Genomic DNA, 52,483 nt, shown 5'->3' on the forward strand with positions numbered 1-52,483 from the left:
CGTTTCACCTCGACCCGCCCGCGGCACACGCTGTCCAGGATGATGCCGCAGGACAGGCTGAGCGAGCCAAGCAGCATCAGGCCGGTGGACAGCACCGCCGTGGGCAGGCGGGGGACCAGCCCAGTCTCCATGTAGGTCAGCAGCAGGGGCACCGAAAGGCCGGTGGCGATCACCGCCAGGGCCGCGAAGATCAGACCGAAGAAGGGAAACGGCCGGACCTCCTTGAACAGCACCATGATGGTCCACAGGATGCGAAAACCGTCGGCCCAGGTGTTGAGCTTGGAGTGGCTGTCCTCGGGGCGCTCGAAATAGTCGGTCTCGATCTCGGCGGCGGCGACATGCATCTGCAGGGCATGGACGTTGATCTCGGTCTCGATCTCAAAGCCCGTCGAGGCGGCCGGGAACGACTTCACGAAGCGTCGCGAAAAGACCCGGTAGCCCGACAGCATGTCGGAAAAGCGCTGCCCGAAGATCACCCCCACGGCCCCGGTCAGCAGCCGGTTGCCCAGTTGGTGCACCGGCCGGCGGGCCGCCTTGGCGTCGACCAGCCGGCGCGCCCCGACCACCATGTCCAGATGATCGTCGCGCAGCCGGGCGACCAACTCCGGCGCCCGGGTCGCGTCGTAGGTGGCGTCGCCGTCGACCAGCACGTAGATGTCGGCCTCCACGTCGGCGAACATGCGGCGCACCACGAACCCCTTGCCGGCCATTTCCTCGCGCCGCACCACGGCGCCGGCGGCGCGGGCCAGGGCGGCGGTGTCGTCGGTCGAGCGGTTGTCGTAGACGTAGACCGTGGCCCCGGGCAGGGCGGCCTTGAAGTCGGCCACCACCTGGCCGACCGTGGCGGCCTCGTTGTGGCACGGCACCAGCACCGCCACCCGCGGGTTGGGGCTCGAGTCGGACGGGGGGGTCGGCGTGGACGGCATGGATCGGCCCCTGACAGGTGCGGAGTCGACCCGGCGGCGGTGCCGGCGGGCCTTGCGCTCCGGTCATACCCGGCCACCGCCTGGCTGGCAACAGGATGCCACCACAGGCCGCCCCGGCACCCCCGAAGGTGGCCGGGAGCCTGACATTTTTCGACAAACGGGCAGCTTATCGGAAGCATTTCAAACGTCGGGGCGATCGGTTATTCCTTTTGGCTCGGTTTCGATCACTCCGCGCCTTGAGGTAATGTTTTGACCTGCTGTGCGCATTGATCGCATAAACGCCGAGGTTGCGCCCCCTCCTCTCATCTGCTTCACGGCCTTATCCCCCCATGAGCCCGCCGCCATCCGCCCCCCCGCTGCCCGCCCTGGCGAGCGTTGATCCGACCACCCGCCGGCTGCTGCTCGACTGGCAGAAGCGGGTGCTTGATGTGCTGCTGGTCAGCCAGAGCACTGCGGCGGCGCTGGAGGCATTGGTCCGGCTGATCGAGGAGGTGCATCCGGAGATGGTGTGCGCCGTCATGCTGGTGGACGGCAACCGGCTGACCTTCGGCGCCGGGCCCAGCCTGCCCGAGTTCTATCACCAGGCGGTCGAAGGCTTGGCCATCGGTGACGGCGTCGGCTCGTGCGGCACGGCGGCGGCGCGCGGCGAGCCGGTGATCGTCGCCGACATCCTGAGCCACCCCTATTGGGCCGATTACCGGGAGTTGATGGCGCAAACCGGGCTGGCCGCCTGCTGGTCGCAACCGATCAAGGGGCGCGATGGCCGGGTGCTGGGCACCTTCGCCATCTATTACCGCGAGGTGCGCCAACCGAGCCCCGAGGACCTGGAACAGATCGCGCACCTGTCCGATCTGGCCGCCCTGATCATCGAGGTGTGGGAGTCCGAAAGCGCCCTGGAACACAGCGAACGGCGCCTGCAGCGCCTGACCGCGACCATCCCCGGGGTGATCTACGAATACCGCCTGCACGTCGATGGGCGCGGCGAGTTTCCCTACATCAGCCCGGGCATCCGCGAAATGACCGGCCTTGATCCCGAAACCGTCATGGCCGATCCTGGCGCCGTGTTTGCCTTGCTCCATCCGGATGACCGCGCGGCCCTGCACCAGGCCAACCTCAGGAACAGCGACGGCAGCGTCGACGAATGGAACGGCGAAATGCGGCTCGACACCCCGCAGGGCCAGCGCTGGATCAAGGCCCACGCCATCCGCGACACCAGCGCCGCGCCGGCCGATGGCTCGACCCTGTGGTCCGGGCTGCTGACCGACATCACCCGGGAAAAGACGGCCGAGTTGGCCCTGGCCCGCTCCAACGCCGAACTGGAAACCTTCGCCCACGCCGTTTCCCACGACCTGCGCGAGCCGCTGCGCATGGTGAGCAGCTACCTGCGGCTGCTGGAGCGCCGGCTCGGCCCCGATCTCGGCTCCGAGGCGGCAGAGTTCCTGGACTTCGCCCGCGATGGGGCCCACCGCATGAACCGCCAGATCGAAGGCTTGCTGGCGTACGCCCGGGTCAGCCGCCAGGTCCCGGCCGCGGTGGAGGTTGACCTCGATCTGGCGGTGACGGCGGCGCTCGACAATCTGGTCATGGCGGTGGCGGAAAGCGGGGCCTCGGTGTCGATCGCCGGCTTGCTGCCGACGGTGCGGGGCGACCCCGACCAACTGGCCCTGGTTTTCCAGAACCTGCTCGCCAACGCCCTGAAGTTCCGCCACCCCGAGCGCCCACCCCGCGTCGTGATCAGCGCCCGCGAGGTCCCTGGCGCCTGGCGCATCGAGGTGACGGACAACGGATTGGGGGTGCCGGACGATCAGGCGGAACGCCTGTTCGGCATCTTCCAGCGCGGCCATCCGGCCCAGTCGGTGGACGGCACCGGTGTCGGCCTGGCGCTGGTCAAGCGCATTGTCGAGCACCACGGAGGGAGTGTCGGCGTCGATCCCGGCCCCGACGACCAGGGAGCCTGTTTCCACATCACCCTGCCGCGCGAGGCCTGAAGCGTCCCCCGGCGCCTTACCCGGGAAGGCCGGCGACCAGGGGCACGAAGCGCACGTCCATCAGCGATTCCCGGTGCACCGCGCCGTCGCGCCGGGTCAGGCGGACCACCTCCTGATGGCCGCCGCCGGCGGCCTCCACCGGCACCACCATCACCCCGCCCTCGGCCAGCTGGTCGACCAGCCCCTGGGGCACCTGACGCGCCGCCGCGGTGACCAGGATGCGGTCGAAGGGGGCCTGCTCGGGCCAGCCCTTGTGGCCGTCGCCGACAATGGCGGTGATGTTGGTCAGGCCCAGGTCGGCGAAGCGCCGCTCGGCCCGGGTGAGCAGGTCGCGGTGGCGTTCGATGGTGTAGACCCGACGGCACAGCCGGGCCAGGATCGCCGCCTGATAGCCCGAGCCGGTGCCGATCTCCAGCACCTTCATGCGCGGCCCCACGTCCAGCGCCTGGGTCATGAAGCCGACCACCAGCGGCTGGCTGATGGTCTGCCCGCAGTCGATGGGCAGGGCCCTGTTCTCGTAGGCTTGGTCGAGGAACGGCTCGGCCACGAAGGCTTCGCGGGGCAACCGCTCGACGGCGGCCAGGACCCGGGTGTCGGTGATGCCCTGGGTCCTCAACTCCATGATCAGGCGGATCTTGCGGGCCGCGTAGGTCATGGTTTCGCCCCCGGGGGCGCCTCCGGGGCGGGATCGTCAAGGACCTCGGCCAGACGGCCCAGGGTGGCCCGGTGGGTCAGATCGACGCACAGCGGGGTGACCGAGATCATGCCCCGGCCGATCACTCCCAGATCGGAATCATCGCCGTGCCGCTCGCCGCTGCGCTGCGGCCCGATCCACACATAGGGCCGGCCGCGCGGGTCGGTGCGCTCGGTGATCCCCTCGCCGATCTTGCGCCGTCCCTGGCGGGTCACCTTGAGGCCGCTCACCGCCTCTGGCGGGCAGTTGGGGAAGTTCACGTTGACCAGCACGTTGCGCGGCCAGGACTGGGCGCACAGACGGCGCACCAGATCGGGGCCATGGGCCTCGGCGGTTTCGAACGGCGGCGGCTCGGGGTAGCGGAAAATCTGGCTGAGGGCGATCGAGCGCACGCCCAGCAGGGTGCCCTCCATGGCCGCCGCCACGGTGCCGGAATAGGTGATGTCGTCGCCCAGGTTGGCCCCCCGGTTGACCCCGGAGAGCACCAGGTCGGGCCGCCGCCCCTCGATCAGCTTGTGGACGGCCAGCAGCACGCAGTCGGTGGGGGTACCGGCAACGGCGAAGCGGCGTGGCTCGATCTCGCGGAAGCGCAAGGGGTCGTGCAGGCTGAGCGAATGGCCGGTGCCGCTCTGCTCGGTTTCCGGGGCGACCACCCAGACGTCGTCCGACAGGCTCTCGGCCAGCCGGGTCAGCAGGGCCAGGCCGGGCGCGTTGATGCCGTCGTCGTTGGTGACCAGGATGCGGGCCCGCGACAGGTCGGCCAGCGGCGGCAGCAGATCGTCCGCGATCTCGGTTGCGGCCTCGGTGGCGACCTGGGCGGCGGAGTCCGGCTCAGACATGACCGGCGATCACCGTCATCCCGCCCATGTAGGGCTGCAGGGCGGCCGGCACCCGGATGCTGCCATCGGCCTGCTGGTGGTTTTCGACCAGCGCCACCAGGGCCCGGCCGACGGCCAGCCCGGAGCCGTTCAGGGTGTGGACCAGCCGGGTCCCCTTCTCGTCCCCCTCGGGCCGATAGCGGGCCTTCATGCGGCGGGCCTGGAAGTCGCCGCAGGCCGAGCAGCTGGAGATTTCCCGATAGGCCTGCTGGCCAGGCAGCCAGACCTCCAGATCGTAGGTGCGGCGGGCGGCGAAGCCCATGTCGCCGGCACACAGTTCCATCACCCGGTAGGGCAACTCCAGGGCCTTCAGGATGGCCTCGGCGCAGCCGGTCATGCGCTCCAGCTCGGCCGCCGAATCGTCGGGGCGGACGATGGACACCATCTCCACCTTCTCGAACTGGTGCTGGCGGATCATGCCCCGGGTGTCCTTGCCGGCCGCCCCGGCCTCGGCCCGGAAGCACAGGGTGTGGGCGGTCATCCGGCGCGGCAGGTCGGCCTCGGCCAGGATGCTGTCGGCCACCGTGTTGGTCAGCGTCACCTCGGCGGTGGGGATCAGCCACAACCCGCCATCGGTGCGGAACATGTCGTCGACCAGCTTGGGCAACTGCCCGGTGCCGCGCAGCGCATCGTCGCGGACCAGCACCGGGGTGTTGATCTCGGTATAGCCGTGCGCGCTGGTGTGGGTGTCCAGCATGAACTGGGCGAGGGCCCGCGACAGGCGCGCGAAAGCCCCCTTGAGGACCACGAAACGAGCCCCGGACAGGCCAGCGGCGGTGGTGAAGTCCATGCCTCCCAGGGCCTCGCCCAGGGCCACGTGGTCCCTGGGCTCGAAGTCGAAGGCCGGCGGCGTGCCGACCCGCCGCAGCTCGCGGTTGGCGCTTTCGTCGGGGCCGTCGGGCACCTCGTCGGCCGGCGGGTTGGGCAGGGCGAGCAGCAGGTCCTCCAGAGCCTGGCCGACCTCGCGCTCGTCATCCTCGACGGCGGCGATGTCGGCCTTCAGGCGGGCCACCTCGTCGATCAGCTCGGCGGCCTCCTGCCCGGCCTTCTTGCGCTGGCCGATCTCGCGGCTGGCCTCGTTGCGCCGCGCCTGCATGGCCTGGAAGCGGGTTTGCAGGTCGCGCCGCCGGCGGTCCAGCTCGACCAGCCGTTCGGCCACCGGCTCGGCGCCACGGCGGGCCAGGGCGTGGTCCAGCGCGTCAGGGGTTTCGCGGATCCATTTCAGGTCCAGCATGGCGGGGTCCGGGGGTCTGGGGTCGGCGGGGGTAGGCCGCCCCCGGAGCCATCGCGGCCCGGGGGCGACGCCGTCAGTCGTCGTTGAAGTCGGTTTCGTCGCCGTCGCGGCCGAAGCTTCCGTCATCGCCGGCATGGCGCGCGGCACGCTCCGCCTCGACCCGGCGCACGGCGTGGATGGAGGCCTCGTACAACAGCAGCAGCGGGATGCCAAGGCCGATCTGGCTGACCACGTCGGGCGGCGTGATGATGGCGGCGACGACGAAAATGCCGACAATCGCATAACGCCGCTTGTCGACCAGGCCCTGGGCCGTGACCAGCCCCACCCGCGACAGCAGGACCAGCGCCACCGGCAACTGGAAGCTCAGCCCGAAGGCCAGCATCAGGCGGATGACCAGGGTCAGGTACTCGCCCACCCGGGCCTCGATCTGGACCGGCAGCACGGTCTCTTCGGCCCCCGTCTGGAAGCCCAGCAGGAAGCGCCAGGCCAGCGGGATGACCAGGTAGTAGACCATCGCCGCGCCGACCGCGAAGAGCACCGGGCTGGCCACCATGAAAGGCAACAGGGCGCGCTTCTCGTGGCGGTACAGGCCGGGCGCCACAAAGCCCCAGATGTGATAGGCGATGACCGGAAACGACAGCACGATGCCGCCGAAGGCCGCCACCTTGATGTAGGTGAAGAACGGCTCGGCCAGCCCGGTGGCGATCATGCGCTGGGTGCCGCCCACCTCCTGCATGATGTCGGCCAGGGGCACGACCAGGAAGGCATAGATGGGCAGACGCACGGCGTAGCAGATCAGGAACCCGACGATGAAGGCGCCGAGCATCCACATCAGGCGCAGGCGCAACTCGATCAGGTGATCGATCAGGCTCATCTTGTTGTCGGCGGGGTTGTCGCTCACGAGGGCTCTCCATCGGCCCCGCCGTCAGGGCGCGTCTTGGGGGTGGCTTTGGGGGTCGCCTTGGGGGTGGTGGTCTTGCGGCCGCCACCGCTGCCAGCCTTGGCGCGCCCGCCAGAGGGCTTGGCGCCGGTCGATTTGGCGCCAGTGGACTTGGCACCGGCGGGCTTGGGATCGGCGGGCTTGCCGTCAGCGGACGGGGCCGGCGGCTGGCTGGCCGCCTTGGCCGGGGCGTCCGCCCCGCTGCCGCTGGCCTTGGCGGTCTTCAGGTCCTCCGACAGCCCCTCGCGCAGCGAGCCATCGGGGTCCACCGCCTGATCGAAGGCGCGGCCGGCGTCCTTGTTCTTCAGGCCGTCGACGGTCTTCTTCACGTCGTCCAGCTCGGCGTCCTTGACCGCCTCGTCCAGATAGGACTGGAACTCGCGGGCCAACGAGCGGGCCTTGCCCATCCAGATGCCCAGGGTGCGCATCACCTGGGGCAGCTCCTTGGGGCCGATGACCAGCACCATGATCACCGCCACCACCAGAAGCTCGATCCAACCGAGGTCCAGCATGTTCGGGCCTTGTTCGAAAGGGAGACAAAACCTTCCCCGCCGCCGAGACGGGTCCGGAGCGGCATGGCGCCAACCTCGGGGCCAAGGTTTAGCGTCATTGGAAGACGCTGAGAAGAGGGGGTTTGATGACCACGCCCGCCGGCCCGCTCCGCCACCGCAACAGGACAGGCCGAGTCGCCCGGCGGGCGCCGGCTCAAGGGCGACGCGGCGGCGCCCCTCTCGCCGCTGGCTTTCCCGGCCAGCCCCCGGTCGAGGCTAGGTCGAGACCCGGTCAAGACCCGGTCAAGACCCGGTCAAGACAAGGGCCGCCCCCTGGAATCCGAGGCGGCCCTTCGCGTGGTGGGACAGGTCAAGACAGAGCAACCCTCCGGCAGCGCGCCCCCAGAAGAGTGAAGGGCGCGCCTCCGAAAGCGGTGCCGACAGGCCAGGCGCCCTATGTCCGCCCTCGGCGGACCACGGCGCCGGCCGGGATCGTCCTCAGGCCTTGTCGCTCTTGGCGGCCGGCTTGGCCTCGGCCTTCGGGGCCGGCTTGGCTTCGGCCTTCGGCGCGGCCGGCTTGGCGGCCGCCGGCTCGTCCTTGATCTGCTTGGTGTCGGCTTCAGCCTCGCCCTTGTCGCCGCCAAGGCCGGACTTGAACGCCTTGATGCCCTTGCCGGCGTCGCCCATCAGGCTGGACAGCTTGCCCGAGCCCCCGAACAGAACCAGGACGATGACGAGGACGATAAGAAGTTGCCAAATGCTCAGACCCATGGATCTCGTGCTCCCGCTTCACTCTTGGATGCTATGCCCCCGGTTGGGCGTGGACCCGGACCGAAACCCCGAAAATGGCGTCCCGCGCGCGGCGGCAACGCCATCCAGGGCCGCGGCCCGGCATGACATGATCCGTGGTTCGGTGCCCCAACCCCTGGCGCGGTCGATGGTCATCCCCCCGGACGACTGCCCGACCTTCCCCCGGTGCAAAAGCCCCTCCCCTCGGTTCGACGGCCCCCGGTCACCAGAGGACCCCCCGTCAAGAACCCGGAGGCGGTTTATGCTTAGGCCGCACTATCGCAGATCGCCGTGCGCCACGCAATCTTTCCGCGGCCGGGATCAACGCCATCCTCAGGCTTCGGGATCGTCCTCGGGATCGTCCTCTTCCTCCAGCGGCAGCTCGTCGGCCCGGGCGCCGTAGGCGGCGATGGCCGGGCGGCTGTCGAGCAGGCCGGCGGCGCGCAGATCCTCGATGCCCGGCAACTCGTCCAGCCCGCCCAGACCGAAGTGGTCGAGAAAGGAGTCACTGGTCCCCCAGGTCAGTGGCCGCCCGGGGCTCTGGCGGCGCCCCCGGGGGCCGATCCAGCCCGCCTCCAGGAGCACGTCCAGCGTCCCGCGTGACAGCGCCACGCCGCGGATTTCCTCGATCTCGGCCCGGGTCACCGGCTGGTGGTAGGCGATGATGGCCAGCGTCTCGACGGCGGCCCGCGACAGCTTGCGGGTCTCGTTGCGGTGCTCGGTCAGGTAGGGCGCGAGATCGGGCGCGCTGCGGAAGGCATAGCCCTCGCCCAGCTTGACCAGGTGCACGCCGCGCCCCTGGTAGTCGGCGCGCAGGCTGTCCAGCACCTGACCCACGTCGCAGCCCCGGGGCAGGCGCTCGGCCAGCTCGCGCGGCGTCAGGGGACGCGGGGCGGCGAACAGCAAGGCCTCGGCGATGCGGGCATGGGGCCTCAGGTCGGCCCCCTCGGGCAGCGGCAGCAGGGCCGCCGGATCGTCGATGCCCGGCGCCGACTCCGGGGTTGGGCGGGTCTCGTCGGCGGTCATTGGCGGGCCTCCTTCCTGCGGATCAGGATGGGGGCGAATCCCGGCCCCTCCTGATGCACCTCCAGCCGTCCGTCGCGGGCCAACTCCAGCACCGCCACGAAATGGGCGCTGACCGCCGAGCGCCACAGCAACGGCGAGCCGACCTCGGCCGGCAGCAGGGTTTCCAGGCGGGTCCACTCGGGGCAGTCGCCGAGCATCTGGCGCAGGCGGCGAATCGCCTCCTCCACCGAGTACAGGTCGAAGGCCTGGACTTCCAGGGTCTGCGTCTCGCGGCGGGCCCGGATGTCGCCATAGGCCCGCAACAGGTCGAACAGGCCGAGATCGTAGACCGGCGTGGCGATCAGCGCGATGCCTTCCGGCTGGCCGTTGGCGAACACCTCGCGGCCCAGGCGGGGCCGGGCCATCAGGTCGCGGCCGGCGCGCTGCATGGCCTCCAGCCGCTGCAACTGGAAGGCCAGGGCGGCGGCCATCTCGGCGCCGCTGGGCTCGGCCTCGGTGGTCTGCTCGACCGGCAGCAGAAGGCGCGACTTGAGGTAGGCCAGCCACGAGGCCATGACCAGATACTCGGCCGCCAACTCCAGGGCCAGACTGCGCGCCTGCTGGACGAAGGCCACGTACTGCTCGGCCAACTGGAGGATGGAGATGCGAGCAAGGTCGACTTTCTGCTCGCGGGCCAGGGTCAGCAGCAGGTCGATGGGCCCCTCGAAACCGTCGATGTCGAGCACCAGATCGGTCAGCCGGGCGCTGTCCGGCGCCGCTCCCTCCTCGGCCCCCGTGACCATCGCGCCCCCCTTACCAGCCGTGCCCGGTCAGCAGCATCATCCCCTGCATCAGGGCGCGCACCACCGGCAGCACCACGGCCCCGACCGGGTTGATGTCCAGCCCCGCCGCCTCGCCGATCATCGGCAGCAGCAGCAGCGCCCCGATCAGGATGAAGATGCCGTAGCGCTCCAGCCGGGCCAGCGGCCGGGCCAGCCCGAGCGGCAACAGGCCAACCGCCACCCGGCCGCCATCCAGCGGCGGCAGCGGGATCATGTTGAACACCGCCAACACCAGATTGATGACCATGGCGTTGAACAGGTTGTCACCCAGCCATTTGGCGGCCTCCGGCGGAGCCAGGAACAGCAGGTGGGCGAGCAGACCGGCGATCAGGGCCATCAGCAGATTGCTCCCCGGCCCGGCGGCGGCGACCAGCACCATGTCGCGGCGCGGCTGGCGCAGGCGACGCGGGTCGATCGGCACCGGCTTGGCCCAGCCGAAGATGAACGGCGCCTTGGCCAGCACCAACAGGCCGGGCAGGATCACCGTGCCCATGGGATCGACGTGGCGCAGCGGATTGGCCGAGATGCGGCCCAGCTTGTGGGCCGTGGGATCGCCCAGGCGCCAGGCCACGAAGCCGTGCGCCGCCTCGTGGAAGGTGATGGCCAGCAGCACCGGCAGCACCCAGGTGGAAACGACGTAAAGGTCGATCCCGTCGAACATGCGGGGAGAAATCCTTTTGCGACCCGGCTGGTTCAGCCCAGCAGGGCGGTGAGTTCGGCCAGCCCGGCGGCGGCCTCGAACGGTTGCGACGTCGGCGGGTCGCCAAGCCGCGCCAACCGGGCCCGGGTGGCCGTCGACAGCGGCCCCGCCCCGGCGACCACGGCGGCCATTTCCCCGGCTTCGCCATTGCAGTGAAGGGCCAGGTCGCAGCCGGCGGCCAGACAGTCGGCGGCGCGTCGATCCAGCGGCCCGGCCAACGCCTTCATGGACAGATCGTCGCTGACCAGCAGATTGTCAAAGCCGATGTCGCCCCGGATGACCTGTTCGATGACCGTCGGCGAGACGGTGGCCGGCCGGGCCGGGTCCAGGTCCTCGTAAACCACATGGGCGGTCATCGCCAGCGGGCTGTCGGACAGGGCCCGGAAGGGCGCGAAGTCGTGCGCCGCGAGGTCGGCCAGCGGGGCCGCCACCCGGGGCAGGGCGAGATGGCTGTCGGCTTCGGCCCGGCCGTGCCCCGGCAGGTGCTTGATGACCGGCCACACGCCGCCGGCCAACATGCCGTCCATCACCGCCCGCCCCAGGGCGATGGCGGTGGCGGGGTCGGCGCCATGGGCCCGGTCGCCGATCACCTCGTGCGCCCCCGGGGCCGGCAGGTCGAGCACCGGGGTGCAGTCCACGTCGATGCCCAGGTCGGCCAACTCGGCGGCGATCAGCCGAGCATTCAGGAAGGCGGCGCGGACCCCGGCCTCGGGATCGCGGGCGTACAGCTCGACCAGCCGGGCGGCGGCCGGCGCGGCCCGCCAGTGGGGCGGTTTCAGGCGCTGCACCCGGCCGCCTTCCTGGTCGATGAACACCGGCGCCCGGCGGCCGACGATCTGGCGCAACTCGGCGACCAGGGCACGGACCTGATCCGGCGCCGCCACGTTGCGGGCGAACAGGATGAAGCCGAAGGGATCGGCCTGGGCGAACAGGCGCCGCTCGTCGGCTGTCGGGGCAAGCCCCTTCAGCCCCAGAACGACCGCCCGGGGCGTTGGGGAGGTGTCGGGCATGGCGGGATCCGGGTCGGCTCAGTTGTTGGCCACGATCAGTTGTTGGCCACCACCAGACAGTCGACCTTGCGGCTCTTCAACTCGTCGCAGAGGGCGCTCGCCGCCGCCCGGGTGCTGAAGTGGCCCATGCGCAGACGGTACCAGACGCCCTTGTCCCCCAGATCGGCCCGCTCGACCACCGGGGTGAACGGGGTCAAGAGGTCGGCGTGGGCCTTCTTCAGGCGGGCCCATTCGGTTTCCGTGCGCACTTCCTCGCGCACCGAGGCCAACTGGACCAGGAAGCCCCCCTCGGCCGGCGGGGTCGCCGCCACCTGCGAGGCCGCCTGGGGGGGGGCCGCCGGCGCCGGCTCGGGCTGGCTGGCGGGTTCGGGCTGGGCCGGCGCCTCGGCCGCCGGGGCGGGCTGGGCGACGCCGCTTGCCACCGCCTCCGAGGCCGGAGCCCCGGCCGCCTGGGCCGCCTCGGTGGTCGCGGGCACGGCCACGCTGACCTCGGGATCGGCCTCTGGCGCGGCGCTTTCCGCCTCTTCCGCCACCTCCGGAGCGGGCGGCGGGCGCGGCGTTTCGGGTGGTGGCAGAAGCTGCTCGGCCGCCCCCTCGCCCTCGGCCCCGCCCTCGACCCGCTCGTAGACCAGCTTGTCCTGGTTGGGCACCTCCATGCCACCGGGATCGGCCGGACGGGCCTTGTAGGGCACGTCCTCGGCCTGGATCAGGGGCACCGTGTCGGTGGGCGGCGGGGCGGTCATCTGGGTGTAGAGGTACCAGCCCCCGGCGGCGATCAGCACCAGGCCGATCAACGCCCCCAGCAGCAGGCCGCGCCGGGCGCCGCCGTCCCCCTCGTCGTCCAGGTCGTCGAGCAGCGGATCATCGTCGCCATCCAGATCGGCGGTCGCGCCGCGTGGCCGCCGCTCGGGCACGATGTCGAGGATTTCCCGTTCGATTTCCTCGAAGCTCAACGACTCATCGCCACCCCGCCCGGTGCCACGGGTCCGCTTGTCCTCGGCCATCAACGCATCTCCTCGGCGGGGGTGACGTCAAACACCTGAAGCCCCGACGCTATCACCACCTGAACACCCTTCACAAGGGCGAGTCGGGCCAGCGACACGGGGCGGTCCTCGGCGATCAGGAAGCGCAGTTCGGTTTCATCGCGCCCCTTGTTCCACAACTGATGGAAGGCCGCGGCCAGATCATAGAGGTAGAATGCCACCCGGTGCGGCTCGTGGGCCTCGGCGGCGGAGTCGATCAGGCGCGGCCAGCCGGCCAAAAGGCGGATCAGGGCCAATTCCTCGTCGGCCACCAGACGGTCCACATGGGCCATCAGTTCCTGGTCATCCGGGGCGCCGAACATCTCGGCCCCGTGGCGCAGCACCGAACAGGCCCGGGCGTGGGCGTACTGGACGTAGAATACCGGGTTGTCCTTCGACTGCTCGGTGACCCGGGCGTAGTCGAAGTCGAGCGTGGCGTCGTTCTTGCGGGTCAGCATGATGAAGCGGACCACGTCCTTGCCGACCCGGTCGACCACCTCGCGCAGGGTGACGAAGGTGCCGGCCCGCTTGGACATCTTCACCGGCTGGCCGTCCTCGAGCAGCTTGACCAACTGGCACAGCTTGACGTCGAGTTGCCCCGCGCCGCCGGTCACCGCCTCGACCGCCGCCGCGACCCGCTTCACGTAGCCGCCATGGTCGGCCCCCCAGACGTCGATCATGGTGGCGAAGCCACGGGCGAACTTGTCGGCGTGGTAGGCGATGTCGGAGGCGAAGTAGGTGTAGCTGCCATCCGACTTGAGGATCGGCCGGTCGACCTCGTCGCCGAAGGCGGTGGCCCGGAACAGGGTCTGTTCGCGCGGCTCCCAGTCGTCCGGGCGCTTGCCCTTGGGCGGCTCCAGAATGCCGCGATAGATCAGATCGCGGCTCTTCAGGTCCTCGATGAAGGCCCCCACCCGACCGCTGTCGACCAGCCCGCGCTCCGAGGTGAAGACATCGTGGCGCACCCCGAGCACCGCCAGATCGTCGCGGATCATCGCCATCATGGCCTCGATGGCGTAGGTGCGGATGGGGCCCAGCCACTCGGCCTCGGGCAGGTCGGCGTAGCGCTCGCCCGCCTCGGCGGCCAGGGCGCGGGCCGGAGCAACCAGATAGTCGCCGCCGTACTCGATCTCCCCGTCGGCCAGGGCCTGCGCCACCTGATCCGCCGAGACCTTGCCCAGGGCCTCGCGGTAGCGCCAGTGGAAGGCGCGGGCCAGGCTGTCCACCTGGGCTCCGGCGTCGTTGATGTAGTACTCCCGGGTCACCTTGTAGCCGGCCTTGGCGAGCAGCCCGGCCAGCGCATCGCCGAACACCGCGCCCCGGGCGTGGCCCACATGCATCGGCCCGGTGGGATTGGCCGAGACATACTCCACGTTGACCGGCGCCCCGCCGCCCAGGTCGCTGTCGCCGTAGGCCGGGCCGACCGCCACCATGTGGGCCAACGCGCGCTGCCAGACCTCGGGCTTCAGACGCAGGTTGAGGAAGCCCGGCCCGGCCACCTCGACCGCCACCACCGACTCCCGGGCCCGCAGGCCCTCGGCCAGCGCCTCGGCGATGTCGCGCGGCTTCATCTTGGCCGGCTTGGCCAGCACCAGGGCGGCATTGGTGGCCACGTCGCCATGCGCCGGGTCGCGCGGCGGCTCGGCCGTGATCGGCTTGAGGTCGAGCCCCTCGGGCAGCACGCCGCGCCCCACCAGGGCCTCGACCTCTGCATGAATGATGGATTGAAAGTCTTTGAAGATGTTCATGGTTTTACCGTGATGTCAAAAAGGCGGCGATGTTCGTCCATGGCGAAGCGGTCGGTCATGCCGGCGATGTAGTCGCAGACCACGCGGGCCGTCTCGGGGGCCTCCGGGGCCAGCCGGTCGCCCTGCCACGGACTGGGCAGCAGGCGCGGCTCGGCCAGGAACTGGTCGAACAGTTCATACACCACCCGGCGGGCCTTGCTGGTCATCCGGTTGACCCGGTGGTGGCGGTACATGTTGGGGAACAGGAACGCCTTGAAGGCCCGGTCGTTGGCCGCCATTTCCTCGGAAAAGGCGACCATCGGATGGCCGGCGGCGCGCACCTCGGCCGCCGAGGTGGGTTTGTCCCGCTCCAGCCGGCGGGTGGTTTCGGCGCACAGGTCACCGACCATGGCGCTGATCAGGCGGCGCACCGTCTCGTGGATCAGGCGCGAGCTTTCCAGCCCCGGATAGCGGCCCCGGACCTCGGCCAGGATGGGCGCCACCAGCGGCACCTCGGCCGCCGCCTCGATGTCGAACAGGCCGGCCCGCAGGCCGTCGTCGATGTCGTGGGCGTTGTAGGCGATGTCGTCGGCCAGCGCCGCCACCTGGGCCTCCGGCCCGGCGAACGAGGCCAGTTCCAGCGGGTGCTCGCGATCATAGGCGACGATTTCCGGCGGCACCTCGACCCCGGGCTCGGCCAGCGGTCCGGTCAGCGGCCCGTTGTGCTTGACCAGCCCCTCCAGGGTTTCCCAGGTCAGGTTGAGGCCGTCGAACTCGGCGTAGCGGCGCTCCAGGGCGGTGACCAGGCGCAGCGACTGGCCGTTGTGGGAAAAGCCCCCGAAGGGCGCCATGCGCGCCTTCAGGGCGTCCTCGCCGGCGTGGCCGAAAGGGGCGTGCCCCAGGTCGTGGGCCAGGGCCAGGGCCTCGGCCAGATCCTCGTCGAGCCCCAGCACCCGGGCCACCGAGCGGGCGATCTGCGCCACCTCCAGGCTGTGGGTCAGCCGGGTGCGGTAGTTCTCGCCCTCGTGATAGACGAACACCTGGGTCTTGTATTTCAGGCGGCGAAAGGCGGCGGCATGAATGATGCGGTCCCGGTCGCGCTGGAAGGGCGACCGGGGCGGGGCCTCGGGCTCGGCATGGCGGCGGCCACGGGTGGCCGCGGGATCACTGGCGTAGGGGGCTCTCATGGCCGGCCGAAACTAGACCGCCGGCCTCGGCTTGGCAACGCCCGCCCTCTTGCCGGACCCGCGCCGGGGGCCCAGATCATGCCAAGTCGCCAACCGGCCCAGTTGCCAGCCGACCAGACCGCCAACCCCGGAGTCCGCCCCGATGAGCCAGACCGCCCCCCCCAACACCGCCACCCCGAACCTGGGCCTGAGCCAGGCCGCCGCCCGACGGCTGACCGAAATCCTCGCCGCCGAGGGCAACCCCGGGCAGATGCTGCGCATCACCGTGTCCGGCGGCGGCTGTTCGGGCTTCAAGTACGCCTTCGAGCTGTCGGCCGAGGTCGGGCCCGACGACAAGGTGTTCGAGCACCACGGCGTGAAGGTGGTGACCGACAGCGCCTCGCTGGACATCCTCGACGGCTCGGAAATCGACTACAGCAACGACCTGATGGCCGCCGCCTTCACGGTCAGGAACCCCAACGCCACCGCCACCTGCGGCTGCGGCACCTCGTTCGCGGTCTGAGTGCCACCAGGCTGCCTCACCAGTCGCTGCACAGGGCGCTGGTGGTGCGATAGTTCTCCGGGGTGTCGATGGTGGCGTTGCTGGCGTCTCGGTCGTTCTCGAAGGCCGCGAGGTAGGGCGCCATGCCGGTCTTCAGGCGCCCGACGATGACATCGCCGGCCCGCGCCGGGTCGGCCACGATCACCGGGTTGAACCGCTTGAGTTGGCCGACCAGGGCGTTCCTGATGCGCCCACGGTGGCGGCTCAGCACGGCCCGGTTGATCCGCACATGCTGGTTCTCGTGCTGAAGGGTGACGCTGTAGGCGCAACTGCCCTCGGCGTACTCGCGGGCCACGTAGATATCCATGGCGGTGTAGCCGAAGGTCGCCTCAAGCCGGGTCAGATAGACACAGGCCCCGCCGGCCGGGCGGTCGTACACCGAATACTGGACCTGATAGTCCATGCGGTGTTGGGCATGGGTCAGGCCGACCGTCCCGGCATGCTGGCGATAGTGGCCATGCAGCAGGCTGTCGATCTGGCGCCGGCTGTGGCTGCGCAGGTAGCGCGGCGCGGCCGAGACGATGTCGAAATCGAGCCGCACCGGCTCGGCCATCAAACGACAGCCTTTCCAGGTTTCCTCGGACAGCTCAAGGGCCTGCCCGGCCGTGGGGAGCAGGCCCAAGGCCAGGACCAGCAAGGCCGCGCCGATGCGCGCCGTCATCGCCGTCTCCCGTCCAGGAGTTGCCCCCCTCGCCCAAACGGTACTGTGCCGCGCCGCCCGCCGGGTGGCAAGACCGCGCACCGACAGCGGCGGAGGCTTGCCGCCCGGGCCGCCGACGCCCTACCCTGCCAACTCCACGTCACCTGAACAGGGCCCCGCCTCGTGCTGACCGTCGCCAGTTTCAACGTCAATTCCATCAAGGCCCGCCTGCCCCGCCTGCTCGACTGGTTGGAGCGCCGCGCCCCCGACGTGGCGGTGCTGCAGGAAACCAAGTGCACCGCCGACAGCTTCCCCCACCTCGAGATCGAGGCCGCCGGCTACCGGGCGGCGGTGGTCGGGCAGAAGACCTACAACGGCGTGGCCCTGCTGTCCCGCCTGCCTTTCGAGGTGAGTACCGAGGCCCTGCCCGGCGACGCGGCCGACACCCAGGCCCGCTACGTGGAAGCGGTGATCGACGGGCGGCTGCGGGTCGGCGGCCTGTACCTGCCCAACGGCAACCCCCTGGACAGCGACAAGTACACCTACAAGCTGGCCTGGATGGCGCGGCTGACGGCCCATGCCCAGGGGCTGGTGGGCGATCCCCTGCCGACCCTGCTGGGCGGCGACTACAACGTCATCCCGGGGCCGGAGGACGTGCACGACCCCGCCGCCTGGCGCGACGACGCGCTGTTCACCCTGCCCACCCGCAAGGCCTTCCGGGGGCTGCTGTTCCAGGGCTGGACCGACACCCTGGGCGGGGTCGGCCACCGCTATACCTTCTGGGACTACCAGCGCGGCGCCTGGTCGCGCGACCAGGGCATCCGCATCGATCACCTGTTGCTCAACCCGGCCGCCGCCGACCGCCTGGAAGAGGCCGGCATCGACCGCGACGAGCGCGGCCGCGACAAGGCCAGCGACCACGTTCCGGTGTGGTGCCGGCTGGCGCTGTGATCGCGCCCCGCCTCAGCCACTGAGCAAGCGGCTGGTGGTCTCCAGGAAGCCGCGGGCGGTGATCGGCTTCTCCAGGAAGGCATCGACCCCGGCCTGACGGGCCCGCTCCGGGAAATCATTGTCGGCATAGCCCGACATCATCACCACCTTGACCTCGCGGTTGGTGCGCCGCACCGCCTCGACGAAGGCCAGGCCGTCCATCCCCTCCATGCGCCAGTCGCAGAGGATCAGATCGAAGGCGGCATCCCTCTCGATGGCCTCCAGGCCTTCCCTGCCGTCGCCGGCCAGGGCGATGTCGCGCACCCCCAGGCTGCGCAGGATGGTCGTGATGATGCCCTGGAAGTTGCGGTTGTCCTCGACCACCAGGATGCGGGTGTCCTCCCAGGTGAAAGCCCCGGGCGCGACCTTGCCGGTTTTCTGGCTGCCGTCCAGTTGCAGCGCCTCGGCGGCGGCGATGGCCTCCGGATGGTCGGCGCAGGCCTCCACGAAGGCCTTGTCCGAGCCCAGGATGTGGTTGATCAGCCAGTCCTTCAGGAACTGCGCCATCTCGACCAAGCTGACCGCCTCCGGGTCGAGCATGTAGCGCTGGCGGAACTCCTGGGCCCGGGTGGTCAGCACCTCGTGCTCGGCCTTGTGGCCATGGAACCCGGTGTAGCCGGAAGCCTCCTGCAGCAGCTCCTCGCGGGCGAAGTGATAGTGGGTGTAGTCGATCAGCGAGTTGAGCACGCTGCCCAGGGTGGCGTGGGCCTCGCGGGCGTCGTCCGGGGCATCGAAGATCTGATTGAGCAGATCGACCAGAACCCGGTGATCGCGATCAACGAAGGCGATGCCGGTCTCGAAGTCGGCGTTCCATTCAAAGGTGGGCATGGCGGGCCATCCTGGCTGTCTGGCGGATCTGGGGAGTCAGGCGCCGCCGCGCCGGCGTTCGGCGGCGGCAACGTCGCGCACCGCCCCGCGGGCGGCGCTGGTGGTCATCGCGGCGTAGGCCTTCAGCGCCCCGGAAACCACCCGGTCGCGGCCCACCGGCTTCCAGGCGTCGGCCCCCTTGGCGGCCATCTCGGCGCGCCGGCGGGTCAACTCGGCGTCGTCCAGGCGCACGTTCAGGCGCCGGCCGGGGATGTCAATGTCGATCATGTCGCCCTCGGCGATCAGGCCGATGGCGCCGCCCTCGGCGGCTTCCGGCGAGACGTGGCCGATGGACAGCCCGGAGGTGCCGCCGGAGAAGCGGCCGTCGGTGATCAGGGCGCACTGCTTGCCCAGGCCCATCGACTTCAGGTAGCTGGTCGGATAGAGCATCTCCTGCATCCCGGGGCCGCCGCGCGGACCCTCGTAGCGGATCACCACCACGTCGCCGGCGACGATCTCGCCGCCCAGGATGCGGGCCACCGCGGCTTCCTGGCTTTCGCAGATGCGGGCCGGGCCGGAGAAGGTGAGGATCGACTCGTCGACCCCGGCGGTTTTCACGATGCAGCCGTCCAGCGCGATGTTGCCGGACAGCACGGCCAGACCGCCGTCCTTCGAGAAGGCGTCCTCGACCCGGCGCACCACGCCCTGGGTGCGGTCGCTGTCCAGACTGTCGAAGCGGTTGGCCTGGCTGAAGGCCTGGGTGGTCCGCACGCCGCCCGGGGCGGCGCGATAGAACTCGGCCACCGCCGGATCGTTGCCGCGGGCGATGTCCCACTTGGCCAGCGCCGCGCCCATGGTCGGGGCATGGACGGTGGGGCAGTCGGCATTGAGCAGGCCGCCCCGCTCCAGCTCGCCCAGGATGCCCATGATGCCGCCGGCCCGGTGGACGTCCTCCACATGGACGTTGGCGGTGTTGGGCGCCACCTTGCACAGGCACGGCACGCGCCGGCTCAGGCGGTCGATGTCGGCCATGGTGAAATCGACCCCGGCTTCCTGGGCGGCGGCCAGCAGGTGCAAAACGGTGTTGGTCGAGCCGCCCATGGCGATGTCCAGCGACATGGCGTTCTCGAAGGCCTCGAAGCCGGCGATGGCGCGCGGCAGGGCGGTCGGGTCGTCCTGCTCGTAGTAGCGCCGGCACAGCTCGACGATGGTCCGCCCGGCGTTCAGGAACAGCTCCTTGCGGTCGGCGTGGGTGGCCACCAGGGTGCCGTTGCCGGGCAGGCCGAGGCCCAGCGCCTCGGCCAGACAGTTCATGGAATTGGCGGTGAACATGCCGGCGCACGAGCCGCAGGTCGGGCAGGCCGAGCGCTCGTAGGCCTCCACGTCGGCATCGGAGACGTTGCGGTCGCCGGCCTTGACCATGGCGTCGATCAGGTCGACCGCCTGGGTGGTGCCGCCCACCGTCACCTTGCCGGCCTCCATCGGCCCGCCGGAGACGAACACGGTGGGAACGTTCAGGCGCAGCGCCGCCATCAACATGCCCGGGGTGATCTTGTCGCAGTTGGAGATGCAGACCAGGGCATCGGCGCAGTGGGCGTTGACCATGTACTCCACGGCGTCGGCGATCAGCTCGCGCGAGGGCAGGCTGTAGAGCATCCCGCCATGCCCCATGGCGATGCCGTCATCCACCGCGATGGTGTTGAATTCCTTGGCCACGGCGCCGGCCGCCTCGATCTCGCGGGCGACCATCTGGCCCATGTCCTTCAGGTGCACGTGCCCCGGCACGAACTGGGTGAAGGAATTGGCGATGGCGATGATCGGCTTGCCGAAATCGTCGTCGGTCATGCCGGTGGCCCGCCACAGGCCACGCGCGCCGGCCATGTTGCGGCCGTGGGTCGAGGTACGGGAACGATAGTCTGGCACGGCGGTTGCGCCTCCCGGGGCAGAGTGTCCAGGCCGGCAAGCGGTGTCCGGCCTGCAGGAACAGGCGCCGCTTCCGGTCGCAGACAGTGGTAGACCGTTGAGCGACCCAATGCAATATGAGCCGCCGGGCGCCGTTGCCCTTGCGCCAACCGGGCCGGTTGGGGAAAACTGATGGCCGGTGGCAAGCGGCGAGGACAGCCCATGAGCAAGATCGCACGGCTGATGGAATACCGGCGGTCCCCGGACCGCGTCTTCTTCACCCGCGGCGAGTTGACCCAACTGCTGTCGCTGTACAGCCGCCAGGTGATGCGCGGCCAGTGGCGCGACTACGCCATCGGCCACGACTCCGGCATGGCCCGCTTCGCCGTCTTCCGCCATGCCCACGAACGGCCGCTGTACGTGATCGCCAAGCTGCCCGAGACCCATCCCGGCGAGGCCGCCCGCAAGGGCCGCTTCGTGCTTTACGAGGGTCAGCGGCGCAAGGCCCAGGCCCACGGCCTGCTCGATCTGTTGGGCCGCCTGGAAGCGCCGGTCCGGGTGGTCTCCTGACGGCTCGCCCGCCGCCCCGCCATGGTGGACAGCGGCGCGCCAAGGTTTATACTTGAACCGACGTTTTTTCGCCGCCCAACCCTGTCGCCCCACCCCTGTCGCCTAAGGATCCGACCGCCATGTCCGTCACCGCCCGCACCCTCGGCACCGTCGCTGTCGGCCTGGTTGGCCTGTTCGTCTATCTGGCCGCCTACGTCACCGGGGTCTACGGCATCACCGCCGTGGCCAGCGTGTTCGTCTGGGTCGGTCTGGTGCTGACGGCGGTGTTCCTGCTGGTCATCCTGGCCCTGTGCACCGGCCGCACCGTGGAGCATGAGTGAGGGGGAGGAGGCGTGATCCGGCGGGACCTCGTCGCCCGCCGGGACCTCAGCCGGCCCGGGGTTTGGTGGCCCGCATGTTCAGGCTGACCGGCACCTCGCCCAGGCGCAGTCGGCTGGTGTCCTCGAACAGGCCGAAGTCGGCCACCCGTTCGATGCCGGTGAAGCCGGCCACGGTCAGATGGGCGCCCAGCGAGGTGGCATCGAAGCCCGCCTTGTGGACATCGAAGGCGTCCACCTGGCCACCGAAGATGATGCGCCGCAGCTTGTGCCGATGCTCGGCCGTTGCCTCCGGGTGGACGTAGATCTGGCAGAGCACACCGAGATTGGGCACCGCGACCATCACCACCCCGCCCGGGACCAGCACCCGGTGCCACTCGGCCAGCGCCGCATCGACCTCGCGCTGGTAGCTCAGGTGTTCAAGGATATGGCTGGCATACAGAGCGGCAACACTGCCATCGGCGAACATCGACAGGTCGCGGGCATCGGCCACCACATCGACCGTCGGGCCGGGCTGGATGTTGACCACCGTCCAGCCGGGCCGGCGCTCGATGCCGCCGACATTCAGCTTGAGGCCCTCGGGCTCGGCCCAGGACGGCGCGGACGGCGCCACGGACGACGGCGCGGACAAGGAGGTTGCGGGAGACTCGGGCGCGGCCATGGGAACGGTCTCAGTGATGGCGCCGGTCCTCGTCCCGCTCGGCGTCGGCGGCGCCGCCTCGGGTCAGGCCCCAGCGGTGAAACCAGATGCCAAGCCCGATCAGAAGCCCGGCGGCGATGATGGCAAGCAGCGTGTACACTGTCGGTCTAGGCCTCCTGGACGGTCGCCGAAGGGCGGCGGGTGAACCTCTTCCCCGCACCCTACAGCAAGACCCCGGGGGCGCGAAAGGATCGCCGCGCCCTGTCTCAGGTGCGGGCGATCAGCCGCCCGGCGGCGGTGATCGAGGCGCGCACCCACTCCGGGTTGATTTCCACCAGCTCGATCCAGCCGGCGGCCCGGCATTCGTCCAGGGTGCGCCACATCAGGCTTTCGCCGGGCCGCACCGCCACCGCGATGTCGCCCGACATGGACAGAAGCTCCAACAGCAGCCGTTGCTGGGGCAGCACGCTGGCCGGCGCGGCGTCGGCCACCCGCCCGAGAAAGGTGGTCCCTGGGGAATGGTCCATGCTGCCCTTGGATCCTTGCGCCGACTGGAGGATGAAAACCGCGCCGACGGCGCCCCGTGGCACGCCGGCAGCCCTGAGATAGCGCGTCCGGACCAACCGAATCAACCGCCGAGCGATGCCCCGTGGCATGGTGGACGGCGCGCCACGCCTGCCGGCCGGCCCCCGCCGCCCCGATCCACCGCCCGCCACCTGTCACGCATCGTGCCTGGGGTTCTGGCCCTGCTCCTGGTCCTGTCCCCGGCGACGCCGGCGCCGGCCCAGGAGTTCGCCGCCCAGGTCCACGACCTGGAACACTACCTCGGCCTGGAGCCGGGCCGCCGGGCGATCAGCGAGGGGTTCGCCGCCCAGGTGGCGGCCGACACGCCGCCGGTGGTCGCCGCCCTGCCGCCGTCGCCGCTCAGGATCGCCATCATCTATCCCGGCAACCAGGTGTCGGACTACTGGCGGCGCAGTGTCGCCGCCCTCACCGCCCGCCTCGAGCAGAGCGGCCTGCCCTACACCCTGGACAGCCACTTCACCGCCGCCGGCACCGAGGTGCGCCGCCAGGAGGCCTACATCATGGAGGCCCTGGACCACGACCCCGACTACATGGTGTTCACCCTCGACGCCCTGCGCCACAAGACCATCATCGAGCGCATCATCGGGCGCGGCGGCACCCGACTGATCCTGCAGAACATCACCACCCCGCTGAAGGACTGGGAAGGCTATCAGCCGTTCCTCTACGTCGGCTTCGACCACGCCACCGGGGCCCGCATGTTGGCCGACCACCTGATCGAACGGACCGGCGGACAGGGCTCCTACGCGGTGTTCTACGGTCCCCCCGGCTATGTCAGCCAGATGCGCGGCGACACCTTCATCCGACACATCGAAAGCGGCAGTGACCTGGAACTCCAGGCCACCTATTATGTTGGCTTCGATCGCGCCAAGGCACGCCGCGCGGCGCTCGATCTGTTGCGCGAGAGCCCCGATACGTCCTTCGTCTACGCCTGCTCGACCGACATCGCCCTGGGCGTCGCCGACGCCATTGCCGAACTGGGCCTGGGCGACAGGGTTCTGGTCAACGGCTGGGGTGGCGGCAGCGCCGAGTTGGCGGCCCTGGCGGCGGGAGACCTGAATGTCACCGTGTTGCGCATGAACGACGACAACGGCGTGGCCATGGCCGACGCCATCGCCCTGGCGGAAAGCGGTCGGGCCGGGCAGGTGCCGACCGTGTTCGCCGGCCAGATGGCCCTGGTCACCGAGCAGACCGACGCCGCCACCCTGGCCGCCCTGACCCGGCACGCCTTCCGCTACTCCGACCCCGAGACAGCCGCCCCTTCAGAAAGGCCGTGACCGAGGCCCCTTGCCTGGACGGATACTCCGCTTTCGATGCCGCACCGACGCTTCAATCTTGGCCCCCTGCTGCTGGCCGTTCAGATCGGCCTGTTGCTGTTCATCGGCGGCCTTGTCCTGGCCATCAGCTACAATTCCTCGCGCGACCAGATCCGCGACATCATGAGCGAGGATTTCCGCCGCGCCGGTCGGGTCGCCGCCGCGGTGCTCAGCGAGGAATTGGACCTGCTGGCGGTCGAGGTGTCGCTGCTGGCCCGCGAGGACACCCCGGCCCAACTGATCGCCGCCGGCGACTGGCAGGCCGCCGGCGATCGCCTTTACCAGGCGCTGGTTGACCTGAACGACGACCAACGCTCCGATCTCCTGCTGCTGGTCGATCCGGAAGGTCAGGTGCGCGACAGCCCGGGCAGCCTGATCAACCCGGCCGAGGTGCCCTTGGCTAACTACCGGCCCCACCTGGGCACGCGCGGCTGGCAGTTGGTTGGCGAGAAGGCCGACTTCCTGCTGCGCAGCCAGCCGGTCCTCGCCCCCGAGACCGGGCGGGTGGTGGCCTATCTGCTTTACGGCGTCTCGCTGAAGAACGCCCTGCCCCTGGTTCACCGACTGCGTCGGGCAACCGGCATGGACCGCCTGCTGATCTTCGCCGGGGATGAGTTGAAGGTGGGCACGGTGGAGCCCGATGCCCGCCCCGGCACCCTGGTGTCCGAGCTCAACCATGCCCCGAGCGGCCAGGTGCTGGAGCTGAACGGTGGCCGAACCGCCTATCTGGCAGCGGTGCCGGTCTCGTCGGATGCCGCGCTTCACCTGGCCTTCGTGACCAATGGCAACGTCTTCGGCGGCCTCAGCAGCGCTTTCGGCCGCAACCTCCTGGTCCTCGCCAGTGTCATCGTGCTGGCCGGCATCGTCACCGTGCTGGTCCTCAGGCGGCTGGTCGTCCTGCCGGCCCACCGCATGTCGTCCTATGCCCTCTCGGTGGCCCATTCGGAGTCCGAGGACCTGCCCTATCCGCCCACCCGGATCGCCGAGTTCGACACCATGGGCACGGTGGTGCGCCGCGTGGTGGCCGAGTTGAGAACCGCCAACCGCGACCTTGAAACCATCGTGCGCAGCCGCACCGAGGACCTGAAAGCCAGCCAAAGCCGTCTCAGCCTGACCCTGGAGACGGCCCAGGACGCCATCCTCGGGGTCGATCCCGAGGGCCGGGTGATCTCGGCCAATCCGGCGGTGCGCCGGCTGTTCGGCCTGGAGCCGGCGGAGGTGGTGGGCCGCCCGCTGGCCGACCTGCTGCCGGCGGCGGCGGCGGAATGCCCGCCCGACTGCGACGATCCCGCCTGCCTGCCCGGCGGACTGCTCGGCGCCGCCGGCTCGACCCGCGAGGCGCGGGCCCGGCACGGCGACGGCACCGCCTTCCCGGCCGAGGTCTCGGTCAACCGCCTTCAGGCTGGCGGGCAGACCCTGCTGACCGTCTTCATCCGCGACATCACGGCCCGCAAGACGGCCGAGAACGCCCTCATCGAGGCGCGCCGCTCGGCCGAGGCGGCAAGCGCCGCCAAGTCGCGCTTCCTGGCCAACATGAGCCACGAGATCAGAACCCCGATGAACGCCATCCTGGGCTTCCTCGAACTGGTCCTGAGCACCGCCAGACTGGCCCCGGAAACCCATCGCCACCTGTCCATCGCCCACACCTCGGCCCAGGGACTGCTGCAGGTCATCAACGACATCCTTGACCTGAGCAAGCTCGAGAGCGGCAAGTTCGAGTTGGAACGGGCCTGCTTCAACCTGCCGCAAACGGTGAAGGGGGTGCTGCTGACCCTGGAGCACCGGGCGCGCGAAAAGGGCCTCGGGCTCGACTTCCGCTACGATGGCGACCTGCCCCACTGCTTCACCGGCGATCCAGCCCGGTTGCGTCAAATCCTGTTCAATCTGGTCGGCAACGCGGTGAAGTTCACCAAAAGCGGCACGGTGTCGGTGCGCATCCGACGCACCGACAGCCCGGAGAAAATCCACTTCCTGGTCCAGGACACCGGCATCGGCATCGCCCCGGACCGTCTGCCCCACATTTTCGACAGCTTCACCCAGGCCGACGGCAGCACCACCCGGCAGTTCGGCGGCACCGGGCTGGGCACCACCATCTCGCGCCAACTGGTCCAGCGCATGGGCGGCGAAATCTGGGCCGAGAGCGAGGTCGGGGTGGGCTCCACCTTCCATTTCACGGCCCAGTTCGAGCGCCCCACCTGTTGGGACTCCTGCGCCCAGGCGGCGCGCACCGAGGATGCGCCGTGCCTTGCCTCGCCGCGCAAGTTCCGCATCCTGCTGGCCGAGGACCTGGAACAGAACATCGAACTGGCCCTGATCAACCTGACCGAACAGGGCCACGCCACCGAGGTGGCGCGCAACGGCCGCGAGGCGGTGACCGCCTTTGCCCGCGGCGATGTGGACGTGGTGCTGATGGACGTTTTCATGCCGGTCCTCGACGGCCTGTCGGCGGTCCGGGAAATGCGCGCCCTGGAAGCGGATGGCGAGCGCCGGGTGCCGATCATCGCGCTCACCGCCTCGGCCATGCCGGCGGAGCGGGAGGCCTGCCGCGCCGCCGGCATGGATGCCGTGCTGACCAAGCCGATCGAGTTCATGGAGCTGTTCGCCACCATGGAATCCCTGGTCCCGGAAGGCTGTGGCGCCCCCGACGACCAAGTGCGGGTCAGCCTCGACAGCGCCAGGGACCCGGGGCCATTGGAAGCGCTGACCGACATCCTCGACCTGCCCCGGGCCCTGGCCCGCTGGCGCCGCCCCGCCCCCCTGATGCGCGCCCTGCTCGGCTTCGACCAGGACCCGGTGCTCGACGCGTTGGCCCAGGCCGTGGCCCACGGCGACGCCGCACGGACCCGCGATCTGGCGCAGACGGTGCTCGATCTGGCGGCCGGGCTGGGGCTGGGCCGACTGGCCCAGGCGGCAGAGGCCTTGCTGGCCGGGCCCGACGATGGGCCCGACGATGGGCCCGCCGCGGAAGCCCGCCTCGTCGCCTATCGGGCCGAGCGGGCACGCCTGGCCGAGGCCCTGGCCCGCGTGCCAGGCGGGACCGACGCGGCGCAACCGGTCTCCCCCCCCACCGATCTGGCCACCGCCCGGCGCCTGCTGGACACCCTGGGCCGCTCGCTGGCCCGCGGGGAATCCGACGACAGCCTGCGCGAACGCACCCTGAGCGCCCTGACCGCCCACCTGCCCGGCACCGACCTTGACCGTCTGGCCGGCCAGATCGATGCCTTCGCCTTCACCGAGGCGGCGGAAACGGCCACCGAACTGGCGGACAGGCTGGCCAACCCGCCAGCCGACAGCCAACCCGCCGCCCCCGTTGTTGCCGGACCCACCACATGACCCGTGCCGATGCCCCGACCCTGCTGCTGGTCGATGACCAGCCGGCCAATCTGGCGATCCTGAAAGAGATTTTGAAAGAGGACCATCACCTGTTGTTCGCCCGCGACGGCCAGCGGGCCCTGGAACTGGCCGCCGAGCACCACCCCGACCTGATCCTGCTCGATGTCATGATGCCCGGGATGGACGGCTTCGAGGTCTGCCGGCGGTTGAAGTCGGTGCGCGCCACGCGGCCCATCCCGGTCATCTTCGTCACCGCCATGACCGAGTTGAAGGACGAGGCCAAGGGCTTCGCGCTGGGCGCCGTCGACTACATCTCCAAGCCGGTGCGCCCGCCCATCGTGCGCGCCCGGGTGACCACCCAGCTCACCCTCAACCGCCTGAAGACCAAGCTGGCCGAGGAAGTGCGGGCCCGCGTGCGCCAGCACGAACGGGTCATCCGCGCCTCGGTGCAGATGCTGGGCGACGCCGGCCACTACAACGACAACGACACCGGAGTCCACATCTGGCGCATGGCCGCCTATGCCCGCGCCCTGGCCAGCGCCGCCGGCTGGGGCGAGGAGGATTGCGACCTGTTGGAACTGGCGGCGCCGATGCACGACACCGGCAAGATCGCCATCCCCGACGCCATCCTGAAAAAACCGGCCAGCCTGGACCCGGGCGAGTGGGCGGTGATGCACACCCACCCCCGGGTGGGATCGGAAATCCTGGGCCGCAGCGACAGCCCGCTGTTCGTGCTGGCGGCCCAGATCGCCGAGCACCATCACGAGAAATGGGACGGCACCGGCTACCCGGACGGCCTGGCCGGCGAGGCGATTCCCCAGGCGGCCCGCATCGTTGCCCTGTGCGACGTGTTCGACGCCCTGACCATGCGCCGCCCCTACAAGGAGCCGTGGCCGGTCGAGCGGGCCCTGCAAACCATCCACGACGGACGGGGCCGCCACTTCGACCCGGAACTGGTCGATCTGTTCGACAGCATCCGCCCCGAGATCCTGACCATCAAGGCCGCCTGGGACGCCCGCGAGCAGGGCGCCGGCGGCGGCACCCGTTGAGCCAGAACGCAAGAGGGCCCGCCAATGGCGGGCCCCCTCCCTGAGGCGATCCTGTCCCGATGGCGCCGCGCCATCAGGCGGCGGTGGCGCGCAGCATCCAGGCGGTTTTCTCGTGCACCCCCAGACGGCCGGTCAAGAGGTCGGCGGTCACCTCGTCGTTGGCCTCGGCGGCCTCGCCGATCAGCGGCCTGAGGGTGCGGGCCATGGCGTCGTGGTCGCGGGCCAGGGTGGCGACCATGGTCTGGGCGTCGGGCACCGTCTCCGGCGCGTCGGCGACCGGGCTCAACTCCTGGAAGCGACCCAGCCCGCCGGGGGCCACGGCGTCCAGGGCGCGGATGCGCTCGGCCAGATCGTCCACCGCCTCGTAGAGGTCGGTGTACTGCTCCTCGAACATGTTGTGCAGACCCTGGAAACGCGGCCCGGTGACGTTCCAGTGGAAATTGTGGGTCTTGAGGGCCAGGGCGAAGGTGCCGGCCAGCACCGGCCCCAGGGCCTGGGCGATGGAACTGCGGGCGTTCTGCTCAAGGCCCGTATCGATGGCGACGTTGGTCGCATCACTCATGGTGTAAACCCTCCTTGGTTTGGTTGGACTGTCCGGCCGGTGGGCCGGACCAGACGCGGACAAGCCGCGCCTGCTGTTGAACACTCCCAAGGTAGGCGTCGGAGGGCGGGGGCGCCACCCCCTTTGATGGATTTTTTTGTTTAATTACGGCGATACTTATCGCCTCAATCGTTTTTCCCCATGGGTCGGGTGGGCGCCGTCGATAGGTCGCCGCCCCCTCACCCGAAGCAGCCCGAGCGCGGAAACCCGGTCGGCGGCAAACGCCCGACCCCGGCCCGGCGGCCCAGCCACGGGGTCAGGTCGGTCTCGGTGCGGCTTTGGCTGCCGCGCTGGTAGGTCAACCCCTCGGCCAGGGTGAACACCTTCAGGTCCTTCAGGCCGCCGTCGCGGTACTTCTGCAGGATCACCCCCTGACCGCGCGCCATCTCCGCCACCTCGTCGAGCGGGAAGACCAGCAGCTTGCGGTTGTCGCCGATCACCGCCACGTGGTCGCCCTCGGCCGGCAGGCAGTGGGTGGCCCTGCCCTGGCCCACGTTCAGCACCTGACGCCCGGTGCGGGTCTGGGCCAGCACCTCGTCCTCGCGGACCAGGAAGCCCCGCCCCGCCGAGCCGGCCAGCAACAGACGCCGCCCCGGGACGTGGACCAAGAGGGCGACCACCTCGGCGTCATTGGGCAAATCGACCATCAGCCGCACCGGCTCGCCGAAGCCCCGGCCGCGCGGGATGCGGTCGGCGCCAAGGGTGTAGAAGCGCCCGGTGGAGGCGAAGACGAGCACCTTGTCCACGGTGCTGGCGTGCAGGGTCTGGGCCAGATCGTCGCCGTCCTTGAAGCGCAGATCGTCCGGGCCCAGGTCCTGGTGCCCCTTGACGGCGCGCAGCCAACCCATGCGCGACAGGATGATGGTGATCGGCTCGCGCTCGATCAGCGCCTCCACCGGCACGCTGACCGGCTCCGGCGCGGCGGCCAGTTCGGTGCGTCGGCGGCCGAGGTCGGTGTCGCCGCCGAACTGTTCGGCCACGCGGTCGATCTGGCGGCCGATCTCGGCCCGCTGGCGGGTGGGATCGGCGAGCAGGGCCTGAAGGTCGGCCTGTTCGGCGGACAGGCGTTCGTGTTCGCCCTTGATCTCCATCTCCTCCAGCTTGCGCAGGTTGCGCAGGCGCATGTTGAGGATGGCGTCGGCCTGCACCTCGGTCAGCTCGAAGGTGCGGATCAGCTCGGCCCGGGGATGGTCCTCGAAGCGGATGATGCGGATCACCTCGTCCAGGTTGAGGTAGGCGACGAGGTAGCCGTCCAGCACCTCCAGGCGGTGGGCGATGCGCCCCAGGCGATGTTCGGCGCGGCGCCTCAGGACCACCAGCCGATGGTCGAGGAAGGCGGCCAGCACCGCCTTGAGGTCCATCACCCGGGGGATGCCGTCGGCATCCAGCAGGTTCATGTTCAGGCCGAAGCGCACCTCGAGGTCGGTCTGCCGGAACAAGTGCTCCATCAGCACCTCGGGATCGACGGTACGGCTGCGCGGCTCCAGCACCATGCGCACGGTCTCGGTGCTTTCGTCGCGCACGTCGGCCAGGATGGGCAGCTTGCGGCTGTTGATCAGCTCGGCGATGCGCTCGATCAGGCGCGCCTTCTGGACCTGATAGGGCACCTCGTCGATGATGATGTGGTAAAGCCCGTGCGACAGCTTCTCGACCCGCCAGCGGGCCCGCAGGCGCAGCGATCCCCGCCCCGTTTCGTAGGCCGCGCGCAGGGCCTCGGCGTCCTCGACCAGCACCCCGCCGGTGGGGAAATCGGGCCCCGGCAGATGGCCCATCAGCGCCCCCACGGAGGCTTCGGGATCGGCCAGCAGGTGCTTCAGGGCGGCGCAGATTTCGCCCACGTTGTGGGGCGGCACGTTGGTCGCCATGCCGACCGCGATGCCCGCCGCGCCGTTGGCCAACAGGTTGGGCACGGCGCCGGGGAAGACCACCGGCTCGCTTTCCTCGCCGTCGTAGGTCGGGCGGAAGTCGACCGCGTCCTCGTCCAGCCCTTCCATCAGGGCCAGGGCATAGGCGGTCAGGCGGGCCTCGGTGTAGCGCATGGCCGCCGGGTTGTCGCCGTCGATGTTGCCGAAGTTGCCCTGCCCCTCGACCAGCGGATAGCGCACCGCGAAATCCTGGGCCAGACGCACCATGGCGTCGTAGACCGCCGTGTCGCCGTGCGGGTGGTACTTACCGATGACGTCGCCGACCACCCGGGCGCACTTCTTGAACCCCCGGTCCGGGTCCAGGCGCAACTGCCGCATGGCGTAGAGCAGGCGGCGGTGGACCGGCTTCAGGCCGTCGCGCACATCGGGCAGCGAGCGGGCGACGATGGTCGACAGGGCGTAGGCCAGATAGCGCTCGCCGAGCGCCTCGGCGAGGCCGACCTCGCGCACCTCTTCACCCTCGGAGGGGGAACGCATGGATGGGGGACACTCCAGAAAGGAACCAGATCAGGTAGGCCGAAAACCGGCCCGCTCGATATATAGCAGCCCGACCGGGCCATCGGTCAACCGCGCCGCCGCGCCTCAGTCCAGCCACTGACCCAGGCCGGCGCGCGGCTGGGGCAAGGGTCTGGGGGCCAGCACGTGCTGGGCCAGGAAGTGGGCGGTCAGGGCCAGGCCGTTGGCCAGATCGCCCGGGCCGGGCGGCACCTCGGCCAGCAGGAAGGCGGGCAGCGGCAGCAGACGCGCCCGGTAGGGGCCGGCGGCCTCTCGGCAGACGGCGCGGCCGGTGCGCGGGCTGACATAGGCCAGATCGTCGGTCCGCCCGGTAACGGCACAGGCCGACAGGTCGAGCCCGAAGCCGAGATCGGCCAGCAGGCTGGCCTCCCAGCGCACATAGGCGACGGCCCAGTTGTCGTCGCCCAGGGCCGCGAGCAGGCGAACCAGATCGTCGTGGATGTCGGGCCAGGGGTCGCGCTCGGGCAGGGTGGCGGCGAGCACCGCACAGGCGGCGGCCAGCCCCGCCAGCGGTCCCGGGCGGTCGAACAGGGCAGCGGCGCGGGCCTCGGTCAGCTCGGCCGAGAAGGTGCCGAGATGGTCCTCCAGGCGGGCCCGCCAGGTGAGGGCCAACTGGTTGCCGGGCTGATAGAGGCCCCGCCCCCGCCGCCCGGCGCCGCCCTTGACCACCCCGGCATGACGGCCGTGCTGGCGGCTCAGCACACCCAACAGCAGGTCGTGTTCGCCCAGCCGCCGGGTGGTGAGGACAATGCCGGTATCCTGCCAGCTCACCGCCACGGCGCGGCCGGACTCATCGGTTGCTGTTGTTGGTCAGGTCGGGCAGCAGGGTGGTCAGCCAGCCGGAGAAGGCTTCCGGGTTGCGGGTTTGCAGCCACACCGTGCCAGGGCCGGTGAACTCCATGACCAGCCCCTCGCCGCTGGTCGCCGAGGTGATCGCCCGCTTGAAGAAGCCGCCCTTGCTGCCGGCCATGCGGGGTTCCATCTTCATGCCGTTCTCGTAGGCCACCATGTGCCCGGAATCGACGATGTAGCGCTCGCCGGGGGCCAGGGTGCGCTCCATGATGCCGCCGAAGCTGTTGAGGAACACCGTGCCGGCGCCGCGCACCTCCAGGAAGAACAGCCCCTCGCCGCCCAGGAAGCCTTTCAGGCCGCCCCACTGGGTGTTGACCTCCACATCCATGTCGCTGGCCAGATAGGAGCCGCCCTGGACGATCAGGCTGCGCCCGCCGAGCGGCCGGGCCACCACGTCGCCCGGGGTGGCCGGGGCCAGGGTCACCTCGCCGGGGCCTTCCTCGGCCGAGATGGTGGTGACGAAAAAGCTCTCCCCGCCCAGCACCGAGCGGGTCAGGGCCCCGAAGGCGCGGCCCAGCATGCCGCCGCCGCCCTGGCCGCCCATGGCCGCTTCCAGGCTGAGGGTGCCGGACATGCTGACCATGGCCCCCGATTCACAGCGGATGCGCTCGCCCTGGGCAAGCTGCATGACAACCAGGGCATAGGACGGCTGGAACTTGATTTCGTGCTGCATGGCCGGGCCTCCGCGGTGATGGCTGGGGAAAACGGGGGAGAAATCCGCTCGGCCCCACCATAGCAGCAATGGGCGCCCCCTCCCACTGCCGGCGGGTGACGGTTGTGGGAACGCTGGGCTGGCGGGCGACCTTGGCTCAGTCCAGGGCGCCGAGCATGAACAGGCCCAGGCCGAGCAGCAGGCCGGCGGTGCCGACGAACAGCAGCCCGGCTTCCAGCCCGCCGGTGCGCGCGGTGCGCGGATCGCCGGTATGATGGGCCTTGTTGTGGTGGCGGTTGCGCAGCACCAGAACCAGCCCGTAGGCCACCGCGCCGAGCCACAACAGGCCGAGGCCGGTCAATTCCAGATCGTTGCCGCTCATCCGCCGCCCCGGTGGTCAGGCATCGAACTCCAGGCCCCATTCGCTGTAAAGGTCGCGCCGCTCCGCCCAGTCGGGCACCACCTTGACGTGGAGGAACAGGTGGACCCGGCGCTCGAGCAGGCTTTCCAGCTCGGCCCGGGCGCGTTGCCCGATGCGCTTCACGGTCGCCCCGCCCTTGCCCAGCACGATGGCCCGCTGGCTGTCGCGGGCCACCTCGATGGTCTGTTCCAGATGCACGCTGCCGTCCTTGCGCTCGGTCCACGACTCGGTGCGCACGGTGGCCGCGTAGGGCAACTCCTGGTGCAGGTTGAGGTACACCTGCTCGCGGGTGATCTCGGCCGCCAACAGGCGCTGCGGCAGGTCCGAGATGTCCTCCGGATCGAACAGCCAGGGGCCCGGCGGTGCGGCGGCGGCCAGATGGTCGAGCAGGTCGCCGACCCCGTCGCCGTTGAGGGCGGAGATCATGAAGATGCGCTCGGCGATGCCCAGGGCATCGATCTCGGCGGCCAGTTCGAGCAGGCGCGAGCGTTCCAGGGCATCCACCTTGTTCAGCGCCACCAGGGCTTTCGGCGCCCCCTGCCCGATCCGCTCGGCCAGCGCCCGGGCCAGCTCGCCGGTCTCGCCCTTGAGACCCTTCAGGGCGTCGATCACCAGCAGGGTCAGATCGGCATCGGCGGCGCCCTGCCAGGCGGCGGCAACCATCGCCCGCTCCAGCCGGCGGCGCGGCGCGAAGATGCCCGGGGTGTCGACGAACACCAGCTGGCTGTCGCCGCGCAAGGCAATGCCGCGCACCGGCGAGCGGGTGGTCTGCACCTTGTGGGTGACAATGGTCACCTTGGCCCCGACCGCCTGGTTGACCAGGGTCGACTTGCCGGCGTTGGGGGCGCCGATGACGGCGACCAGGGCGCACCGGGTGGGGGTATCGGAAGGAGTCATCGTCGACCCTCCTGGTCGAGAATGGCGAGCAGGGCCTGGGCGGCGGCCTTCTCGGCCTCGCGCTTGGTGGTCCCCTCGCCGGAGGCCCGGGCCAGCCCCTCGACCTCCACGTCGATGGTGAAGCGCGGCGCGTGGTCGGGGCCCTGGCGGGCGCTCTGATGGTAGCTGGGCAGCCCCAGGCCGTGCCCCTGGGCCCATTCCTGGAGCGCCGTCTTGGGGTCGCGCCCCGGCCCCGGACGGGCCATCAGCGGCTCCCAGTGGGCCAGCACGAAAGCCCGGGCCACCGCGTAGCCGCCGTCCAGGAAGAGCGCCCCGATGAGCGCCTCGGTGGCGTTGGCGAGCAGGCTGGGCGGCGGCTCGCCGGCCGCGTCGCGGGCCCCGGCGTCGACGATCAGGTGATCCTTCAGGGCCAGGGCCCGGGCCACCTCGACCAGCGCCTCGCGACGCACCAGGGCGGTGTGATGGCGCGCCAGGTCGCCTTCCGGCAGGTCCGGATGGCGGGCCATCAGGGCTTCGGCGACGACCAGACCGAGCACCCGATCACCCAGGAATTCCAACCGCTCGTAGCCGTGCGGAAAGGGATTGTCGGGATCGTTCAGGCTGGGGTGGGTCAGCGCTTCGCGCAGCCGCTCTCGCGCGGCGAAGCGGTGCCCGAGGCGGGCTTCCAGGGGGGCCGGATCAAAACCGTCGGCGGACATGGCCGGGCTCACTCGATGGCGCCGAACAGGCGGCCGTAGCGGATCGCCGGGAACCACTTCCAGACCTCCCACAGGCGGGCCGAGCCGTCGGTCGAGTAGAAGATCATCTCGGCCCGGCCGATGAAGTTCTCCAGCGGCACGAAGCCGACCCGGGCCCGGCTGTCGATGGAGTTGTCGCGGTTGTCGCCCATCATGAAGTAATGCCCCTCGGGCACCGTGAACTCCCGGGTGTTGTCCAGGCGCTCGCGGTCGCTGGCCTCGAGGATGGGATGGCGCACCCCGCCGGGCAGGATTTCCTCGTACTGGGTCAGGCGGATGATGGCGTTGCGCTCGCGGTCGAAGTAGGAGAACGCCCCCAGGCGCCGCCGCTCCACCTTGATGCCGTTGATGTACAGCCGGCCCTGGCGCATCTGCACCCGGTCGCCGGGCAGGCCGATGACCCGCTTGATGTAGTCGGTGGCGTTGTCGGCCGGGGTCTTGAACACCGCCACGTCGCCCCGCCTGGGCGGTTCGGCCAGCACCCGGCCGGAGAACAGGGGCGGGCTGAAGGGCAGGCTGTAACGGCTGTAGCCATAGGAAAACTTGGAGACGAACAGGTAGTCGCCGACCAGCAGGGTGGGCACCATCGAGCCGCTGGGAATGTTGAAGGGCTCGTAGGCGAAAGTGCGCACCACAATGGCGATCAGCACGGCATAGACCACCGTGCGGAGGGTCTCGCCCGCGCCGCCGCTGCGTTTAGACATCAAGAAGGCCCATCAATCCGTTGAATAAAATGAAAGCCCGCGCCAGCCGGCGTGGCACGGGCCCGTCTTGATTGCATAAAGACACCCCGCTTGGCGCCTGTCAAGGCGCCCCCCTCAGCGCACCACCGGGGTGCCGGGGGGCACCGCCGACAGAATGACCATGGCCTGGGCCAGCGGCCAGTCGTCGGTGATGGTCAGATCGACCCGGGCCTCCAGGCCGGCCGGGGTCAAGGCCTGAAGGCGGGCCAGGGCCCCCCCGGTCATGACCACGGTGGGCCGCCCGGAAGGCAGGTTGACCACCCCCAGGTCGCGCCAGAAAACGCCGGCCCGGAAGCCCGTGCCCAGGGCCTTGGCCGCCGCCTCCTTGGCCGCGAAGCGCTTGGCGTAGGTGGCCGCATAGGCCCGCCCGGCGCCGCGCCGGCGCTCTGCCTTGGCCTGCTCGGCCGGGGTGAAGCAGCGGTCGATGAAGCGTGCGCCGAAACGCTCCAGGGTCTTTTCCACCCGCTGGATATCGATCAGGTCGCTGCCCAGGCCAAGGATCAGGCCGCTCATGCCCCGGCTCCCCGGCGGGCCGCGTCCATGCGGGCGCGCATCCCGCGCAGGCTCTCGGCGAGGCCGACGAACACCGCCTCGCCGACCAGGAAGTGGCCGATGTTCAACTCCACCACCTGGGGCAGGGCGGCGACCGGTCCCACCGTGTCGTAATCCAGGCCGTGCCCGGCGTGCACCTCAAGCCCCGCCTCGGCGGCCTGCCGCGCGGCCTCGGTCAGGCGGGCCAGCTCGGCCTGCCGGGCGGGCCCTTGCGCCTCGCAATAGGCCCCGGTGTGCAACTCGACCACCGGGGCGCCGATGTCGGCGGCGGCGGCGATCTGCGCGGCGTCCGGCTCGATGAACAGGCTGACCCGGATGCCGGCGTCCTTCAGGCGGCCGACCAGCGGGGCCAGCCGGCCCTTGGCCCCGGCCACCTCGAGGCCCCCCTCGGTGGTCCGTTCCTGGCGTTTTTCGGGCACGATGCAGGCGGCGTGCGGACGATGCTGAAGGGCGATGGTCACCATTTCCTCGGTGGCCGCCATCTCCAGGTTGAGCGGCGCCGACAGCTCGGCCTTGAGGGCGGCGATGTCGGCATCGACGATGTGCCGGCGGTCCTCGCGCAGATGGGCGGTGATGCCATCGGCCCCCGCCTCCAGGGCCAGCCGGGCGGCGCGCAGCGGATCGGGATGCCGGCCGCCACGGGCGTTGCGCAGGGTGGCCACGTGGTCGATGTTCACCCCCAGGCGCAGTCGGTTGGTGGGCGGGTTCATGACAGGTCTCCGCTATCCTGGGGGGTGGGGGAAAGAGGTCGGCGACGCGGCCGACGGGCCCTGAGCTGACGGTAGCGCCCCATTCCCCAGCGCACCAGACCATAGAACAGCAGCCAAGCAGCCACGGCCAGCGGCAGACTGCCCAGGGCCATGGGCCACCAGATGGGCCAGACGTTTTCCAGAAGATGGGGCAGGTCGAAGGCCTGCAGGTCGTGCCACAGGGTGGCGAACAGGCCATGGAAGCCGGCGCCATCCCCCGGAGCGCCCACCGATCCCTCGGGCGGCGTCAGGTGGTCGGCGCCGACCATCGCCACGCCGATCTTGAAAGCCCCCCACCAGATCAGCGGAAAGGTCCACGGGTTGCCGATCACCGTGCCGATGGCGCTGGCCAGGATGTTGGCCCGCATCAGCCAGGCCATCAGGGCGGCGATCAGGAAATGCAGACCCATGGTCGGCGTCATCGAGGCCGCCGCGCCGCAGGCGAACCCGGCGGCGATGCCCCAGTCGCCCCCGGGCAGGCGATGCAGCCTAAGCCACAGGTACTTGCCGGCACGACCCCAGCCGGCGCGCGGCCAGACCAGTTCGCGCAGCCGGTGCCAGGCGCCCTTGGTCTCGCGTCGCTGGAACATGCCCCTGGGTATCCCTTTCGCCTGTCGCCTAGAGCATGTTGCGTGATCCCGACTCACGAAACCTGCCCTAACCCTTTGATATTGCCGCAAATCGTCGTCGCGATCCGTTCCGGATCGCTCGGGATTTGCTCTGGAGCATGTTGCGTGCTTTGTGAATCACGCAACACGCTCCAGACCTCTGATATTGCCGCAAATCGTCGTCGCGATCCGTTCCGGATCGCTCGGGATTTGCTCTAGTTGCGGGTCCGCTCCACCGCGTTGACCCCCTTGGTGGCCCGCAGGGCGGCCATGATGTCGGTCAGGTGCCGGACGTCGCGCACCTCGACGTCCACCAGCATATCGAAATAATCCTGGCTGCGGTTGGTGATTTTCAGATTGGTGATGTTGCCCTTGTTGCGGGCGATCTCGGTGGTCAGGTTGGCCAGCGCCCCGGGCTCGTTGCTCAGGATCAGCGACAGTCGGCCGACGTGGTTGTGACCGTCGGCGCCGCTGGCATCCCAGGCCAGGTCGAGCCAGCGCTCGGGCTCGTCGGCCACGTTTTCCAGCTGCGGGCAGTCGATGGTGTGCACCGTCACCCCCTTGCCGGTGGTGACGATGCCAACGATGCGGTCGCCGGGCAGCGGATGGCAGCAGCGGGCATAATGCACCGCCATGCCGGGGATCAGCCCGGCCAGCGGCACGGCGTTGGCGGGATCGTTCTTGACCGGCGCCTTGCCGCGCCCGACCAGACTGCGGGCCAGACTGGACAGCCGCTGGCCGCTGCTGCGCTTCAGGCCCGGATAGACCGCGTGCACCACCTCGCGGCCGGTCACCGTGCCCTCGCCCACCTTGACGTAGAGATCGTCCACGGTGTCGGCCCGGAAGCGGTCGAGGATGTCGCTCAGGGCCTTTTCGCGCAGCTCGTAGTTTTCCTGGCGGAAGGCCTTGTCGAGGATCTGCTTGCCCAGACCCAGGTACTGGGCCCGCGCCTGATTGCGCAGGTAGCGGCGGATCGAGGCCCGCGCCTTGCCGGTGACCGCGAAGCGTTCCCATTCCGGCGACGGGGTCTGCGCCTTGGAGGTGAGGATCTCCACCTGATCGCCATTGGCCAGGGTGGTGCGCAAGGGCACCATGCGCCCGTTGACGCGCACCCCGATGCAGCGCTGGCCGACCTCGGTATGGACCGCGTAGGCGAAGTCGATGGCGGTGGCGCCGCCCGGCAGGTTGATCAGATCCCCCTTGGGGGTGAAGCAGAACACCTGATCCTGGAACATCTCCAGCTTGGTGTGTTCCAGGAACTCCTCGGGTCCCGAGGCGTGCTCCATGATCTCCAGCAGCTCGCGCAGCCAGCGGTACTGGCGGCCGTCCACGTTGGGGCCGCCCTGCTTGTACTTCCAGTGGGCGGCGACGCCGATCTCGGCCACCTCGTGCATCTCGTGGGTGCGCACCTGGATCTCGATGCGGTGGCGCGAGGGGCCGATCACCGTGGTGTGGATCGAGCGATAGCCGTTCGGCTTGGGGGTCGACAGGTAGTCCTTGAAGCGCCCCGGCACCATCGGATAGGCGCCGTGGATGATGCCCAGGGCGCGGTAGCAGTCTTCCTCGGAATTGACGATCACCCTGAAGGCGATGATGTCGGACAGCTGCTCGAAGGCGATGTCCTTGTGCTGCATCTTGCGCCAGATGGAATAGGGCGTCTTCTCGCGCCCCGAAACCACCGCCCGCACCCCGTTCTCGTCGATCAGCCGGCGCAGCTCGTCGGTCACCTGCTTGACCACGCCGCCGCCCTTGTCGCGCAGGAAGGTCAGCCGGTTGACCACCGATTCCCGGGCATCGGGGTTGAGCGCCGCGAAAGCCCGGTCCTCCAGGTCCTGCTTCATCTCCTGCATGCCGATGCGTTCGGCCAGCGGCGCATAGATCTCCATGGTCTCGCTGGCGATGCGGCGGCGCTTCTCGGGGTTCTTGATGAACTCCAGGGTGCGCATGTTGTGCACCCGGTCGGCCAGCTTGACCAGCAGCACCCGGATGTCGGTGCTCATGGCCAGCAGCAGCTTGCGGAAGTTCTCGGCCTGGCGCGAGGTGTCGGAGGTCAGTTGCAGCCGGGTCAGCTTGGTCACCCCGTCGACCAGCCGCGCCACCTCCTCGCCGAACATGGCCTGGATGTCCTCCAGGGTGGCGTCGGTGTCCTCCACCGTGTCGTGGAGCAGGGCGCACATGATCGAGGCATCGTCCAGCTTGTACTGGGTGAGGATGCCGGCCACCTCGATGGGGTGGCTGAAATAGGGGTCGCCCGAGGCCCGCCGCTGCGCCCCGTGCTTGCGCATGGCATACACATAGGCCCGATTGAGGGCGTCCTCGTCGGCGCTGGGATCGTAGGCGCGGACCCGTTCGACCAGTTCGTACTGGCGCATCATCGGCCCCACCTCAGGGGCGGCGTCGGCACGCGGCGGGCCATGGAGATGGGCTCTGGGTCGGCCCGGCGCTGGCCCCCGCCGGGCCCGACCGATGGCTGGATCATCGGCGGTCGATCAGCGATCGTCCTCGGTTTCGGGGGCGGCCTCGGGGGCGGTTTCAGGGGCCGGTTCGAAGTCCTCGGCGGCGATCTCGGCGGCCGAGGCATCCTCGAAGCCGTCGGCGTCCCCGGCGTCCCCGGCTTCCTGGGCCATCGGCTGGCTGTCCTCGCCGTCCTCGTGGACGGTCAGCGCGTCGGCCTCGATCTCGGCGGCGCTGTCGGCCTCGCCGGCTTCCTCGGCCACCTCGCCGGCCAGGGCGTCGAAGTCGTCACGCTCCGGCTCGTCGATCTCGACGTGCTTTTGCAGCGACTGGATCAGGTGGGCCTTGAGGTCGGGCACGGCCACCGTTTCCTCGGCGATCTCGCGCAGGGCGACCACCGGGTTCTTGTCGTTGTCGCGCTCCATGGTCAGCGGCGCCCCGGCGGAAATATCGCGCGACCGCTGACCGGCCAGCATGACCAGCTCGAAACGGTTGGGAACCTTGACAATACAGTCCTCGACGGTAACGCGGGCCATGGGGGTCTCCCTGGAAGGGTCAAAAAGGTGCGGGCCCGGACACGCCGGGCGACCGGAAAGCCGGGCCGGACAAGCGGCGACCCCCTCCGCGCCCCACGGCGACGGGGCACGCCGGGGGCGGGCTCGGTCCAGGCGAACCGTCTATATAGGACAGTCCGGCCAGCTTGAGCAAGAGCCACCGGCTATGGCAAAGGGCGTATTTCCTGATCCGGCGGCAGGGCGGCGATCAACTCGGGGAGCCCCCGGCCACTCAGCGGGTGGGTCCACCCGGGCGCCACCTCGGCCAGCGGATGCAGCACGAAGGCGCGCTCGGCCAGACGTGGGTGGGGCAGGGTCAGGCGCGGCGTGTCGACAACCTGCCCGGCGTCGTCGAGCAGGTCGAGGTCGACCACCCGGGGGGCGTTTGGCGTGCCGTCGCGGTGGCGCCCCAGATCGGCCTCGATGCGGTTGAGAAGGTCCAGAAGCTCGACCGCCGGCGGGCCGCCGGCCAGCCGGACCACCCCGTTGACGAACCACGGCTGATCCGAGCGCGGCACCGGCGCGCTCTCCCACCAGCCGGAGCGCGCCGCCACCGAAAGGCCGGCCCTCTCCAGGGCGGCCAGCGCCGCCTCCAGGACCGCCAGCGGGCTGGCGAAGCGGCCCGGCAGGTTGGAGCCCAGCCCGACCAGCACCCGACGGGAGGCGGCATCGGGAGTGAGGGATGCGGAGGTCACGGAAAGCCAACTCCTGCGTTGCGGGGAACCGGCCCAGGGCTTAAGTAGGAGGCGGCCGGTCGGCCCCCGCGCCCAGGCCCTGGGGCCTGCATTTCATGACGATTGCCATTGCACCGGTCAAGCCGCCCGCCAAGCGGCGGCTTCTTTACCCTGAACGAGTACCGTGACTCAAAGAAAGGACACCGCCCATGCGGTTCTACGACCAGGAACGCCTGGCCCTGTTCATCGACGGGGCCAACCTGTACGCGGCCGCCCGCACCCTGGGGTTTGACATCGACTACAAGAACCTGTTGCAGCATTTCGCCAGCCAGGGGCGCCTGATCCGCGCCTTCTATTACACCGCCCTGGCCGACGAGCAGGAATACTCGCCGATCCGGCCGCTGATCGATTGGCTTGATTACAACGGCTACACCATGGTCACCAAGCCGATCAAGGAGTTCACCGACTCCACCGGCCGGCGCAAGGTGAAGGGCAACATGGACATCGAGCTGGCCATCGACGCCATGGAGATGGCCGCCCACGTGGATCATGTGGTGCTGTTCTCCGGCGACGGCGATTTCCGGCGTCTGGTCGAGGCGCTGCAACGGCTGGGCCGGCGGGTGACGGTGATCAGCTCGATCCGCACCCAGCCGCCCATGGTGGCCGACGAATTGCGCCGCCAGGCCGACATCTTCCTCGACCTCAGGGACCTCGAGCCGGTCATCGCCCGGGCCAGCCGGGGCGACAGTCGCGGCGACCGCCGGCCGCCGCCGCGCCCCGCCCCGACCAGCGGCACCGACGACGCCGAGTATGAGGACGACGAGGACTTCGACGACTACGAGGACGAGTACGACGACGATCTCGACCCGGATGAGGACGAGGATGTCGATGACGAGGACTTCGACGACGACGAGGACGAGGAAGAGGACGACGCCCCGCCGCCCCGCCGCCGCTGATGCCTGACCACCCTGCCCACCACCAGCCGGGGGCGGCCTGCGCCCTGTGCCCCCGGCTGGTCGACTACCGACAGCGCAACCGGGCCACCCACCCGGACTTCCACAACGCCCCGGTGCCGGCCTTCGGGCCGCTGTCGGCGCGCCTGCTGGTGGTTGGCTTGGCCCCCGGGCTGAAGGGGGCCAACGCAAGCGGCCGCCCCTTCACCGGCGACCACGCCGGCACCCTGCTCTACCCGTCCCTGCTGGCCCACGGGCTGGCCCGGGGGAGCTACGCGGCACGGCCCGACGATGGTCTTGAGCTGGTCCGGGCGCGCATCACCAACGCCGTGCGCTGCGTGCCGCCGGCCAACAAGCCGACCCCGGCCGAGGCCGCCGCCTGCCGCCCCTTCCTGGTCGCCGAGATGGCGGCGATGCCTGATCTCAGGGTGATCCTGGCCCTGGGCCGGGTGGCCCACGAGGCGGTGGTGCGGGCGCTGGGCCTGAAACTGGCCGCCCTTCCCTTCGCCCACGGCGCCTGGCACGGGTTGCCGGATGGCCGCATCCTGGCCGACAGCTACCACTGCTCGCGCTACAACACCAACACCGGCCGCCTGACCCCGGCCATGTTCGACGCGGTGCTGACGAAAGTGGCGGCGGTGGCCGGTGGGGACGGCTGATCGCCCTCAGCCCAGGGTCAGTTCCATGTTGTCGCGGGCGACGATGGCGCCGGGCCAGATGTTGCGCGCCTCGTCCTCGACCCGCTCCATGTAGGCGTCGTCGTGGTCGGGGTCGTGGTGGAAGATGGCCAGCCGGCGCGCCCCGGCGTGGCGGGCCAGACGAATGCCCTCCTGCCACGTCGAATGCCCCCAGCCGATCTTGGCCGGAAACTCGTCGTCGCTGTAGGTGCAGTCGTAGATCATCAGGTCGGCGTTCTCGATCAGGCGCACCACGTTGGGGTCGATCTGGCCGGGCACGTGCTCGGTATCGGTGACGTAGGCGCAGGAAAAACCCTGGTACTCGACCCGATAGCCGGTCGCCCGGTTGGGATGGTTCAGGGGCGCCGTGCGCACCACCACGTCGTCGAACGGGTGCAGATCGTCGCCGGCGGTGAAATCGTGGAAGCGCAGCTCGGCCCGCATGGCTTCCAGCGGCACCGGGAACAGCGGGTTGGCCATTTGGCTGGAGAGGATGGTGCGAATGCCGCCATCCTCAAGGTGCCCGGCATGGATGTCGAAGCTGTGGTCGGGCATGAAGAACGGCGCGAAGAACGGAAAGCCGGTGATGTGGTCCCAGTGGGTGTGGGTCAGCAGCATCACCGCCGAGCGGATGTTCTTGCGCAGGAAGTCATGGCCCAGGAAGCGCAGCCCCGTGCCGGCATCGAGCAGCAGGTGCCGACCGCCAAGAACGAGCTGGATGCAACTGGTGTTGCCCCCATAGACCACATGCTTGGGCGAGGGGCAGGCGATGCTGCCGCGCACCCCCCAGAACTTGATCTTGAACACCCTGCCCGTCCCGTCTTCCGTCTCGCCAGCATCCGCCGGCCAATATCATCCGCCAGCCATCATCCGTTTCCTGACCGCGCCTGCCCGTATCGGGGTGCCCGAAAAAGCGGTGTCAGACAAGCAAAGGCACAACCATTTTCTTATACCGATATGTCAGTGCTGTTAAAAGCGACAACCGCGCCAACCGACCCGCTTTTGGTGTCTGCCGTGCCGCCGGGCCCTCACAGTCGGATGTTGGAGAAACTGGCCGGCAGACCGTCCCCGTCAACCCCACCTTCCAGCACCGGCGGGTCCTCGAAGGTCTTGCGGCGCCGCTCGGGAAGGCTCGACAGATTGAAATTGCGCACGTTTTCCATGGGCTTGCCGAAGTAGTAGCCCTGCCCGTACTGCACCCCGATGTCGCGCAGCAGCCACATGGTGCGATCATCCTCGACCATCTCGCCGATGGAGAAGATGCCCAGATCGCTGGCCAGACTGCTGATCGCCTTGAGGAACGGCTTGCCGTGGCGGGTGGAGAAGGCATCGCGGATATAGCTGCCATCGATCTTCACGTAATCCACCTGCAGCGTCTTCAGGTACTGGAAGGTGGCGGCGCCGGAGCCGAAATCGTCGATGCTGATCTGAAGGCCCAGCCCGCGCAGCCGCTGCAACACCTGATTGGCCGCCGGCAGATCCTTGATTTCGTGGCTTTCCGTCACCTCGAACATCAGCCGCGACAGAACCTCCCGGTTCTGGTTGAGGATCAGCATGAGCTCGGAGACGAAGGCCTCGTTGGCGATCGAGCGCCCCGACAGGTTGACCGCCACCGAGGCCTTGGGGCGCAGCAACTCGCGGTTCTTCAGGATGTTGATGGTGCGCCGCACCACCTCCAGGTCGAATTCGGTGATGACCCCGAAATCCTCGGCGAAGTTGATGAACTTGGCCGGCAGGAAAAGCCGGTCGCCCTGGCGCACCCGGGCCAGCGCCTCGTAGTGGTGGACCGACCACGCCGACAGTTCGACAATCGGCTGGAAGACTAGGCACAGGCGGTCCGAGGCAATGGTCTGGCGGAAGGCGTGCACCTTCGACAGGGTGATGTCCAGCGCCGCCTGATGCCCCTCGGCCAACGAGCGGATGGCGAAACCGCCGCCGCCCTCCTCGACGAACTGGTTGATGGTGTATTGCAGGGCGCGGCCGATGTCGTCGGCCGACATCTCCGCCCCGTCCAGATCAAGCGTGCTGGTCGCCACGCCGATGCCGCCGCCGGCCGGGTCGAACAGGCCGATCATCTCGTTCAGCCGCTCCTCGATCCCCGCCCCCTTGAGCTGGGAGTCGTGGATCACCCCGTACTTGCCATTGTCCAGCCGGCCGATTGAATCGCCGCCCACCGACCAGGCTTTCAGATAGGCTTCCACGCTGGCCATGAAACGGGCCGAATCATCGGCCTCCAGGCGTTGGTCCAGGTCCTCCGCCGAGAGGTCGATCATGGTCATCTGGTAGGTTTCGCCCAGCGCCTCGGCCTCGCCCAGACGCTGGCGGGCCAGATCGGCGAAGGCCTCCGGGCCTTGCGGCGTCGGCGCCCCCGGATCACCGTTGCGCGGTTCGGCGTCGTGGGCCTGCACCCGGCTGAAGGTCAGGTGGGCCTCGGCGCCCGACTCCGGGACCCGGATGCCGGACAGCAGGATTTGCGCCCCACCCTCGCCCTCGCCGCCGATCACCCGCACCCGCTGGCGATCCATGCGGCCGGTGGCCTTCAGGCGACGCAGCAACTCGCCCATGCGGGCCTGGTCGTCGCGGTCGATGAAATCGGCCAGGGGGCGTCCGGCGGCGGCCGCCGAGTCGATCCCGAACAGGGCCTGGGAGGGGCCGGCGCAATAGCGGATGCGGTCGTCGGCATCCAACTCAACCAGCAGGTCCGCGCCGGCAAAGGCAAAGGCGATGAAACGGTCACGCTGACGGCGCAACTTATCGCTTTCCGAGGACATGACCGAACGGCGCCTCCCTGGCGTGGACCACGCGGCGGGGCGGCTTGGCGCAGGCATTTTGGCGGCGCGGGTCCGGTCACATCATAGTCATCCCATACAACCGCTGACAATCTCGAATACCCCTCAGAAGACGCGATCCGGTGGTGATCCGCCGGCCAGCCACGCCCCCAGGTTGTCGAGCGCCTTGAATCCCATGGCGTTGCGGGTCTCCACCGTGGCGCTGCCCAGATGGGGCAGCAGGACCACCCCCGGTAGATCGAGGTAGCGCGGATCGATGTCCGGTTCGCCGGTGTAGACATCCAGCCCGGCGGCGGCCAGCCGGCCGTCCCGCAGGGCGGCGATCACGGCGTCGTCCTCGACCACCGGGCCACGCGCCGTGTTGACCAGGATCGCCCCCTCGGGCAGCGCGGCCAGGGCGGCGGCGTCGATCAGCCCGCGGGTCTCGGGGGTTGCCGGCACGTGCAGCGACAGCACGTCGGCATGGGCCAGCAGGGCCTCGAGCCGGTCGTGGAAGACGGCATCCTGCTCCAGCCCGGCGGGCAGGCGGCGCCGCCCGTGGTAGTGGATGGCCATGCCGAAGGCGCGCGCCCGCTCGGCCACGGCGCGCCCGATGCGCCCCATGCCGACGATGCCCAGCCGGCGCCCGCCCAGATGGCGGCCCAACAGTTGGGTCGGCGCCCAGCCCCGCCACTGCCCGGCGCGGACCAGCCGCTCGCCCTCGCCGGCCCGGCGGGCGGCCATCAGGATCAGGGCCAAGGTCAGATCGGCGGTGGCCTCGGTCAGCACGCCGGGGGTGTTGGAGACCACCAGCCCGCGCCGCGCCGCCGCCGTGAGGTCGATGTGGTCGACGCCGACCGAAAAGGTGGCGATCATACCCACACTGTCCGGCAGGGCGCCGATCAATCCGGCATCGACCCAATCCGTGGGGGTGACGATCAGGGCCCGCGCCCCGGCCGCCCGCGTCACCAGTTCATCGACCGACAAGGGACGATCCTCGGGGTTGGCGATCACCGACCAGGTGGCGGCGGCACGGGCCTCGACCGCCTCGGGCAGGCGACGCGACACCACCAGACGGGGCTTGTCGGACATGGCGGGACACCTAGATCAGGGAAGAAGCACACTTCGGCCGGCCACACCTTGGAGCATCGGCCCGGCGCCCCTATACTCCCACCCCCGCCCACCTCAAGACAACCCGGAGGCCCCCCATGCCCAGCCTGCCCACCCTCAAGCCCGGCCGTCCGGTCGGCGTCGTCGGCCTGGGCATCATGGCCCGGGGCATGGTCGCCAACCTCAAGAAGGCCGGCTTCGTGGTCCACGGCTTCAGCCGGACGCGCGAGAAATGCGCCGACCTGATCGCCGACGGCCTGATCTGGCACGACAGCCCCGGCGAGCTGGCGGCGGCGGTCGATGCGGTGATCACCATGGTCGGCTATCCGACCGACGTGGAAGAGGTCTACTTCGGCGACCAAGGCATCCTCGGCGCTGCCCGCCCGGGAACCCTGCTCATCGACATGACCACCTCGGCCCCCAGCCTCGCCGAGCGCCTGGCCGAGGCGGCCGCCGCCAAGGGCTGCGCGGCCCTGGATGCTCCGGTCTCCGGCGGCGACGTGGGGGCGCGCAACGGCACCCTGGCGATCATGGTCGGCGGGGCGGAAGACGCCTTCGAGGCGGCCCGCCCGCTGTTCGAGGCGATGGGCCAGACCATCGCCCGCCTGGGCCCGGCCGGCGCCGGCCAGCACACCAAGATGGTCAACCAGACGGTCATCGCCGGCACCATCCTGGGCGTCGCCGAGGCCCTGGCCTACGCCGACAAGGCGGGCCTGGACCAGTCGGCGGTGCTCGACGTGATCGGCCAGGGGGCGGCCGGCGGCTTCCAGCTCAACGTGCTCGGCAAGCGCATGGTCGAGGGCGACTTCGCCCCCGGCTTTTTCGTCCACCACTTCCTGAAGGACCTGGGCATCGCCCAGCAGGAGGCCGGCCAACGCGGCCTGGACCTGAAAGCCCTGAAGCTGGCCATCGCCCAGTTCACCCGCCACGCCCAGGCAGGCGGCCGCGAAGACGGCACCCAGGGCATCTACCAGTCCTACCTGCGATGAGCCACCCCGCCCCCGATCCTCCCGAAACGGCCGAGAACACCGCGAAGGCCGAGGTTCGCGGCCTGGCCTTTTCCGGCAATCACCTGCTGCCGGCTGATCGCTGGGCGGTGTGGGAGGCGCTGAACGATCCGGCGGTGCTGAAGGCGTGCATCGCCCCGGCGGAAAAGCTGACCCGCCCGGCCCCCGACCGCATCGAGGCCACGGTGGCGGTCGGCCTGGGGCCGCTGAAGGCGCGCTTCAAGGGCGATCTGGTGCTGGAGAACGTCAGCCCGGCCGAGCGCTACACCATGCGGGTGAAGGGCAAGGGCGGGCTGTTCGGCCGCATCGCCGTGCTGATCCACGTCGACATGTCCGACGCCCCGATGGACGATCGAATGGACGGTCAGGTGGACGGCGGCCCCGGCACCCGGCTGATCTGGATTGCCTCGGCCGACCTCAAGGGCTGGCTGGCCGCCAAGGGGCAGAAGCTGCTGAGCGCCACCGTGGAGCGCCACGTCGCCGGCTTTTTCGACGACCTGCTGGACCACCTGCCGCCGCGCCGCTGATCGGAGGGCCGACGCGGCGGCAGATGGAACTCAGTTCTTGTGGCGGAAGGTGATGCGGCCCTTGGTCAGGTCGTAAGGGGTCATCTCGATGTCCACCTTGTCGCCGACGCTGACCCGGATGCGGAACTTGCGCATCTTGCCCGCGGTGTGGGCGAGGATTTCGTGATCGTTTTCAAGCTTCACCCGGAACATCGCGTTGGGCAGCTTTTCGACGACGGTACCGCTGAACTCGAGAATCTCTTCCTTCGACATGCCGTGTCCCTGGGAGCGTTGAACGGTCCCGCCAACCGATAAAAGACGACGCGGTGCGCCGCCCCATCTTCCGGACCCGACACACCCCCCGTCGCGACACCACTGGGCGGGAAATTGCCCCGCCTTATAATCCCTCGGCGCGACAAAAACAACCCACCCGCCCGGCGGGGCGGCCGGAAAGCCCTCGGGGCGGGGCGGCGGGACATCCGGGGGGGGCAACGGCGCCGAGGCTTTCGGTTGCCGCGGTCAGGGGATCAGGTGTTCCGGAACAAGGACACGCTTTCGCACCGTGCCCAGAGCCGGGCAGCGAGTAAGGGCAACGACTCCGTCAAAATCAATGCCATCGCCGGGGGTGAGGAAAACCTCGTATCCGCCGCTCGGGAGCCGGTGGATTCTCGGGGAACGAGCCCCTTCCAGATACGGATATCGACCGCCCCCATGGCCTTGCCCGTCAATACTCAGGCGGGGTGCCGTTGATCCAGTCGAGCTGGGGCCATTTGAGCAGGTCGTCGTAGAGGAAGTCGTAGGCGTACTTGTCCGGGTGGTCGGGATGGCAGACGAACAGGCCGCCGCCGGTCAGCATGTGATGGTCGAAGCGCTTGCGCACGGCGATCTCGCCGCCGGAGACCTCGTAGAAGGTGTCCATGAAGCAATCATCGCCAGCGAGCAGACAGATGTCCTCACCGTCAGCCCAGTTCAGCCCCCAGGTGCCGCTGGTGTCGAAGAAAAGGGCTATGGCTGGTTGTTTCTTTGGGAAGTCGATCAGGTCTTCCAGGGTTGCCTCGCCCCGGAAGTGGGGGTCGGGAAAGTGTCCCGGGGCCGGGCCCTCGGTCGGCTTCCAACCTTCTGCCGTTGCAATGATCTGTGTGATGCCGAGCTTTTCCCAGGTCCAGATCAGGGGATCGAGGTCGCTGGTTTGGTCCGGCTGGGCCAGCTCCGCCCAATGGGGGTCATCGCTGGGAAACCAGGGCCAGCTGATGGGACCCGGCAGGGCCGTGATGCGCCAGGTCCGGTTGACGAAGGGGCGTTTGCACTGTTCGACGCTCTGGATTCCTTCCTTGTAGAAAATCCGCCGGCAGATCGGCAGATAATCGCGATTGAACTCCGCAGCGTCGATCCGCCGGCAGACCATGGGAAAGCCCTTACTTCGGGAAACGCACCTTGAAAGTGTGCATCCATTCAATACCAGCCAAAGTCATGTCCGTCATGATAGATAGGCGTCATACTCCAGGTGGCACAATACGAACGCATGAGGGCGAACTGATCGGCCGACAGAATGGGTTCGGTCGCCCCTTTCTGTCCGCTCCAAAGGACCGAAAATTCGGCTTCCAGCTTGTTCGCAAACAGGTAATCCCGCCAATTGGCCGGGGGCGGGCCAAGGTATTCAAGCATGGCATCAAGCACGGTTTGCCATTCATCGGAGGCCGTCAGTTTCTGGGATTCGATAACAAAAACACGCTGATTTCTGCTAATATTAACAACACTACCTTCGGCCGAACTCCGTGCACGTGTCACATTGCCTCGCCGCTTTACGATGTCTGTTGGCTTGAGAACCTTTGTTGGCGCCCCAATTGCGTCCGACAACTCTCCAACGTTGACATTCGACCCGCGAACGATAAATGAAATCAGCGATGTCAAAGCACGATGGTCATTTTGGTGAACCATTGTGAGATCCTCGAAACCTGCGCCGAAGCGGCCGATGAACGACATTACCGCATTGGATGGGGCCGGTATCTGCACACCAGGTGCATGAAGCCAGAACCGATAAAAGTTCAGGGTGAGATGGTAGTGTGACTTCAAGCGGTGCAGTTCAGGCGCGGACGGAAGCTGGGCGCGAAGGGCATCGAAATGGGCCTCCTGGTCTCGGCTTGAAAGCCATTTTCGGGACATCTTGCGTAATCGCCCATACCCGCCGGTAAGACTAACCCCGCTGTCATCGCCGCCGAAAAGCTCAATAAGCTCGTTCGCCGAGAGCTTTGGCGTGGAAATCTCCAGTCCCCAATAGGTGATGAAGCACCCGTCTTCTGACGGGCGCTCCAGAAGCGGAAAAAAGTCACATGCTGCGGCCGGACATTCAGTCCTCATCAAAGATGTTCCCCATCCAATCCCCTGTCGCTTTGTCATGAACACTACCATCTTCGCGGTTGACCATCACATCGCCTTTTGCCTCTCCCTTGATGGCGTGCAACCGGCGGCCGAAGGTTTTTCGATCCATCCCCAGAGCCTTGGCAACAGCATCCATTTGCCTGAGGTCGTCCTTGCGCCCCATTTCGACAAAGGTGTCCGACCAATGGACTTCTTCGGCCGGCCGGCCTTGGGGGCTGGGGTCGGGGAGATCCTCGGTGGCAGGATCGGCGATCAGACCGTCGCCCGTGCCCGGCGGGTCGGCCGGAAAGCCTTCAAGGCGGGGTGGCGCGGCATCCGGCGGGGTCGAGGGCGGCAGCAGGAGCGATGCTTTCAGTCGCCGAGATCAAGGGGGTCAGGCGAAATGGGACAAAAACCCATCTGCTGGCGGAGGCGGGAGGGCGGCGAGAGCGGGTGAGGAAAGGCCGCACTGCTTCATGCTTGGTGGGTACTTGGACTCAAGATGGGCGCGCATGGCCAGGACGGTGGCCAGTGGCACGAGTGCCACCAGCCACCAGATGATCCGCCGCCGCCCGAGGATCGCCGTAAAGACGACCAACCCGAGAGACGACAAAATCAGTGGATAAAGAAGAATGTGGTACCATTACTCAAAAACTTGTTAATCGTATGGAACATCCCCTAGGCCGGAGTCTTTTGCAATAAATGAAAAAGGCCAAAGGAAAAGCATGTGAGGGATAATTTATATTATGAAAATGAAATCCCTTGGCTGCCAGTTCTGAGAGTTCATTTTCCTTCAAGGAGCCTTCCTGATTCGGGTCCGCTTATTCACCAGATCGGGACCGTAATTCGACACCCCCTGGCGCGAAATCTCGGATAGGTCCTGTCCTGGGGCCAGTCGGCGATCAGGATATCCAGGATTGTAGGCATGGCCAATCCACTCGACTTGCTGATCATTCAGCGGGCCGCCCTGGTAGTCCGGCAGTCCCTGCCGCATCAGGTCGCGGACATGGCGGGCGACCACATCCAGGTTATAGGGCTCGCTTTGAAGGTCCTGGTAGGCGCCGAAGGGAGCCCAAACGGTGGACGGGTATTTGCCGGCGTCGGTATGGTATGGGCGAAAGGGGCCGGTTTGCCGCTCCTTCCCGAGGGTCCCTGCCATGCGCCGTTTGCCGTTGATCGCCGCCCTGCTGATGCTCGCCCTGCCCACCGCCCGGGCCGAGGAGGGCGATCCATTCGCCGCCGGCGCGGCAGCCTATGAGGCCGGCGACTACGAGACCGCCCGCGCCCTCTGGCAGCCCCTCGCCGAGGCGGGGGATCCGCGAGCCCAATACTGGCTCAGCGATCTTTACCGTTTCGAACTGGGCGTTGCTCGGGACTATCTGGCGGCGCGTGATCTCCTCAAACAGGCCGCCGATCAGACGGACAACCCCGACATCCTGCGCCGGGCGGCCTATGCGTTGGGCTACATGGCCGACGACGGCCTGGGCATGCCGGAAGACGATGACAAGGCCGAGTGCCTCTATCGGGTCGCCGCCGAGAACGGATACGACAACGCCCAGTTCGCCCTTTATAGGTTTCTGACGCTCAAGCCGGGGATCAGTTTCGAGGCCCTGAACTGGGCCGAACGAGGTGCCGCGCAGGGCGACCACCGCAGCTTGGCGGCGGTTGGTGATGTCGGGATCATGATGCCCGGAAGGGAGGAGAGGCTTGAGGGATATCTGTTTTTGATTCTGGCGGAAAAACAAGGCAACGACTTGGCCCGGCGCCGTCTCGCCGAGGTTCGGGCGGAGATTGCCGGGCGGGCCAGGGCGGGGGCGAACCGGCGCACCGAGGCCCTGTTGCGCGAGGCGGAGGCCCTGGCCCGGGACTGGACGGCGACCCCCGAGGCGCCACCTTCCCCGCCCGTCACGGTCCCCCAGGAATGCTGGCCTTAGGTTCTGTACCCATAAGCGGAATTCCCATCGAGGCGGGATTGTGATTCAAACTTCCAAACGGCAAGGGAGTTTGCTCATGGCCCGCTTCGACCTTACGGACAAGGAATGGGAGATC

The 52,483-nt window shown here is 69.2% G+C and carries 55 protein-coding genes (1 of these 55 running past the window's edge); 13 read left to right on the plus strand and 42 right to left on the minus strand.

Annotated elements, in window-relative coordinates; translation table 11 throughout:
- Positions 1-926, minus strand: the 5' portion of a protein-coding gene (locus BLR95_RS06705; protein WP_092617271.1) for a glycosyltransferase family 2 protein. It extends 49 nt beyond the left edge of the window; 926 of the gene's 975 nt are visible here — the first part of the coding sequence; the start codon lies at positions 924-926; the stop codon falls past the left edge of the window.
- Between the two features lie 329 nt (positions 927-1,255).
- Here BLR95_RS06705 and BLR95_RS06710 point away from each other — a divergent pair, with 329 nt between their 5' ends.
- The gene (locus BLR95_RS06710; RefSeq protein WP_092617274.1) at positions 1,256-2,914 is read left to right on the plus strand and encodes a sensor histidine kinase; all 1,659 of its coding nucleotides are present in this window, start codon (positions 1,256-1,258) and stop codon (positions 2,912-2,914) included.
- A gap of 16 nt (positions 2,915-2,930) precedes the next feature.
- Here the strand turns inward: BLR95_RS06710 and BLR95_RS06715 are convergent, their stop codons facing one another.
- The 13 genes from BLR95_RS06715 to BLR95_RS06775 form a co-directional block, all read right to left on the minus strand.
- On the minus strand, positions 2,931-3,569 hold the full coding sequence (locus BLR95_RS06715; RefSeq protein WP_092617277.1) for a protein-L-isoaspartate(D-aspartate) O-methyltransferase: 639 nt from the start codon (positions 3,567-3,569) through the stop codon (positions 2,931-2,933).
- Positions 3,566-4,384: a 5'/3'-nucleotidase SurE gene (gene surE / locus BLR95_RS06720; protein WP_092617483.1), complete on the minus strand. Its 819-nt coding sequence runs from the start codon at positions 4,382-4,384 to the stop codon at positions 3,566-3,568. Before surE ends, BLR95_RS06715 begins: the two co-directional genes overlap by 4 nt.
- Positions 4,385-4,439: 55 nt before the next feature.
- Entirely contained in the window at positions 4,440-5,720 is a 1,281-nt protein-coding gene (serS, locus tag BLR95_RS06725) for a serine--tRNA ligase (RefSeq protein WP_092617280.1), read from the minus strand.
- A gap of 73 nt (positions 5,721-5,793) precedes the next feature.
- Positions 5,794-6,621, minus strand: a complete 828-nt coding sequence (gene tatC / locus BLR95_RS06730; protein ID WP_425438433.1) for a twin-arginine translocase subunit TatC — start codon at positions 6,619-6,621, stop codon at positions 5,794-5,796.
- Positions 6,618-7,172, minus strand: a complete 555-nt coding sequence (gene tatB, locus BLR95_RS06735) for a Sec-independent protein translocase protein TatB (protein ID WP_092617283.1) — start codon at positions 7,170-7,172, stop codon at positions 6,618-6,620. The genes tatC and tatB overlap by 4 nt, the downstream gene beginning before the upstream one ends.
- Before the next feature lie 477 nt (positions 7,173-7,649).
- Complete coding sequence (gene tatA, locus BLR95_RS06740; protein WP_092617286.1) at positions 7,650-7,922, minus strand: twin-arginine translocase TatA/TatE family subunit; 273 nt, start codon at positions 7,920-7,922, stop codon at positions 7,650-7,652.
- Between the two features lie 351 nt (positions 7,923-8,273).
- Positions 8,274-8,966, minus strand: a complete 693-nt coding sequence (gene scpB, locus BLR95_RS06745) for an SMC-Scp complex subunit ScpB (RefSeq protein ID WP_092617289.1) — start codon at positions 8,964-8,966, stop codon at positions 8,274-8,276.
- Positions 8,963-9,748, minus strand: a complete 786-nt coding sequence (locus tag BLR95_RS06750; RefSeq protein WP_092617292.1) for a segregation and condensation protein A — start codon at positions 9,746-9,748, stop codon at positions 8,963-8,965. The genes scpB and BLR95_RS06750 overlap by 4 nt, the downstream gene beginning before the upstream one ends.
- 10 nt (positions 9,749-9,758) lie before the next feature.
- A complete protein-coding gene (locus BLR95_RS06755; protein ID WP_092617296.1) occupies positions 9,759-10,448 on the minus strand; it encodes a site-2 protease family protein in 690 nt (229 codons plus the stop codon).
- Between the two features lie 32 nt (positions 10,449-10,480).
- Positions 10,481-11,497, minus strand: a complete 1,017-nt coding sequence (gene nagZ / locus BLR95_RS06760; protein ID WP_092617299.1) for a beta-N-acetylhexosaminidase — start codon at positions 11,495-11,497, stop codon at positions 10,481-10,483.
- A 35-nt stretch (positions 11,498-11,532) separates the two neighbouring features.
- Positions 11,533-12,501 carry an SPOR domain-containing protein gene (locus BLR95_RS06765; protein WP_092617302.1) on the minus strand — a complete coding sequence of 323 codons (969 nt, stop codon included), beginning with the start codon at positions 12,499-12,501 and terminating at the stop codon, positions 11,533-11,535.
- Positions 12,501-14,267 carry an arginine--tRNA ligase gene (argS, locus tag BLR95_RS06770; RefSeq protein ID WP_092617305.1) on the minus strand — a complete coding sequence of 589 codons (1,767 nt, stop codon included), beginning with the start codon at positions 14,265-14,267 and terminating at the stop codon, positions 12,501-12,503. The genes BLR95_RS06765 and argS overlap by 1 nt, the downstream gene beginning before the upstream one ends.
- Positions 14,264-15,433, minus strand: a complete 1,170-nt coding sequence (locus BLR95_RS06775; RefSeq protein ID WP_092617308.1) for a deoxyguanosinetriphosphate triphosphohydrolase — start codon at positions 15,431-15,433, stop codon at positions 14,264-14,266. The genes argS and BLR95_RS06775 overlap by 4 nt, the downstream gene beginning before the upstream one ends.
- A 142-nt stretch (positions 15,434-15,575) precedes the next feature.
- On the opposite strand from BLR95_RS06775, the gene erpA reads away from it, so the two are divergent.
- Positions 15,576-15,935 carry an iron-sulfur cluster insertion protein ErpA gene (gene erpA, locus BLR95_RS06780; protein WP_092617311.1) on the plus strand — a complete coding sequence of 120 codons (360 nt, stop codon included), beginning with the start codon at positions 15,576-15,578 and terminating at the stop codon, positions 15,933-15,935.
- Positions 15,936-15,951: 16 nt separating this feature from the next.
- On the opposite strand, the gene BLR95_RS06785 is transcribed toward erpA, so the two are convergent.
- On the minus strand, positions 15,952-16,635 hold the full coding sequence (locus BLR95_RS06785; RefSeq protein WP_092617315.1) for a hypothetical protein: 684 nt from the start codon (positions 16,633-16,635) through the stop codon (positions 15,952-15,954).
- A gap of 162 nt (positions 16,636-16,797) precedes the next feature.
- Here BLR95_RS06785 and BLR95_RS06790 point away from each other — a divergent pair, with 162 nt between their 5' ends.
- The gene (locus tag BLR95_RS06790) at positions 16,798-17,565 is read left to right on the plus strand and encodes an exodeoxyribonuclease III (RefSeq protein WP_092617318.1); all 768 of its coding nucleotides are present in this window, start codon (positions 16,798-16,800) and stop codon (positions 17,563-17,565) included.
- A gap of 12 nt (positions 17,566-17,577) precedes the next feature.
- On the opposite strand, the gene BLR95_RS06795 is transcribed toward BLR95_RS06790, so the two are convergent.
- Together BLR95_RS06795 and ilvD are read right to left on the minus strand one after the other, a co-directional pair.
- Entirely contained in the window at positions 17,578-18,432 is an 855-nt protein-coding gene (locus tag BLR95_RS06795) for a bacteriohemerythrin (RefSeq protein ID WP_092617321.1), read from the minus strand.
- Between the two features lie 36 nt (positions 18,433-18,468).
- Positions 18,469-20,334 (minus strand): dihydroxy-acid dehydratase, encoded by a 1,866-nt coding sequence (gene ilvD, locus BLR95_RS06800; RefSeq protein ID WP_092617323.1) that lies wholly within the window; start codon positions 20,332-20,334, stop codon positions 18,469-18,471.
- 201 nt (positions 20,335-20,535) lie between these two features.
- Here ilvD and BLR95_RS06805 point away from each other — a divergent pair, with 201 nt between their 5' ends.
- Both BLR95_RS06805 and BLR95_RS06810 read left to right on the plus strand, forming a co-directional pair.
- Complete coding sequence (locus tag BLR95_RS06805) at positions 20,536-20,883, plus strand: DUF2794 domain-containing protein (protein ID WP_092617326.1); 348 nt, start codon at positions 20,536-20,538, stop codon at positions 20,881-20,883.
- A gap of 119 nt (positions 20,884-21,002) precedes the next feature.
- Positions 21,003-21,203: a hypothetical protein gene (locus BLR95_RS06810; protein ID WP_092617329.1), complete on the plus strand. Its 201-nt coding sequence runs from the start codon at positions 21,003-21,005 to the stop codon at positions 21,201-21,203.
- 46 nt (positions 21,204-21,249) lie between these two features.
- Here BLR95_RS06810 and BLR95_RS06815 read toward each other — a convergent pair whose 3' ends face one another.
- The 3 genes from BLR95_RS06815 to BLR95_RS15730 form a co-directional block, all read right to left on the minus strand.
- Positions 21,250-21,813 carry a class I SAM-dependent methyltransferase gene (locus BLR95_RS06815; RefSeq protein WP_176787683.1) on the minus strand — a complete coding sequence of 188 codons (564 nt, stop codon included), beginning with the start codon at positions 21,811-21,813 and terminating at the stop codon, positions 21,250-21,252.
- Between the two features lie 58 nt (positions 21,814-21,871).
- Entirely contained in the window at positions 21,872-22,000 is a 129-nt protein-coding gene (locus BLR95_RS16215; protein ID WP_281241287.1) for a hypothetical protein, read from the minus strand.
- Positions 22,001-22,106: 106 nt separating this feature from the next.
- Entirely contained in the window at positions 22,107-22,367 is a 261-nt protein-coding gene (locus tag BLR95_RS15730; protein WP_176787685.1) for a hypothetical protein, read from the minus strand.
- 201 nt (positions 22,368-22,568) lie between these two features.
- Between BLR95_RS15730 and BLR95_RS15735 the strand changes: the two genes are divergently transcribed.
- Genes BLR95_RS15735 through BLR95_RS06830 form a run of 3 tightly spaced genes read left to right on the plus strand, consistent with a single transcriptional unit; the run spans position 22,569 to position 28,120 of the window.
- Positions 22,569-23,699 (plus strand): substrate-binding domain-containing protein, encoded by a 1,131-nt coding sequence (locus tag BLR95_RS15735; RefSeq protein ID WP_176787687.1) that lies wholly within the window; start codon positions 22,569-22,571, stop codon positions 23,697-23,699.
- Positions 23,700-23,735: 36 nt separating this feature from the next.
- Positions 23,736-27,071 (plus strand): ATP-binding protein, encoded by a 3,336-nt coding sequence (locus BLR95_RS06825; RefSeq protein WP_092617338.1) that lies wholly within the window; start codon positions 23,736-23,738, stop codon positions 27,069-27,071.
- A complete protein-coding gene (locus tag BLR95_RS06830) occupies positions 27,068-28,120 on the plus strand; it encodes a response regulator (RefSeq protein WP_092617341.1) in 1,053 nt (350 codons plus the stop codon). The genes BLR95_RS06825 and BLR95_RS06830 overlap by 4 nt, the downstream gene beginning before the upstream one ends.
- 73 nt (positions 28,121-28,193) lie before the next feature.
- On the opposite strand, the gene BLR95_RS06835 is transcribed toward BLR95_RS06830, so the two are convergent.
- The 14 genes from BLR95_RS06835 to folK all read right to left on the minus strand — a co-directional run bounded on the left by BLR95_RS06835 (position 28,194) and on the right by folK (position 41,076).
- On the minus strand, positions 28,194-28,682 hold the full coding sequence (locus BLR95_RS06835) for a Dps family protein (RefSeq protein ID WP_092617344.1): 489 nt from the start codon (positions 28,680-28,682) through the stop codon (positions 28,194-28,196).
- 218 nt (positions 28,683-28,900) lie between these two features.
- The gene (parC, locus tag BLR95_RS06840; RefSeq protein ID WP_092617347.1) at positions 28,901-31,123 is read right to left on the minus strand and encodes a DNA topoisomerase IV subunit A; all 2,223 of its coding nucleotides are present in this window, start codon (positions 31,121-31,123) and stop codon (positions 28,901-28,903) included.
- Positions 31,124-31,228: 105 nt separating this feature from the next.
- Positions 31,229-31,939, minus strand: coding sequence for a DNA repair protein RecO (gene recO, locus BLR95_RS06845; RefSeq protein ID WP_425438434.1), 711 nt, complete (start codon positions 31,937-31,939; stop codon positions 31,229-31,231).
- A gap of 13 nt (positions 31,940-31,952) precedes the next feature.
- Positions 31,953-32,687 carry a TIGR00266 family protein gene (locus BLR95_RS06850; RefSeq protein WP_092617350.1) on the minus strand — a complete coding sequence of 245 codons (735 nt, stop codon included), beginning with the start codon at positions 32,685-32,687 and terminating at the stop codon, positions 31,953-31,955.
- A gap of 136 nt (positions 32,688-32,823) precedes the next feature.
- The gene (locus tag BLR95_RS06855) at positions 32,824-33,048 is read right to left on the minus strand and encodes a hypothetical protein (RefSeq protein WP_092617353.1); all 225 of its coding nucleotides are present in this window, start codon (positions 33,046-33,048) and stop codon (positions 32,824-32,826) included.
- Positions 33,049-33,063: 15 nt separating this feature from the next.
- Positions 33,064-33,984: a GTPase Era gene (gene era / locus BLR95_RS06860; RefSeq protein ID WP_092617356.1), complete on the minus strand. Its 921-nt coding sequence runs from the start codon at positions 33,982-33,984 to the stop codon at positions 33,064-33,066.
- The gene (gene rnc / locus BLR95_RS06865) at positions 33,981-34,682 is read right to left on the minus strand and encodes a ribonuclease III (protein ID WP_092617359.1); all 702 of its coding nucleotides are present in this window, start codon (positions 34,680-34,682) and stop codon (positions 33,981-33,983) included. Before rnc ends, era begins: the two co-directional genes overlap by 4 nt.
- Before the next feature lie 8 nt (positions 34,683-34,690).
- Positions 34,691-35,425, minus strand: a complete 735-nt coding sequence (lepB, locus tag BLR95_RS06870) for a signal peptidase I (protein ID WP_092617362.1) — start codon at positions 35,423-35,425, stop codon at positions 34,691-34,693.
- 114 nt (positions 35,426-35,539) lie between these two features.
- Positions 35,540-35,968: a holo-ACP synthase gene (gene acpS / locus BLR95_RS06875; RefSeq protein ID WP_092617492.1), complete on the minus strand. Its 429-nt coding sequence runs from the start codon at positions 35,966-35,968 to the stop codon at positions 35,540-35,542.
- 5 nt (positions 35,969-35,973) lie between these two features.
- Positions 35,974-36,726, minus strand: a complete 753-nt coding sequence (locus BLR95_RS06880; protein WP_092617365.1) for a pyridoxine 5'-phosphate synthase — start codon at positions 36,724-36,726, stop codon at positions 35,974-35,976.
- On the minus strand, positions 36,723-37,355 hold the full coding sequence (locus tag BLR95_RS06885; RefSeq protein ID WP_092617368.1) for a DUF2062 domain-containing protein: 633 nt from the start codon (positions 37,353-37,355) through the stop codon (positions 36,723-36,725). The genes BLR95_RS06880 and BLR95_RS06885 overlap by 4 nt, the downstream gene beginning before the upstream one ends.
- Before the next feature lie 233 nt (positions 37,356-37,588).
- A complete protein-coding gene (locus BLR95_RS06890) occupies positions 37,589-39,748 on the minus strand; it encodes a RelA/SpoT family protein (RefSeq protein ID WP_092617371.1) in 2,160 nt (719 codons plus the stop codon).
- 114 nt (positions 39,749-39,862) lie between these two features.
- A complete protein-coding gene (gene rpoZ / locus BLR95_RS06895) occupies positions 39,863-40,363 on the minus strand; it encodes a DNA-directed RNA polymerase subunit omega (protein WP_092617374.1) in 501 nt (166 codons plus the stop codon).
- Positions 40,364-40,545: 182 nt separating this feature from the next.
- Entirely contained in the window at positions 40,546-41,076 is a 531-nt protein-coding gene (gene folK / locus BLR95_RS06900) for a 2-amino-4-hydroxy-6-hydroxymethyldihydropteridine diphosphokinase (RefSeq protein WP_245689323.1), read from the minus strand.
- 188 nt (positions 41,077-41,264) lie between these two features.
- On the opposite strand from folK, the gene BLR95_RS06905 reads away from it, so the two are divergent.
- Both BLR95_RS06905 and BLR95_RS06910 read left to right on the plus strand, forming a co-directional pair.
- Positions 41,265-42,011 (plus strand): LabA-like NYN domain-containing protein, encoded by a 747-nt coding sequence (locus tag BLR95_RS06905; RefSeq protein ID WP_092617376.1) that lies wholly within the window; start codon positions 41,265-41,267, stop codon positions 42,009-42,011.
- On the plus strand, positions 42,011-42,667 hold the full coding sequence (locus BLR95_RS06910; protein ID WP_092617378.1) for a uracil-DNA glycosylase: 657 nt from the start codon (positions 42,011-42,013) through the stop codon (positions 42,665-42,667). Before BLR95_RS06905 ends, BLR95_RS06910 begins: the two co-directional genes overlap by 1 nt.
- A 6-nt stretch (positions 42,668-42,673) precedes the next feature.
- Here the strand turns inward: BLR95_RS06910 and BLR95_RS06915 are convergent, their stop codons facing one another.
- From BLR95_RS06915 to BLR95_RS06925, 3 genes are all read right to left on the minus strand, one after another.
- A complete protein-coding gene (locus BLR95_RS06915) occupies positions 42,674-43,492 on the minus strand; it encodes an MBL fold metallo-hydrolase (protein WP_092617380.1) in 819 nt (272 codons plus the stop codon).
- Between the two features lie 221 nt (positions 43,493-43,713).
- Positions 43,714-45,456: an EAL domain-containing protein gene (locus BLR95_RS06920; protein WP_176787689.1), complete on the minus strand. Its 1,743-nt coding sequence runs from the start codon at positions 45,454-45,456 to the stop codon at positions 43,714-43,716.
- A gap of 123 nt (positions 45,457-45,579) precedes the next feature.
- Positions 45,580-46,545, minus strand: a complete 966-nt coding sequence (locus BLR95_RS06925) for a 2-hydroxyacid dehydrogenase (RefSeq protein WP_092617384.1) — start codon at positions 46,543-46,545, stop codon at positions 45,580-45,582.
- 116 nt (positions 46,546-46,661) lie between these two features.
- Here BLR95_RS06925 and BLR95_RS06930 point away from each other — a divergent pair, with 116 nt between their 5' ends.
- A complete protein-coding gene (locus BLR95_RS06930) occupies positions 46,662-47,552 on the plus strand; it encodes an NAD(P)-dependent oxidoreductase (RefSeq protein WP_092617386.1) in 891 nt (296 codons plus the stop codon).
- Positions 47,549-48,097: an SRPBCC family protein gene (locus tag BLR95_RS06935; protein WP_092617388.1), complete on the plus strand. Its 549-nt coding sequence runs from the start codon at positions 47,549-47,551 to the stop codon at positions 48,095-48,097. Before BLR95_RS06930 ends, BLR95_RS06935 begins: the two co-directional genes overlap by 4 nt.
- A gap of 30 nt (positions 48,098-48,127) precedes the next feature.
- Here the strand turns inward: BLR95_RS06935 and infA are convergent, their stop codons facing one another.
- From infA to BLR95_RS15475, 5 genes are all read right to left on the minus strand, one after another.
- The gene (gene infA, locus BLR95_RS06940) at positions 48,128-48,349 is read right to left on the minus strand and encodes a translation initiation factor IF-1 (RefSeq protein ID WP_092617390.1); all 222 of its coding nucleotides are present in this window, start codon (positions 48,347-48,349) and stop codon (positions 48,128-48,130) included.
- Between the two features lie 451 nt (positions 48,350-48,800).
- The gene (locus BLR95_RS06945) at positions 48,801-49,481 is read right to left on the minus strand and encodes a hypothetical protein (RefSeq protein ID WP_092617392.1); all 681 of its coding nucleotides are present in this window, start codon (positions 49,479-49,481) and stop codon (positions 48,801-48,803) included.
- A gap of 47 nt (positions 49,482-49,528) precedes the next feature.
- Entirely contained in the window at positions 49,529-50,434 is a 906-nt protein-coding gene (locus BLR95_RS15470) for a hypothetical protein (protein ID WP_143130949.1), read from the minus strand.
- Positions 50,424-50,591: a hypothetical protein gene (locus BLR95_RS15740; RefSeq protein WP_176787691.1), complete on the minus strand. Its 168-nt coding sequence runs from the start codon at positions 50,589-50,591 to the stop codon at positions 50,424-50,426. Before BLR95_RS15740 ends, BLR95_RS15470 begins: the two co-directional genes overlap by 11 nt.
- 636 nt (positions 50,592-51,227) lie before the next feature.
- Positions 51,228-51,593 carry a hypothetical protein gene (locus tag BLR95_RS15475; RefSeq protein WP_143130950.1) on the minus strand — a complete coding sequence of 122 codons (366 nt, stop codon included), beginning with the start codon at positions 51,591-51,593 and terminating at the stop codon, positions 51,228-51,230.
- Here BLR95_RS15475 and BLR95_RS06950 point away from each other — a divergent pair.
- Entirely contained in the window at positions 51,592-52,368 is a 777-nt protein-coding gene (locus BLR95_RS06950; protein ID WP_092617394.1) for a tetratricopeptide repeat protein, read from the plus strand. The genes BLR95_RS15475 and BLR95_RS06950 overlap by 2 nt on opposite strands.
- The last annotated feature ends 115 nt before the right edge of the window (positions 52,369-52,483 follow it).

This window comes from Roseospirillum parvum (genome assembly GCF_900100455.1).
In the GTDB taxonomy this organism is placed as follows: Bacteria; Pseudomonadota; Alphaproteobacteria; order Rhodospirillales; family Rhodospirillaceae; genus Roseospirillum; species Roseospirillum parvum.

Excerpts from the sequence above, each read along its gene's own strand:
- BLR95_RS06785 (WP_092617315.1), bottom strand. The coding sequence starts at position 16,635 with ATGACGGCGCGCATCGGCGCGGCCTTGCTGGTCCTGGCCTTGGGCCTG.
- BLR95_RS06905 (WP_092617376.1), top strand. The coding sequence starts at position 41,265 with ATGCGGTTCTACGACCAGGAACGCCTGGCCCTGTTCATCGACGGGGCC.
- rnc (WP_092617359.1), bottom strand. The coding sequence starts at position 34,682 with ATGTCCGCCGACGGTTTTGATCCGGCCCCCCTGGAAGCCCGCCTCGGG.
- BLR95_RS06795 (WP_092617321.1), bottom strand. The coding sequence starts at position 18,432 with ATGCCCACCTTTGAATGGAACGCCGACTTCGAGACCGGCATCGCCTTC.
- BLR95_RS06950 (WP_092617394.1), top strand. The coding sequence starts at position 51,592 with ATGCGCCGTTTGCCGTTGATCGCCGCCCTGCTGATGCTCGCCCTGCCC.
- BLR95_RS06715 (WP_092617277.1), bottom strand. The coding sequence starts at position 3,569 with ATGACCTACGCGGCCCGCAAGATCCGCCTGATCATGGAGTTGAGGACC.
- BLR95_RS06830 (WP_092617341.1), top strand. The coding sequence starts at position 27,068 with ATGACCCGTGCCGATGCCCCGACCCTGCTGCTGGTCGATGACCAGCCG.
- lepB (WP_092617362.1), bottom strand. The coding sequence starts at position 35,425 with ATGTCTAAACGCAGCGGCGGCGCGGGCGAGACCCTCCGCACGGTGGTC.
- erpA (WP_092617311.1), top strand. The coding sequence starts at position 15,576 with ATGAGCCAGACCGCCCCCCCCAACACCGCCACCCCGAACCTGGGCCTG.
- infA (WP_092617390.1), bottom strand. The coding sequence starts at position 48,349 with ATGTCGAAGGAAGAGATTCTCGAGTTCAGCGGTACCGTCGTCGAAAAG.
- BLR95_RS06710 (WP_092617274.1), top strand. The coding sequence starts at position 1,256 with ATGAGCCCGCCGCCATCCGCCCCCCCGCTGCCCGCCCTGGCGAGCGTT.
- BLR95_RS06945 (WP_092617392.1), bottom strand. The coding sequence starts at position 49,481 with ATGGTCTGCCGGCGGATCGACGCTGCGGAGTTCAATCGCGATTATCTG.
- BLR95_RS06925 (WP_092617384.1), bottom strand. The coding sequence starts at position 46,545 with ATGTCCGACAAGCCCCGTCTGGTGGTGTCGCGTCGCCTGCCCGAGGCG.
- BLR95_RS06880 (WP_092617365.1), bottom strand. The coding sequence starts at position 36,726 with ATGAACCCGCCCACCAACCGACTGCGCCTGGGGGTGAACATCGACCAC.
- BLR95_RS06855 (WP_092617353.1), bottom strand. The coding sequence starts at position 33,048 with ATGAGCGGCAACGATCTGGAATTGACCGGCCTCGGCCTGTTGTGGCTC.
- BLR95_RS06835 (WP_092617344.1), bottom strand. The coding sequence starts at position 28,682 with ATGAGTGATGCGACCAACGTCGCCATCGATACGGGCCTTGAGCAGAAC.
- tatA (WP_092617286.1), bottom strand. The coding sequence starts at position 7,922 with ATGGGTCTGAGCATTTGGCAACTTCTTATCGTCCTCGTCATCGTCCTG.
- BLR95_RS06910 (WP_092617378.1), top strand. The coding sequence starts at position 42,011 with ATGCCTGACCACCCTGCCCACCACCAGCCGGGGGCGGCCTGCGCCCTG.
- BLR95_RS15740 (WP_176787691.1), bottom strand. The coding sequence starts at position 50,591 with ATGGATGCTGTTGCCAAGGCTCTGGGGATGGATCGAAAAACCTTCGGC.
- BLR95_RS06890 (WP_092617371.1), bottom strand. The coding sequence starts at position 39,748 with ATGATGCGCCAGTACGAACTGGTCGAACGGGTCCGCGCCTACGATCCC.
- BLR95_RS06805 (WP_092617326.1), top strand. The coding sequence starts at position 20,536 with ATGAGCAAGATCGCACGGCTGATGGAATACCGGCGGTCCCCGGACCGC.
- BLR95_RS06810 (WP_092617329.1), top strand. The coding sequence starts at position 21,003 with ATGTCCGTCACCGCCCGCACCCTCGGCACCGTCGCTGTCGGCCTGGTT.
- parC (WP_092617347.1), bottom strand. The coding sequence starts at position 31,123 with ATGCGTTCCCCCTCCGAGGGTGAAGAGGTGCGCGAGGTCGGCCTCGCC.
- serS (WP_092617280.1), bottom strand. The coding sequence starts at position 5,720 with ATGCTGGACCTGAAATGGATCCGCGAAACCCCTGACGCGCTGGACCAC.
- BLR95_RS06765 (WP_092617302.1), bottom strand. The coding sequence starts at position 12,501 with ATGGCCGAGGACAAGCGGACCCGTGGCACCGGGCGGGGTGGCGATGAG.
- BLR95_RS15730 (WP_176787685.1), bottom strand. The coding sequence starts at position 22,367 with ATGGACCATTCCCCAGGGACCACCTTTCTCGGGCGGGTGGCCGACGCC.
- scpB (WP_092617289.1), bottom strand. The coding sequence starts at position 8,966 with ATGACCGCCGACGAGACCCGCCCAACCCCGGAGTCGGCGCCGGGCATC.
- argS (WP_092617305.1), bottom strand. The coding sequence starts at position 14,267 with ATGAACATCTTCAAAGACTTTCAATCCATCATTCATGCAGAGGTCGAG.
- BLR95_RS06750 (WP_092617292.1), bottom strand. The coding sequence starts at position 9,748 with ATGGTCACGGGGGCCGAGGAGGGAGCGGCGCCGGACAGCGCCCGGCTG.
- BLR95_RS06825 (WP_092617338.1), top strand. The coding sequence starts at position 23,736 with ATGCCGCACCGACGCTTCAATCTTGGCCCCCTGCTGCTGGCCGTTCAG.
- BLR95_RS06885 (WP_092617368.1), bottom strand. The coding sequence starts at position 37,355 with ATGTTCCAGCGACGCGAGACCAAGGGCGCCTGGCACCGGCTGCGCGAA.
- BLR95_RS06850 (WP_092617350.1), bottom strand. The coding sequence starts at position 32,687 with ATGCAGCACGAAATCAAGTTCCAGCCGTCCTATGCCCTGGTTGTCATG.
- nagZ (WP_092617299.1), bottom strand. The coding sequence starts at position 11,497 with ATGCCCGACACCTCCCCAACGCCCCGGGCGGTCGTTCTGGGGCTGAAG.
- BLR95_RS06935 (WP_092617388.1), top strand. The coding sequence starts at position 47,549 with ATGAGCCACCCCGCCCCCGATCCTCCCGAAACGGCCGAGAACACCGCG.
- BLR95_RS06755 (WP_092617296.1), bottom strand. The coding sequence starts at position 10,448 with ATGTTCGACGGGATCGACCTTTACGTCGTTTCCACCTGGGTGCTGCCG.
- BLR95_RS15470 (WP_143130949.1), bottom strand. The coding sequence starts at position 50,434 with ATGAGGACTGAATGTCCGGCCGCAGCATGTGACTTTTTTCCGCTTCTG.
- tatB (WP_092617283.1), bottom strand. The coding sequence starts at position 7,172 with ATGCTGGACCTCGGTTGGATCGAGCTTCTGGTGGTGGCGGTGATCATG.
- BLR95_RS06775 (WP_092617308.1), bottom strand. The coding sequence starts at position 15,433 with ATGAGAGCCCCCTACGCCAGTGATCCCGCGGCCACCCGTGGCCGCCGC.
- BLR95_RS06920 (WP_176787689.1), bottom strand. The coding sequence starts at position 45,456 with ATGTCCTCGGAAAGCGATAAGTTGCGCCGTCAGCGTGACCGTTTCATC.
- BLR95_RS15475 (WP_143130950.1), bottom strand. The coding sequence starts at position 51,593 with ATGGCAGGGACCCTCGGGAAGGAGCGGCAAACCGGCCCCTTTCGCCCA.
- era (WP_092617356.1), bottom strand. The coding sequence starts at position 33,984 with ATGACTCCTTCCGATACCCCCACCCGGTGCGCCCTGGTCGCCGTCATC.
- BLR95_RS06930 (WP_092617386.1), top strand. The coding sequence starts at position 46,662 with ATGCCCAGCCTGCCCACCCTCAAGCCCGGCCGTCCGGTCGGCGTCGTC.
- rpoZ (WP_092617374.1), bottom strand. The coding sequence starts at position 40,363 with ATGGCCCGCGTTACCGTCGAGGACTGTATTGTCAAGGTTCCCAACCGT.